The sequence below is a fragment of the Pseudomonas salicis genome (assembly GCF_057128705.1).
Genome location: NZ_JBSKHU010000007.1, coordinates 342,337 through 399,529 on the forward strand (window position 1 = coordinate 342,337; position 57,193 = coordinate 399,529).

The window sequence follows — 57,193 nt, forward strand, 5'->3', positions numbered from 1 at the left end:
CGCGCAATGCGCGGCTTTCAAGTGGTGGGCCCACACGGACTCGAACCGTGGACCAAAGGATTATGAGTCCTCTGCTCTAACCAACTGAGCTATAGGCCCTCAGTCAGGCGGCGGATTATAACGATGGTTTCCGTGCTGTGCTATCCGAAAAGTCTGAAACGGTTATACGAAGAAACGTCGCGCAGAATTCTTCCGGGCGCAGGGGCAGGCTGACGATGTAGCCCTGGATCTGTTCACAGCCTTCGTCGGCGAGGAATTGCTGTTGCTCAAGGCTTTCCACGCCTTCGGCGATGACGGTCAGTTGCATGCTGCGGCCCAAGGCGATGATGGCGCGGACGATGGCGGCGTCGTGCTGGTCGTCTGGCAGGCCGCGTACGAAGGACTGGTCGATCTTCAGGATGTCCAGCGGCAAACGTTTGAGGTAGCTCAGTGATGAATAGCCGGTGCCGAAGTCGTCGATGGCCAGTTGCACGCCGAGTTTTTTCAGGCGGTGCAGCACGGAGAGTGCCTCTTCGGTCTGGGACATGATGAAGTTTTCGGTGATTTCCAGTTGCAGGCAGCCTGGCTGCAGTTCGTATTGTTGGAGCAGGTGCTCAATGCGGGTGACCAGATTGGGTTGGCGCAGTTGGGCGCCGGCCAGGTTCACGGAGAGGGGGCCGAAAACGTCGTAGCTCTGATTCCAGCGATACAGCTGTTGACAGGCCTTCTCCAACACCCACTCGCCGATCTGCAGGATCATGCCGTTTTCCTCTGCCAGAGGAATGAACCGCTCAGGTGGGACTTCTCCGAAGGTCGGGTGGGTCCAGCGAATCAGAGCTTCGGCGCCGACCAATCGTTGTGTCAGAAGGCTGATCTTGGGTTGGTAGGAAAGCGTGAATTCGTTGCGTTCGATGGCGCGTCGTAGTTCATGTTCCAGCGCGATGCGCTCACTGGCCTGGGCGGTGAGGTCGCGGGTGTAGCTTTCGACCCGGTTGCGGCCTTTTGCTTTTGAGCGGTACATCGCGGCATCGGCGTTTTTGATGAGGGTGGCGACGTCGGCCCCATCTGACGGGAATAGCGCAGTGCCAATGCTGGTGCTGATGAAAAACTCGTGTTCACCCGCCTGGAAGGGGGCGGAGAAACTGTTGAGCAGCTTGGTGGCGATGGCTTCGGCGTCGCTGTCGGTTTGCAGGCCGGGGAGCAGGATGATGAACTCATCGCCGCCCAACCGTGCGACGGTGTCGATGTCACGCAGATTTTCTTTCAGGCGCTGGGCAATCCCTTTGAGCAACAGGTCGCCGACCGGATGCCCGAGGCTGTCGTTGATATGTTTGAAGCGGTCGAGGTCGAGGAACAGCACGGCGCCCAGGCTGTTGGCTTCTTTGCTGTGTGTCAGCGCGGTGTGCAGGCGACTCTCGAACAGCGTCCGGTTTGGCAGTCCCGTCAGCGGGTCGTGATGGGCCTGATAATCCAGACGGGCCTGAGCCTGTTTGAGGCTGGAAATGTCCGCGAACACTGCGACGAAATGGGTGATGAATTTGTCACGATTACGCACGGCGCTGATGGTCAGCCAGCTTGGGTAAATCTCCCCGTTCTTTCGACGGTTACTGATTTCGCCTTGCCAGTGACCCTCTGCCGTCAGTTGATACCACATGGCGGCGTAGAACGCGCTGTCGTGCAGTCCCGAGGCCAGCAAGCGAGGCGTCTCTCCGAGGGCTTCGGCTTCGCTGTAGCCGGTGATTTCACTAAAGGCACGGTTGACCGCATTGATCCGCTGTCGTGTGTCGGTGATGAGCACGCCTTCGGCCGTACTCTCGAAAACCGTCGCAGCCAATTGCAGCTTTTCTTGCATCTGGTGGCGGTCGGTGATGTCGCGAGCGATGGTCAGCATGCAGTCTTCACCGCCAATCGGCAGCGGCCGTGATGATATTTCGCACAGTCGAATTTGCCCGTCCCTACGGCGGATGTGGCTGGTGAAGTCTTTGACGAAGCCATCGCGGGCAAGTTGCTCAAGCAGTTGCTGCCGCTCGTTGAGGTCGACCCAGATGCCGAGGTCGAGCGTCGTGCGGTCCAGTGACAGCGAACTGTGATAACCGGTAATACGGCTGAACCCGTCGTTGATTTCCACTAATAGCCCGTCGCTCTGCCGGGAAATCAACAAGCCGTCGGGCGACGAGTGGAAAGCCTTGGCGAACTTCTCTTCGGACAGCTGCAATTGCTGCTGAGCTTCTTTCAGTGGCGTGATGTCGCGTACGACCACCACTACCGCAGGCGTCGAATCCAGATCGAAGGGTTCAGCCGACAGTAAGCCGGTGAAGGTTCGGCCGTTGCTTCGACGGAACGGCATTTCAAGATTTCGAATGCTGCCCTTTTGCAAGCGTTGAAGCAGGCTAGGCCCTATGTCCGGGATGCCCCAGATGTTCAATTCGCTAGGCGTGCGGCCCACGATATCGCTGGCGCTTATGCCGATTTGCTCGACGAACGCCTGGTTCGCCTCCAGAAAGCAGCCGTCCGACAAGCGGGCAATCACCAAGATGTCCGGGCACTGTGCGAACACCGACGCGAATTTCCCTTCGGACTGCCGCAGGGCTTCCTCGGTCTGCTTGGCTTCCGTGATGTCTATCATCAGGCCGCGCATCACGGGTTCATGGCCATAAGTGATCAGCGTGACGATGTCACGTATCCACAACGTCCTGCCGTCGGCGCTGATAACGCGGTAATCAAGGCTGTGGTCGTTACCCAGCTTGGTTTGAACGTCGCAGTAGGCTTCAGCGGCGTCGAGGTCGGCGGGGTGGACGATGCTGCGCCAGAACCCCGGTCTCAGCCATTGATGCAACGGGTAGCCGAGTAGGTTTTCTGCGTGTGGGGAAACGTAGTTGTAGGAGTAATCGTGGGTGTTGGCTTCCCACGCAATGGCCGACAGGCTTTCGATCATGCCTCGGTAATGGTATTCGCTGCTGCGCAGCTCCTGTTCCAGCGCGACACGACGGGAAATTTCCGAACTGAGGCGGCGATTGATTCGCACCACAATCAACAGGATCGTCGAAAGCAGAAGCAGTCCGGGCAGTCCGTAGAGCAGAAAGTCTCGCCAGAACTTCAAGGGTTCGGGGGCGCGTGGAAGCGATGCCGAGCCGTCAGAGCGCGGGCTGTCAGCACTGGCATCGGATCCGTCGATGTAGGCCAAGGGCTGCGACGTGCGAAGGTCGAAACCTTGAAGATTGTCGCCTTCAAAGCCCCAGCTGGCTGAACGGTCGGTATCCGCCGACGCAGTATCCATACTCTGCATTGATCCCTCGTGCATGCCCTGCCAGGTCGTTTCCCCTTGAGGGAGAGCCTGTGCGTCGACGCTGGTCGACCCCATCAAGCACAAGAAAGCAATGGCCGGCATCCAAAACATGGCAGCCTCATTAGTTGCAGCGTTAAGAATGCTTCGAGTGTAGCTGTGCTGAGGGAAGGTGGCACACTGCCGATTTCTTATTCTCTGAAATGCAAAACCCCCAGCAGGGCTGGGGGTCTTGTTCTAGCGCGTTTCGCTTACTCGTCCAGGAACGAACGCAGGTGTTCGCTTCGGGTCGGGTGGCGCAGCTTGCGCAGCGCCTTGGCTTCGATCTGACGGATACGCTCACGGGTTACATCAAACTGCTTACCGACTTCCTCAAGGGTGTGGTCAGTATTCATGTCGATGCCGAAGCGCATACGCAGCACTTTGGCTTCACGGGCGGTGAGGCCCGACAGCACTTCGCGCGTTGCCTCTTTCAAGCTCTCCACGGTCGCAACATCAATCGGAGACTGCATGGTCGAGTCTTCGATGAAATCACCCAGATGGGAGTCTTCATCGTCACCGATCGGCGTTTCCATGGAGATCGGCTCTTTTGCGATCTTCAATACCTTACGGATCTTGTCCTCAGGCATTTCCATGCGTTCGCCCAGCTCTTCCGGCGTCGGCTCGCGACCCATTTCCTGCAGCATCTGGCGGGAAATACGGTTGAGCTTGTTGATCGTCTCGATCATGTGCACCGGAATACGGATGGTGCGCGCCTGGTCGGCGATCGAGCGAGTGATCGCCTGACGGATCCACCAGGTGGCGTATGTCGAGAACTTGTAACCGCGACGGTATTCGAACTTGTCCACCGCTTTCATCAGGCCGATGTTGCCTTCCTGGATCAGATCAAGGAATTGCAGGCCGCGGTTGGTGTACTTCTTGGCGATCGAGATCACCAGACGCAAGTTCGCTTCTACCATCTCTTTCTTCGCGCGGCGGGCCTTGGCCTCGCCGATCGACATGCGACGGTTGATGTCCTTGATTTCCGCCACGTTCAGGCCGGTTTCTTCTTCCAGCGCGGTCAGCTTTTGCTGGCAGCGCTGAATGTCAGCCTGCAAACGGCCGATGGCTTCAGCGTATTTGCTTTTGCCTTTGGCCAGTGCATCGGTCCAGCTCTGATCGACTTCATTGCCCGGGAACTGGCGCAGGAAGTCAGCACGCGGCATGCGAGCGTCACGGACGCACAGTTGCATAATGGCGCGTTCCTGTGCACGCAGACGCTCCAGAGCGCTACGAACACGTTCAACCAAGCCTTCAAACTGTTTAGGAACCAGTTTGATCGGCATGAACAGCTCGGCCAGCCCCAGCAGCTCTTCATTAGCCTGCTTGCTGCCACGACCGTGCTTTTTCAGGGCCTTGAGGGTGATCGCCATCTGATCGGAGACCGCACCGAAGCGCTGAGCTGCCACGACCGGATCAGGACCGCTTTCGGCCTCTTCCTCGTCGTCGCCGTCGGCGGACTCTTCGTCATCATCGTCAGCGACGTCGGTCTTTTCGGTTTTCTGATCGATCGGTGGCGGCACCTCGGCAGGCGGGGCGATGCCGTCGTCCGGGTCGATATAACCGCTGAGAACGTCAGACAGGCGACCACCTTCGGTGGTGACGCGAGTGTATTCGGAGAGAATGTGCTCGACCGTGCCAGGGAAGTGCGCAATCGCGCCCATCACTTCACGGATGCCCTCTTCGATACGTTTGGCGATTTCGATTTCGCCTTCACGTGTCAGAAGCTCGACCGTACCCATTTCGCGCATATACATGCGCACCGGGTCGGTTGTGCGACCGATGTCGGTTTCGACTGCTGCCAACGCGGCGGCTGCTTCTTCAGCGGCTGCCTCGTCAGTGTCAGCTTCGGCCAACAGAAGGGCGTCCGCATCCGGAGCACTCTCGAATACGTTGATCCCCATGTCGTTAATCATGCGGATGATGTCTTCCACCTGTTCCGGATCTGAAATATCCTCCGGCAGGTGGTCGTTGACCTCCGCGTAAGTCAGGTAACCCTGCTCACGACCGCGGCTGATCAACTCTTTGAGGCGAGACTGCTGTTGCGCTTTTCCGGACATAACACCCTATCCACTGAAGGTCTTGGCGGGCAAAAAACAAGCCGAGGATTATACCCGAGCTAGGACCTCACGCGCCAGTTGAGGTCGGGGTTTGTGCAGGAACTTTGCGATTTAACAGGTTGAGTAGCTGAACTTTTTCCTCAGCACTCAGACCGGTCTGCCGTTCCTTCCTGATCAATTGATCGAGACTTCGCTCGCGTTGGCGGGCGGACAAGCTAGTTATAGTGTCGAAAAACTGTTGTTCAAGGTTATCGGCCGAGATCAGCCATTCCTTTTCCGCCAGTTGTCGTAATAATCGTCCTTGATCGGTTCCGTGCCAGCGGGCGATCAATTGCAGCGACCGCAGCTTCGGATTCTTTTGCAGCGCTTCGAGCAATGCCACCAGCAACTGCGAATACACATTATCTTCTGCCGCAAAGTGACTGGTGTCTTCCACCTTCTGTGACAGGTCCGGATGATGAAGCAGGGTCCGGAGGGCCGTCAGGGTCGGTGGCTCCACCGTTGCCGGTGTGCGTGGGGCGCGAGGTTCAAAGTCCGGCCGCTTGCCGTTCTTGTCCCACTTCTTGCCTTTGTCCCACGGCTTTTTTTCCCATTTCTTCTGCTGGCCGCCTGATGAGTTCGGCGTCCATTCTTGCTGTGGTTCGTATGCATCATGCGGCTGGTAATCGCCGTAATCAGGCACTGAGTCGTAATCAAAGCCCGGGTCATAAACCGGCGGTGCCTCGGCGGGAGCGCTTTGCACCAGCTGATTGACGGCGGCGGTGTCCAGACCGGTTATTTCCTTGAGGCGCCGACGCATCAGCTCCCGAAGGTTGGCCCCCGGCACCTTTTCGATCAGTGGAGCAGCCAGGGTGACCATGTGCGCTTTGCCTTCCAGCGAGCGCGGGTCTGCTTCCTTGGTCAACTGCTCGAAAAAATAATCGGCCAGCGGCTGTGCGTGCTGGTTGATCCTTGCCTTGAAGGCATCGGTGCCTTCGGCGCGTACCAGCGTGTCCGGATCTTCGCCTTCGGGCAAAAACAGAAACCGGGCGCGACGACCATCCTGCAAGCTGGAAAGCGTGGCTTCGAGCGCGCGCCAGGCCGCATTTCGGCCTGCCTGGTCGCCGTCGAAACAGAACAGCACGTTGGGCACGACGCGGAAAAGCCGCTTCAAATGCTCTTCGCTGGTGGCGGTGCCCAGTGTCGCAACGGCGTTGCGCAAGCCTTGTTGAGCCAGCGCGATGACGTCCATGTAGCCTTCGACAACGATGATTTCGTCAAGGTTGCGATTGTGTTTGCGCGCCTCGAACAGGCCGTACAGCTCTTGCCCCTTGTGAAACACCGGCGTCTCGGGCGAGTTCAAGTACTTCGGTTTGTCGTCGCCGAGCACGCGTCCGCCAAACGCGATGACTCGACCCCGGCTGTCGCGAATGGGGAACATCACCCGGTCGCGAAAGCGGTCGTAACGCTTGCCGGTTTCGGCGTTCTCGATCAACAGACCAGCGTCGATCATTGCCTTCTGTTGAAGCGTGTCGCTGCTGAGGTGTTTGTACAGATTGTCCCAGCCGGGCGGGGCGAACCCTAATCCGAAGTCGCGGGCAATCTCACCCGAGAGGCCACGGCCTTTCAGGTAGTCCACTGCGGATTTGCGGGTCGGGTGGCTTTTCAGCGCGGCCCGGTAGAAATCGGCAGCAGCGGTCAGCAGTGGGTACAGCGGCGAATCGGTGGGTTGTCTGGGCTTTTGACCCCTGACGCCCTGTTCGCGGGGTACTTCCATGCCAGCGGCTTTGGCCAGTTCTTCGACGGCCTGGGGAAAATCCAGGTTGTCGTGGTCCATGATGAAGCCGAGGGCGTTTCCGCCTGCGCCGCAGCCAAAGCAGTAATAGAACTGTTTGTCGGGGCTGACGCTGAACGACGGTGTCTTTTCTTTATGGAAAGGACAGCAGGCGCTGAAATTCTTGCCGGTTTTCTTTAATTGAACGCGCGAGCTGACAACATCGACGATGTCGGTGCGGTTAAGCAGGTCGTCAATAAAACCTTGAGGAATCAGTCCGGCCATGGCGTTCTCATCATCAGGCGCCCCGCCAGAAAGATCGTGGCGAATCCAAAGCGTAACGACGGTTGCTTGGTCAGTGTAGACGGGTCAACGCTGCCTGAAGATCAGGCTGGAAGAGTTCGACGGGGGATGTGTAGGTCACAGAATGACATCGACAGCCTTTGTCTGTATTGCTTGAGGCTAAATCTGCAACTGCCGACAGCCCGGCTTTAGGGCCGGGCAAGGCAGAAGCTTGCGACAGACGTCTGTATTAATACAGACGAACGGCGCGGCGCTGTTCGCGCTGAACTTTCTTGGCGTGACGCTTAACAGCAGCAGCTGCCATACGCTTACGCTTCGAAGTTGGCTTCTCGTAAAATTCGCGGCTACGAACTTCGGCCAGAGTGCCGGCTTTCTCGCAGGAGCGCTTGAAACGACGCAGAGCTACGTCGAAGGGTTCATTCTCTTTAACTTTGACGGCTGGCATCCAGAGCTACCTTCATTCATTACCGGGGTCGGCGCCTCGTACAACACTTGTATGAGTACGCCGGTTTTAAGGGTTGCGGATGTTAACCCCTCGGCGCGAGGAATGCAAAGCCTCTGATCGAAAACCACTGGTCGCAGGCATGAGCGGCGACTATTATGCGCGCCTTCGAATTCAGCCCCCAAGGCGTGCCCCATGTTAGTACTGGGATTGGAAACTTCTTGCGATGAGACCGGCGTGGCGCTGTATGACAGCGAGTGCGGGCTGCTCGCCGACGCATTATTTAGCCAGATCGACTTGCATCGGGCCTACGGCGGCGTGGTCCCCGAGCTGGCGTCCCGCGATCACGTAAAACGCATGCTGCCCTTGATTCGACAGGTGTTGGCCGAGGCGGATTGCGCCGCGACCGAGATCGATGGCATCGCTTATACCGCAGGTCCTGGGCTGGTCGGTGCGCTGCTGGTGGGGGCGTCTTGCGCGCAAGCGCTGGCTTTCGCGTGGGACATTCCCGCATTGGGTGTGCACCACATGGAAGGCCATCTTCTGGCCCCTATGCTGGAGGCGCAACCGCCGGAGTTTCCGTTCGTCGCTTTGTTGGTTTCCGGTGGTCACACGCAACTGGTCCGGGTGGACGGCATCGGCCTTTATGAGTTGTTGGGCGAGACGCTGGATGACGCCGCGGGCGAAGCCTTCGACAAGACGGCCAAAATGATGGGCCTGAATTACCCCGGTGGTCCGGAGATTTCCCGTTTGGCGCTTCAGGGCGTGCCGGGACGTTTCACGTTCCCTCGCCCGATGACCGACCGTCCCGGCCTCACGTTCAGCTTCAGCGGCTTGAAAACCTCCGCCCTGAACACTTGGCAACAATGCCAGAGCGCTGGGGACGACGGCGAGCAAACCCGTTGCGACATCGCGCTGGCCTTCCAGGATGCGGTGGTGGAGACTTTGACCATCAAGTGCAAACGCGCTTTGAAGCAGACAGGCATGAAGCGTCTGGTGATTGCGGGTGGGGTCAGTGCGAACAAGGCGTTGCGTCAGTCTCTGGAGCAGATGCTCAGCGGGATCGGCGGCAACGTCTTTTACGCGCGTCCGGAATTTTGTACCGATAACGGGGCAATGATCGCGTTCGCCGGATGTCAGCGATTGCAGGCGGGACAGAAAGAAGACCTGAGCATCACTGTGCAGGCGCGCTGGCCGATGGAACAGTTACCGGGGCTGTGAAGCCATTCTGCGTGGAAAGAAAAAGGCTCGAATGAGCCTTTTTTATCTTTTGCCGCTAGAAATGCCGTTCGCGTCCTGCATAGAGGTCGCGTAAATTGCCGCGATGACGCCAGACGATCAGCAAAGTCAGCAGGCTCATGGGCACCAGCGCATGGGGTTCCTGCCAGGCCAGCAGCGGAAGGGCCAGCGGGGTGGCGATCAGCGAGGCGAGCGAACTGGTGCGGGTGAGGTAAAACGTCAACAGCCAGGCAGCGATTGCCAGCAGCGCGGCGGGTGGGTACAGGCCCAGCAGCATGCCCGCCGCCGTAGCAACGCCTTTGCCGCCCTTGAAACGAAAGTACAACGGAAATAAGTGGCCGAGAACGGCGTAAAGCCCGACCCAGGCCTGTTGGCGAGGGTCGAGTCCCGCCCAGGCAGCGATCAGCACTGGAATCATCCCTTTGCAGACGTCGCCGATCAGGGTCAGGATAGCGAGCTTCTTGCCCGCCAGGCGCAGCATGTTGGTGGCGCCTGCGTTGCCCGAGCCACTGGCGCGCGGGTCCGGACTGCCGGTCAGACGGCTGAGCAGGATGGCGAAGGACAGCGAGCCGAGCAGGTAGGCGAGAAGTGCCAGTAACCAAAACATGCTAACCATTCCGGGCGGGGAAGCCCTGATTCTAACGGCGCATTGCGCCCTTGTCGTGCAGCGGAGAGAAAGGCTTGGACAGAGTTTTCATTGAGGGTCTGGAGGTCGATACGGTGATCGGTGCCTACGACTGGGAGCGCGGCATTCGTCAGTGCCTGCGTCTGGACCTGAGTTTTGCCTGGGACAATCGACCTGCCGCCGCGGGCGATGACTTGAGCAAGGCACTCGACTACGCCAGCGTCTCCGCGCGCATCCAGGCGTTCGCCGAGGTTTCGCAATTTCAGCTGGTTGAAACGTTCGCCGAGCGTCTGGCAGAAGTGCTGATGAGCGAATTCAACATTCCCTGGCTGCACCTGAAACTCACCAAACCCGGCGCCGTGCCAGCGGCCAAGGGCGTGGGCGTGGAGATCGAGCGCGGATGCCGCTGACACGGGTTTTCCTCGGCCTGGGGAGCAACATCGACCGGCACCGGCATCTGTGTTCCGGGCTTGATGCGCTGGCCGGTTTTCTCACCGATATGTCCTGCTCGCCGGTGTTTGAAAGCCATCCGGTGGGGATCAAGAGTGGGCCGTTCATCAATCTGGTGGTATCAGCGTTGACCGACCTGCCGTTGATCGAGTTGGACCGTCGCTTGAAATTCATCGAGGCCGACAACGGTCGTTATGCCCCTGACCGTAAAGGGCTGCCGCTGGACATCGACGTGCTGTTGTATGGCGAGCAGGTCGGCAATTTCGACGGGCTGGTGCTGCCCCGTGCCGAAATTCTCAAGAATGCATTTGTGCTGTGGCCGTTGTCGCTGATTGCGCCGGAAAGGCTTCATCCCGAAGTGGGATTGACGTTTGCCAAACTGTGGGAAGAATCGCAGATTGAGCAGCAGCTTTGGCCGGTTGCGTTTGAGTGGCAAGGTCAGCCATTGACTCCGGATTCAATGCTGTCCTCGGTTCAATAACCGCCGGATATCTCCTGTCGGGGCGAATTCATTCGCGATGCGGTTGTACAGCCGGCAGAGGTGCATCGGATGTAATGGCCTTTCGCGAATGAATTCGCTCCCACAGGGCGATCAGACGTCTGCAAATTCAGCTCTGACTCTGATACGACGCCTTGTAAAACGTCAGCGTGTCCAGCCTTTCCCGCTTCAGCGCCTCGCCCAATTCTTGTCCTTGATAACCCTGATCCAGCAGCGGCTGGACCGCCACTTGCCTCGCGACTTCCGCTGCGCCGCGCAGGTATTCAGCCTGTGGATAACTGCGGTCCTCGAAGCCCTTGCGACCTCGGGCGTCCATCTCACAGGCGACGATGAACTCCTCGAACCGCTGCGGGCGGCGATAGACGTCGAAGTTCTGCAGCAACTCCAGCAGCGTCGAAGGCTTGAGCTCCAACGCTCGATGGCCATGGGTGTGGTATTGGCCCACCAGCAGCGCCAGTTCCTGACAATCCCTTGGCACCTTGAAACGCTGGCTCACTGCTTTGATCGCTTTGAGGCCTTTCTGCTCATGGGCGATATGGCGCGGCCAATCTGCTTCGGGCGTTAATCCTTTGCCCAAATCATGCAACAGACAAGCCCAGCGCACGCTCAATGGTTGCTTGTGCACCGCCGATTGGTGCAGAACGCTCATAACATGCAGCCCGGTGTCGATTTCCGGATGATGCGCTTCCGGTTGGGGGATGCCGAAGAGCGTATCGATTTCCGGCATCAACACCTTCAGCGCACCGCAGTCCTTCAGAACCTGGATGAACACCTGTGGCTCCCGCTCCATCAGTGCGCGGGAAATTTCCTTCCAGCTGCGCTCCGGCGTGAGGGCTTCCAACTCGCCCGACGCGCTGAGTTGGCGCATCAGCATCAGGGTTTCATGGGCAATGGTGAAACCGTCCGGTGCGTAGCGGGCCGCAAATCGCGCCACGCGCAAGACCCGTAAGGGGTCTTCCGCAAATGCCGGGGAAACATGGCGCAACACTCGATCCTGCAAATCGCGCTGACCGTGATAGGGGTCGGTCAGGTGGCCGTCCTTGTCTTCGGCGATGGCATTGATCGTCAGGTCGCGGCGGATGAGGTCTTCTTCCAGCGTGACGTCGGGATCGGCGTGAAACACAAACCCGCCATACCCACGGCCCGTCTTGCGCTCGGTTCGAGCCAGCGCGTATTCCTCGCCGGTGAGGGGGTGCAGAAATACTGGAAAGTCTGTGCCGACCGGGCGGTAGCCCTTGATCAGCATCTCATCGGTGGTCGCGCCGACGACAACCCAGTCGGTGTCCGCGACCGGTTTGCCAAGCAGGCGATCACGCACAGCGCCGCCAACTTTATAGATCTGCATAAAAAAGCCTCCGTAAGCGCGACAGGATAAACCTTACGTCACGCTTGCGGAGGGCCATTTTTCAGATACGGCTTATCCCCTAAAGGTGAACGACCGCCAAGTCGAGCCGGGGATATTCACTGTCAGCGTGTTCGCTTCTCGGTGGGACGTGGTGGGTTTTCATGATCTGGTCGCCCTGAAGCGTTTCGAGGTGAATGTCGAACCCCCACAGGCGATGCAGGTGTTTGAGCACTTCATCCGTCGAGTCGCCCAGCGGTTTGCGATCATGCTGTTGGTGACGCAGGGTCAGCGAGCGATCGCCTCTGCGATCGATGCTGTAGATCTGCACGTTCGGCTCCCGGTTGCCGAGGTTGTACTGGGCTGCGAGGGTTTCTCTGATCGTTCTGTAGCCTGTTTCATCATGAATGGCTGGAACCAGCAGGTCGTCCTTTTGATCGTCATCCAGAATGCTGAACAGCTTGAGGTCGCGAATCACCTTCGGTGACAGGTATTGCAGGATAAAGCTCTCGTCCTTGAAGCTGCTCATCGCAAATTTCACGGCGGTCAGCCAATCCGTCCCTGCCAACTCGGGAAACCAGTGGTGGTCTTCTTCGGTCGGGTGCTCGCACATCCGTCGAATGTCTTGATACATGGCAAACCCCAAGGTGTAGGGATTGATGCCGCTGTAATAGGGGCTGTCGAAGCCCGGTTGGAACACGACGCTGGTGTGGGATTGCAAGAATTCGAGCATGAATCCGTCAGTGACCAGGCCTTCGTCGTACAGATCATTCATCAGTGTGTAATGCCAAAAGGTCGCCCAGCCTTCGTTCATGACCTGAGTCTGGCGTTGGGGATAGAAATACTGGGCGATCTTACGCACGATGCGCACGATCTCACGCTGCCAAGGCTCCAGCAGCGGCGCATGTTTCTCAATGAAGTAGAGGATGTTTTCCTGTGGCTCGGCAGGGAAGCGCGCGTTGTCTTCCTTGTCGTTCTTGCTGGCATTTTTCGGAATTGTGCGCCAAAGATCGTTGATCTGCTTCTGCAAATGCTCTTCGCGGTCCTTCATGCGGCGACGTTCTTCCTCCGCCGAAATCGGGTAGGGACGCTTGTAGCGGTCAACGCCGTAGTTCATCAAGGCATGGCAGGAGTCGAGCAAGTCTTCGACCGCGTCGATGCCGTGGCGCTCTTCGCATTGCATGATGTACTGCTTGGCGAACACCAGGTAATCGATGATCGAGCTGGCGTCTGTCCAGGTGCGGAACAGATAGTTGCCCTTGAAGAAACTGTTGTGGCCGTAGCAGGCATGGGCCACGACCAAAGCCTGCATACAGATGGTGTTTTCTTCCATCAGGTACGCGATGCACGGGTCGGAGTTAATGACGATTTCGTACGCCAGACCCATCTGGCCACGCGAGTAGGATTTTTCCGTACTGAGGAAGTGCTTGCCGTAGGACCAATGGTGATAGCCCAGCGGCATACCGACCGACGCATAGGCGTCCATCATCTGCTCAGCGGTGATCACCTCAATCTGATTGGGGTAAGTGTCCAAGGCATAACGCTCGGCGATGCGACTGATTTCCCGGTCGTAAGCCTGGATCAGTTCGAACGTCCACTCTGAACCCGTGGAAAGGGGTTGGCGCTTCTGCTCTCTAGCGGTCATGTCACTAACCTGCGCTGGAAGAGTTCACGGAATACCGGATAGATATCACCGGCAGAAACCAGCTGCTGCTGGGCGAACGTGTCGGCGAAGGCTTCGCCGATGCGCTCGTATTCGAACCACAGTGCCTGATGCTCGCGAGGGGTAATTTCGACGTAAGTGTAGTACTGCACGAACGGCATGATCTGCTTGATCAGAATGTCGCGGCAGATAGGTGAGTCGTCGTTCCAGTTGTCGCCGTCGGAGGCCTGGGCGGCGTAGATGTTCCACTCGTTGGTGGGGTAGCGCTCGGCCATGATCTCCTGCATCAGTTTCAATGCGCTGGACACGATGGTGCCGCCGGTTTCCCGCGAATAGAAAAACTCTTCCTCGTCGACTTCGCGCGCGCTGGTGTGGTGGCGGATGAACACGACTTCGATCTTGTCGTAGTTCCGCTTCAGGAACAGATACAAGAGGATGAAAAACCGCTTGGCGATGTCTTTGGTCGCCTGCGTCATCGAGCCGGACACGTCCATCAGGCAGAACATCACCGCCTTGGAGCTGGGGTTGGGCTGTTTCACTAGCAGGTTGTATTTGAGGTCGAACGTGTCTAGATACGGGACACGTTTGATCCGCGCCTGTAAGCGTGCTGCTTCTATTTCCAGCTCTTGAATGTCGCCGAAATTGTCGGGTTCTTCGCGTTTCAAACGCTCAAGTTCAGCGAGCACTTCTCGGAGCTTGGCGCGGCTGCTGCCAGACAACGCAATGCGTCGTGCGTGTGCCGAACGCAGCGTGCGAATGATGTTGATGCGCGACGGATTGCCTTCGTTGCTGATGCCCGCACGTACGGTCTTGAAGGTGTCGGTGCCGCTCAGGTTGCGTTTGACGAGGTTGGGGAGTTCGAGGTCTTCGAACATGAACTCAAGGAATTCTTCCTGGGTGATCTGGAACACGAACTCGTCCATGCCTTCGCCGGAATTGCTCGCCTTGCCAGGCCCTTTGCCCCCACTACCGCCCTGAGGACGGGCGATGTGCTCACCGGTGGTGAACTCTTTGTTGCCGGGGTGCACGACGGTCTGTTTGCCGCCGCGACCATGATGCAGCACCGGCTCGTCGATATCGCGACCGGGAATGCTGATCTGTTCGCCATGTTCCATGTCAGTGATGGAGCGGCGGCTGACCGCTTCTTCCACTGCTTTTTTAATGTGGTCACGGTAGCGACGCAGGAAGCGCTGCCGATTCACCGTGCTCTTGTTCTTGCCATTGAGACGTCGGTCGATCACATAACTCATACGAGGGCCCCTTCGGGGAGCTGCAAGCCATAAGCCGCAAGCTGCAAGTTTTGACCGCAAACACCACACATCAAGCTACAAGCCTCAAGCCATTCGGTGGTCTATCGAACACGCCGGATCGCTTTTAGCTTGCAGCTTGAAGCTCACAACTTGTCGCTGCTTATTGTGATTTGCGGACGCGCAGGTACCACTCGGACAGCAGACGTACCTGTTTGTCGGTGTAACCCCGCTCGACCATTCGGGTGACGAAGTCGTTGTGTTTCTGTTGATCCTCTTTGCTGGCTTTGGCGTTGAAGCTGATCACTGGCAGCAGGTCCTCGGTGTTCGAGAACATTTTCTTCTCGATCACCACGCGCAGTTTCTCGTAGCTGAGCCAGGTCGGGTTTTTGCCGTTGTTGTTGGCGCGGGCACGCAGCACGAAGTTGACGATCTCGTTCCGGAAATCCTTCGGATTGCTGATGCCAGCCGGTTTCTCGATCTTCTCAAGTTCCTCGTTCAGCGCCACGCGGTTAAGGATTTCGCCGGTTTCAGGGTCGCGGTATTCCTGATCCTGAATCCAGAAGTCTGCGTACAACACGTAGCGGTCGAAGATGTTTTGACCGTATTCGCTGTAGGACTCCAGATAAGCCGTCTGGATTTCCTTGCCGATGAACTCGATGTAGCGCGGCGCCAGGTATTCCTTGATGAAGCGCAGGTAGCGCTCGCGGGTTTCCGCCTGGAATTGCTCTTGCTCGATCTGCTGCTCCAGCACATACAGCAGGTGAACCGGATTGGCGGCCACTTCGTGCGGGTCGAAGTTGAAGACTTTCGAGAGGATCTTGAACGCAAAACGTGTGGACAGGCCGTTCATGCCCTCGTCGACACCTGCGCTGTCGCGGTACTCCTGAATCGACTTGGCTTTCGGGTCGGTGTCCTTGAGGTTTTCGCCGTCGTACACCCGCATCTTGGAGTAGATGTTGGAGTTTTCCGGCTCCTTGAGGCGCGACAGAACGGTGAACTGCGCGAGCATTTTCAGTGTGTCTGGCGCGCAATGGGCCTTGGCCAGCGAGCTGTTGAACAGCAACTTGTCGTAAATCTTGATCTCGTCGCTGACACGCAGGCAGTACGGCACCTTCACGATGTAAATACGGTCGATGAAGGCTTCGTTGTTCTTGTTGTTGCGGAAGCTGTGCCATTCCGATTCGTTGGAGTGGGCCAGCAGAATACCGGTGAACGGAATCGCGCCCAGGCCTTCGGTACTGTTGTAGTTACCTTCCTGAGTGGCGGTGAGCAGTGGGTGCAGGACCTTGATCGGCGCCTTGAACATCTCCACGAATTCCATCAGGCCCTGGTTGGCCCGGCACAGCGCGCCTGAGTAGCTATAAGCATCGGCGTCGTTCTGTGGATATTCTTCGAGCTTGCGGATATCGACCTTACCCACCAGCGCCGAAATGTCCTGGTTGTTCTCGTCGCCGGGTTCGGTCTTGGCGACGGCGATCTGGTTGAGGATCGACGGATAAAGCTTCACCACCTTGAACTGGCTGATGTCGCCCCCGAACTCGGCCAGACGTTTGGTCGCCCATGGCGACATGATGGTATTCAGGTACCGGCGCGGGATGCCGTAGTCCTCTTCGAGGATCGTCCCGTCTTCGGTGGGTTTGAACAGGCCCAAGGGCGACTCGAAAACCGGCGAGCCCTTGATGGCGTAGAAAGGTATTTTCTCAACAAGCTGTTTGAGCTTTTCAGCCAGGGACGACTTACCGCCGCCGACAGGGCCGAGCAGGTAAAGGATCTGTTTCTTTTCTTCCAGACCCTGAGCGGCGTGGCGGAAGTACGAGACAATCTGCTCGATGCAATCCTCCATGCCATGGAAGTCCTCGAACGCTGGATAGCGCCGGATGACTTTGTTGGAGAAGATCCTGGATAGCCGCGAGTTGGTCGACGTGTCGAACAACTCTGGCTCGCCGATGGCCATCAGAAGACGCTCTGCGGCTGAGGCGTATGCACTGCGGTCGGTTTTGCAGAGCTCCAAGTACTCCTGTAGCGAGAGCTCTTCCTGGCGTGTCGATTCAAAGCGTTGTTGGAAGTGGCTAAAAATACTCATGACGTCACCTCGCTCGATACGTGGAGCCGGCGGCGGATCGTCAGTCGATGTTGGATGACAGCTATCAGTCAGCCGTCATTTACCCCCCAAACACCATAAAAGTAGCTACCGATGACCCACGCGCCGGTGTACCGGCTCTCCCCTGATTCGGATGGCCTGAGCACAAGGATAGTTCGGATTCGCACACAGAAAGAAGGAAGGCGTATGAATGTGGTGCAACCGTTCGTCAGTTAGCCTCGCGAGGCCGCGTAGCACGCGGCTTCGCGGCTTGAAAAAATATTTTCCGATCAGCCTTGCGCCGTTTCGGCCGGAAAAGTGTTTTTCCACAGCTCGAAACCGCCGTCCATGCTGTAGACCTCGGAGAAGCCCTGCCCTACAAGATAGGCCGCGGCGCTCTGACTTGAGTTGCCGTGATAGCAAACGACGACGAGCGGTTTATCCAGGTCGGCGTTACGAATGAAGTCGGCAATCGAGTGGTTATCCAGATGATGCGAATCGGGAATGTGATTGCTGGCAAAGGTCTGTGCGTCGCGAACGTCGACCAGCACGGCACCGTTTTCACGCAGGGCCTGGGCCTGCTCCGGCGGGATGCGTTTGAAATCGGTCATGGCATGGGCTCCTGGGCCGTTGGGTTCCCGAACTGTCGAGAACTGAAAAAGGGATTCTAACGCTGGACTGCGGTTTGGTCGCCAGCCGATGTGTCTGGAGATTTTGACGAGGCGAAGGAGCCACGTTCATCGCACTCACAGCGAATCAGTTCGCGGGTGTCTACGTTGAGCATCGTCATCGCGCCACCCCAGACACAACCGGTGTCGAGGGCGTAAACGCCGGGCTCTTCGCAGCGGCCTTCAAGGGCGGCCCAGTGTCCGAAGATGATGTTCAGGCCTTTGGTCTTGCGGTCCTTGTGGCTGAACCATGGCGCATAACCTGCCGGTGCGCTGTCCAGGCCTTCTTTGCTCTTGAGGTCCAGCTTGCCGTCGGCGGTGCAGAAGCGCATGCGCGTGAAGTAGTTGGTGATCACGCGCAGACGGGTGACGCCGTGCAGGTCCTTGTCCCATTTGGCAGGCTCATTGCCGTACATGCCATCCAGAAAAGGCTCAAGCAAGTTGTCGTCACGCAGGGCTTCTTCGACTTCTTCGGCACAGCGGAGGGCTTTTTTCAGCGTCCACTGCGGCGGGATGCCGGCATGGACCAACGCGATGTCACGCTCGGCGTCGTAGTGCATCAGTTTCAATTGACGCAGCCAGTCGAGGAGGACTTTGGCGTCAGGCGCTTCCAGGATTTCCCGCAGCGTGTCGCCTTTTTTCAGCCGCTCAATGTTGCGTCCCGCAGCGAGTAGATGAAGGTCATGATTGCCGAGCACGCTGACAACAGAGTCGCGCATGCCATACAGGAAACGCAGGGTTTCCAGCGACTGAGGTCCTCGGTTCACCAGATCACCCACCAACCACAGCTTGTCACTGGTCGGATCGAATGACACACGCTCCAGCAGACACTTCAACGGATCGAGGCAACCTTGCAGGTCGCCGACTGCGTACACCGTCATCAGTGAAGCGCCCCTGGCACTGCCAGCCGGAAAGGCGCGATAACGGCATCGAAGCGTTTGCCATCATCCGCCAGCATTTGATAAGTGCCCTGCATGTTGCCGACCTTGGTGGTCATGACCGTGCCGCTGCTGTAGGTGTGGCTTTGTCCGGCCTGAATCAGCGGCTGCTGGCCAACGACGCCTTCCCCGCGAACTTCTTCGACGTGCCCGTCGCCGTCGGTGATCACCCAATGACGCGACAGCAGCTTGGCTGGCAGCTCGCCATTGTTGTGGACGGTGACGGTGTACGCAAAGGCAAAACGGTTCTGATCCGGCTGCGATTGTTCTGAAAGAAAGCGGGTGACGACGCTGACGTCGATCTGATAACGAGGATCGGACATGCAAGAGGCCTTAAAAGCGGGAGCGGAAAAAGCCGGAAAAGCCCGGAGAAAGTTGAGTCTAGGACATGTCGCAGTGAAAAAACCAACAAGGGCTTCGACCGGACATGTCCCGAAGGGTTTAAGCGACGACAGGTTTGTCGGTCAACTTGTCGGCCAGACGCACGAACGCTGCCAGATCCAGTTGTTCTGGACGCAGGCTGCCATCGACGCCCGCCTCAGTGATTTCCTCACTGGTGAGCAGAGCCTTCAGCGTGTTGCGCAACGTCTTGCGGCGCTGATTGAACGCTTCGCGAACGACGCGTTCCAGCGTGCGGTGATCCTTGGCCGGATGCGGCAGCGTCTCGTGAGGCACCAGACGCACAATGGCCGAATCGACTTTTGGCGGCGGATTGAACGCGCCAGGACCGACATTGAACAGATGCTCCACGCGGCAGTGGTACTGAACCATGATCGACAGACGGCCCCAATCACCGCCGCCCGGACCCGCGGCCAGACGCTCGACCACTTCTTTCTGCAGCATGAAGTGCATGTCACGAATCAGGTGTGCGTTCTGCAGCAGGTGAAAGATCAGTGGCGTAGAGATGTTGTACGGCAGGTTGCCGACCACACGCAGGCTGCTGGGCGCTGCGTTCAGGCTGGTGAAGTCGAACTTCAATGCGTCGCCCTGATGCAGGTTGAAGTTCGGCATGCCGCTGAACTGCTGCATCAGGATCGGTACCAGGTCCTTGTCCAACTCCACGACGTCCAGTTGCGCGCCGCTGCCCAGCAGGCCTTCGGTCAGGGCACCCTGGCCCGGTCCGATTTCCAGCATGCGATCCTCGGCCTTGGCACGGATCGAGCGCAGAATCTTGTCGATTACGCCGGCATCGTGCAGAAAGTTCTGGCCGAAGCGCTTGCGCGCCTTGTGTTGGTATTGCTCAGTCATTAACGGGTCTCGGCCATCTGATAGGCGGTTTCCAGAGCGACCTTGAGGCTGCCGGTGTCGATCTTGCCGCTGCCTGCCAAATCCAGTGCAGTGCCGTGATCCACGGACGTGCGAATGATGGGCAGGCCCAGCGTGACGTTGACGGCGGCGCCGAAGCCTTTGTACTTCAGCACGGGCAGGCCCTGGTCGTGGTACATCGCCAGCACTGCATCGCAGTGCTCCAGATATTTGGGGGTGAAAAGCGTATCGGCGGGGAGGGGACCACGCAGGTCCAGGCCTTCGCCGCGGAGACGCTCAAGGGTGGGTTCGATGATGTCGATTTCTTCGCGACCGAGGTGGCCGCCTTCGCCTGCGTGGGGATTCAGTCCACAGACCAGAATGCGCGGGCGAGGTATACCGAACTTGTTCACCAGATCCGCATGAAGAATGCGCGTTACGCGCTCCAGCTTATCGGGTGTGATGGCGTCAGCGATGTCGCGCAGCGGCAGGTGAGTGGTCACCAGGGCCACGCGCAAGTTGCCGGTGGCAAGCATCATCACCACTTGTTCGGTATGGGTCAGTTCAGCCAGAAACTCGGTGTGGCCAGAGAAGGCAATGCCGCTCTCGTTGATCACACCCTTGTGCACGGGGGCGGTGATCATCCCGGCGAAGTCGCCATTGATGCAGCCTTGTCCGGCGCGGGTAAGGGTTTCCAGTACGAAAGCGCCATTGGCCTTGTTCAACTGTCCGGCCGTGACGGGCGCGTTCAGCGGCGTGTCCCAGACATACAGGCTGCCTGCAGGGGCAGGAATGTCCGGCCAGGCGGACGGTGTGACGGGAATCAGGCTGACAGCCACGCCCAGTTGAGCGGCCCGTTCATTGAGCAGGTCGCAACTGGTGACGGCAATCAGGGGGTGGGGCTGGGACTGCGCGGCGAGCAGCAGGCAGAGGTCAGGACCAATGCCAGCGGGCTCGCCGGGTGTCAGGGCGAAACGCTGGGGTTTCACTTGGCAGCCTGGTCAGCGCCAGGGAGCTTGATTTCAACGTAGGCTTCGTCGCGAATCTGACGCAGCCAGGTTTGCAGCTCTTCGTCGTATTTACGGTTACGCAGTACGGTCATCGCTTGTTGTTCGCGAGCCTGGTTGGTGCCGTCGGTGGCGCGACGACCCAAGACTTCCAGTACGTGCCAGCCGAATTGTGTCTGAAATGGCTTGGACACCACGCCTTGCGGCGTCTCGTTCATCACGTCACGGAACTCAGGCACCAGCGAACGTGGGTCTACCCAGTTCATGTCGCCACCGTTGAGCGCCGAACCCGGATCTTCGGAGAAGCTCTTCGCCAGAGCGCCGAAGTCTTCGCCGTTCTGGATGCGGTCGTAGATGCGCTGAGCCAGTGTCTTGGTTTCAGCTTCGCTGCGAATCTCGCTTGGCTTGATCAGGATGTGACGAACGTGAACCTCGTCGCGCATCTGGGTCTGATCTTCACCGCCGCGTTTCTCCAGCAGCTTCAGGATGATGAAACCACCCGGCGTACGGGCTGGTGGGGTCACCTGACCTGGGCTCATCGAGCTCAACATGTCGCCGAATGGAGGCGGCAGTTGAGCGGCTTTACGCCAGCCCATGTCACCGCCGTCCAGTGCGCTTTCGCTGGCCGAAGAGGAAATCGCCAGTTGCTCGAAGTTCGCACCCTGTTGCAGCTTGCCGTAGATGTCCTTGGCCTTGGCTGCGGCGGCCTGGATCTGGTCCGAGGTCGCGCTGTCAGGGGTAGGCACCAGAATGTTGGCCAGGTGGAACTCTTCCGAGAACTGAGCCTTGCCCAAGTCCGAGGCGAGGAAGTTCTTCACTTCCTGCTCCGACACCTGGATACGCTCGGCAACGCGACGCTGACGTACGCGGCTGATGATGATTTCCCGGCGAATCTGCTCACGGGCGTTATTGAACGACAGGCCGTCATGGGCCAGTGCGGCCTTGAACTGGTCGATGCTCATGTTGTTGCGCTGAGCAATGGTGCCGACCGCCTGGTTCAGCTCTTCATCGGTGATGCGAATGCCGGAGCGCTCGCCAATCTGCAGTTGCAGGTTTTCGAGGATCAGACGATCCAGGACCTGCGACTCCAGCGCGCTGGCAGGAGGAACGCCCTGGCCGCGCTTGGCGATGGTTTGCTGAACTTCGCGGGTGCGCTGATCGAGCTGGCTTTGCATGACCACGTCGTTGTCGACGATGGCTACCACCTTGTCGATGGTGCGCACTTCAGCGTGCGCCACCGAACCGATGAGCAGTGCGCCCAGTACTAGCGGGCGCAGAGAATCAGAAAGCTTGGTCTTCACGTTCACGATAACCTTGGATGCCTTTGTCGAGGAAGCTTTCAACTTTTTGGCCGACTACGCCACCAAGTCCCTTCAACACGATTTGTAGGAATACGCCGCGGTCGCCTTTCTCGTTCTGTGCAACCTCTTGAGTGGACTCGTCATAGTCGACCCAGTAACGATTGATCAGGCGCAGCTTCCAGCAGCAGTTGTCATATTCAAAACCACCAAAGGCTTCGAGGGTGCGATCACGGTTGTAGTCATATTGCCAGCGACCAATGGCGCTCCATTGAGGCGCGACAGGCCAGATGACCGAGAAGTCATGCTGCTGGATTTTGTAGTAGTCCTTGATGACCGAGCCATCAGGCAGGGTTGCGTCGCCGCCGCCCACGGACCAGCGGCCAGTCGTCTGGTCGTAACGGACCTGGTCGTTGCGATAGCGGTAGCCGGCATTGATGATCTTGCCGGGATTGTCTTCAGGCTGGTAGTGAACCATCGCGCTGCCGGAGCGAGTGCTGCGGCTGTCCGGGTCCCAGTTGAAGTCCGACGTGGCACGCCAGTCGCGGTTGAAGCGGTATTCGTATTCCAACGCGTACGGAGACACATCAGACTGTGCGTCTTTGCGGTCCTGATAGCTGATGCCTGGCAGCTGCACCTTGCGATCGGCGAAGTAGACCGCTTGACCGAAGCTGACACGCTGACGTTCGAAGCCGTTGTCTTCGATCCAGCGGTTGGTTACGCCCAGCGACAGTTTGTTCTCGTCACCGATGCGGTCAGAGCCGACGAAGCGGTTGTCACGGAACAGCGACGCGTAGTTGAACGTCGTTTCGCCCGTGTCGAAAATCGGAATGTCAGTCTGGTCCTTGTTCGGTACGTACAGGTAGTACAGACGCGGTTCCAGAGTTTGACGGTAGTCCTTGCCGAACCAGTTGGTGTTGCGGTCGAAGTACAGGCCGCTGTCCACGCTGAAAATAGGGACAGCGCGGTCTTGGGACGAGTTGTAGCTCTCGTCAGCCAACAGAGTGCGCTTGCCTTCCGCATCCAGATCCAGGTCGTACTTGGTGTAAACGTATTTCAGTTTCGGGGTCACAAAACCATACGAGGCCGTCAAAGGCAGGCTGATCGACGGCGCCAGATTCAGCCGGTCGCCATTGGCGCGCGCCAGACCCTGAACGTTGTTGTCCAGACGGCTTTGCGGAATCCCGTCTTCATCCACGAAGCTGCCGTCGCGCAGGTCGCGGTCGAAACGCACCAGCTCAGACTCGTAATCGAGCTTCAAACCGCCCGGATTGAAAGGCAATGTGCCGTTCAGGGTCAGTTGAGGCAGACGGGCGTACGGCGTGATCTGAGTGATCGTGGTCAGTTGATACTGCTGAACGTTTAGACGTGCCCAGTAGCTGTCGCCACGGTAAGTCAGATCACCCTGCTGGTTCAGGAAGTTGTGCGTGCTGACGCCTTCCTGGCCGCTTTTCAGGTCCTTGAAGTAGTAAGGATCGCTGACTTTGGTGTAGTCGACATGCGCAGTCAGGCGCTCGTCCAGACCACTGCGGTTCTGCCAGTTGATCATCCAGCGAGTGTCCTTCGAATCGGACTCAAGCTTGCGATCATCATTGTCGTCGTTCAGGTAGGCGGCGCCGAATTGACCTTCGCTGCTCTTGGTCAGGTAACGGAACTCGCCTTCAAGCAACAGACCACGTTTGGCCATGTACGTCGGGTACAACGTGGCGTCGTAGTTCGGCGCCAGGTTGAAGTAGTAAGGCGTGAGCAACGAGAAGCCAGTGTCGCTGCTGGCACCGATGGTCGGTGGCAGGAAGCCGGACTGACGACGATCGTCGATCGGGAAATAGATGTACGGCGTGTAGAGGATCGGAATGTCCTTCACACGCAGGGTGGCGTTGGTTGCCGTACCGAAACCGGTGGCCGGGTTCAGGGTGATGTTGTTGCCCTTCACCGTCCAGGCGTTGCTGCTCGGTTCACACGTGGTGTACGTACCGTCCTTGAGGCGGATGATCGCGTTTTCTGCACGGCGGGCGTACAGCGCGTTACCCCGCACGTTGGACTTGTGCAGCACGTATTCGGCGTTGTCGACTTTCGCTTCACCGGTGTCCAGCTGGACTTCAGCGTGGTCGCCGACGATCAGGGCGCCGTTGTCGCGCAGACGGACGTTGCCGTTCAGCTCGCCACGGTTTTCGGCCTGATGCAGCGCCGCTTCATCGGACTCGACCTGCATGGAGCCCTGGCGCATGACGACGTCACCGGCCAGGCTCGCAATCTGTTCTTCCTGCTGATAACGCGAAGCCTTGGCGCCAATGAACGTCGGGGCGTCGCTTTTCGCGGTCTTGTCGTCCATGCCAGGACGAATCGGCTCGATGTAGGCGCCGGAGCAGTACGGACCTGTCTCTGCCAGTTGGGCAGCGGTCAGCTTCTCGCGTGGCACCCAGTCCAGATGGCTGTAGTCTGCGCTGCGCGATTGCAGGCCCCGGCCCTTGGCCTCGGTGACCAGCATCGTTTTAGGCACGACTTCACCGCTTTCAGTGGTGATCGTGGACTCCGTCGTCCCGTTGCTGTTGGACGACACGCTGTTGGCGTCGTGCACCGGCCGCGGAGGCAACTGGGCTGCATTGGTTTTCGGGGAGCAATCCCACGCACCTGTTGCCGACACGGAGCAGTCATACTGCTCGGCCGCAACCACGTACTGGGTGGCCAGAGGTTGCATCGCCAGCAAACTGCCGGTTACGAGCAACGGAAATTTTTTACGAAACGCGGGGGATTTCAATGCCATCTTATTAGTCCGGGCTTCCTGCGCGCCATCTGCCCGCGGGGGGGCCGCACGCCTCTCGATGGGCTGAAAAAGATGTCGGATAATAAAGCATGACCCGCTTGACGGCTAGCGCCGTCGGAGACCCTTGCAATGCCAGATCAAGATGTACGCCTGCAACACCTGAAAGTTTGGCTCGATGAGCAACTGCCAACGTTGTTCGCGGCCCAAGGCTGGGGCGCCATACCCCCGGCCACGTTGACTGCGGCCAGCAGTGACGCGAGTTTTCGACGCTATTTCCGTTGGGAAGGTGAGGGGCGCACTTTTATTGTCATGGACGCGCCACCTCCCCAGGAAAACTGCAAACCCTTCGTCGACATCGCTCATTTATTAAGCGAATCAGGGATTAATGTTCCGAAAATTTATGCCGAAGACCTGAATCAAGGCTTTCTGCTACTCAACGACTTGGGCCGAAAAACGTATCTCGACGTGATCGATGAGCACAACGCCGATCAATTGTTCGCCGATGCCATCGAGGCGTTGCTGGCGTATCAGCAGTTGCCGATGGATGCGCCATTGCCCAGCTATGACGTCGCACTGTTGCGCCGTGAGCTTGAGCTGTTTCCTGAGTGGTACGTGAAGCGGCATCTCGGGGTGACGTTCGATGAGGCCCAGCAGGCCAGTTGGCAGCGGGTCAGCGACTTGTTGATCGACAGTGCGTTGGCGCAGCCCAAAGTGTTGGTCCATCGCGATTACATGCCCCGTAACCTGATGCTCAGCGAGCCGAATCCCGGTGTGCTGGATTTTCAGGATGCCGTGTATGGCCCGGTGACCTACGACATCACCTGCCTGTTCAAGGACGCGTTCCTGAGCTGGCCGGAAGAACGCGTGGCGGGCTGGTTGAAGGCCTACTGGGACAAAGCCGCTGGCTTGGGCATTCCCGTGCAGGATGATTTCAATGAGTTTCGGCGCGCCAGTGATTTGATGGGTGTGCAGCGTCACTTGAAGGTGATCGGTATTTTTGCGCGCATTTGCCACCGTGATGGCAAGCCGCGTTACCTCGCCGATGTGCCGCGTTTCTTCTCTTATATAGAAGCAGTGCTGTCGCGTCGGCCTGAACTCGTTGAGCTGAGTAATCTGCTGACCAGTCTGCGTCAGCCGAAACCCGAAACGGCCGTGTGAAGGAATGGATGTGAAGACTGTTTTGAAGAGGGACGCATGAAAGCGATGATTCTGGCGGCCGGCAAAGGTGAGCGGTTGCGGCCGTTGACCCTGCACACGCCCAAGCCACTGGTGCGTGCCGGCGGTGTTCCGCTGATCGAATACCACCTGCGTGCCCTGAGAGCTGCGGGTTTCAGTGAGGTGGTGATCAACCACGCTTGGCTGGGGCAACAAATCGAAGACTATCTGGGTGACGGTCATCAATTTGGGCTGCGCATTCGTTACTCCCCTGAAGGCGAGCCGCTGGAAACCGGCGGCGGGATTTTTCGCGCGTTGCCATTGTTGGATGATGAGCCGTTTCTGGTGGTCAACGGCGACATCTGGACTGATTGCGATTTCACGGCGCTGAAGGCATCCATTCACGGATTGGCTCATTTGGTGTTGGTGGACAATCCGCTGCATCACCTCTCCGGCGATTTCGCGTTGGTGGGCGGTGAGGTGCGGGACGAGTCCGCGCCTGCGCGCTTGACCTACAGCGGTATTGCGGTGCTGCATCCGAAGCTGTTCGCGGGGTGTAGCGACGGAGCGTTCAAGCTCGCGCCGCTGCTGCGTGACGCGATGGCGAAAGGGCAGGTGACTGGCGAACATTTCACCGGGCGATGGGTGGATGTCGGAACCCATGAACGGCTGGCGGAAGTCGAACAGATTGTCGCGGTGAAACCCTAGATGCTCTGGCCTTTCACACTGATCGGAGGCGGCGCCGGGTACGCAATTGCCAGCATTCCGGGTGCGATGCTCGGCGCTTTGTTGGGGCAGGCGCTGGATCGACGGCTGCATGTCCAAAGCCTTGCGGAGCTGCGCGAACGCCTCGCCGGTCGCAAGATGCCACGGGATGACGAGCTGATTTTCATACTGCTGGGTCGTGTCGCCAAAACAGATGGCCGTGTGGTCGATGGCCATATTCAGCAAGCCCGCGTCGAGATGCGTCGTCTGGACTTGAGCGAACCTGCCACGCGTCGTGCAATTGCAGCGTTCAACCGGGGCAAGGACGGCCGCGACAATCTGCGCGTGCACCTGACGCGGCTGAAAAACCAGCCTCATGCGGCCGAGGGTTTGCTGCGTGCATGCTGGCGCATGGCCTGGGCCGATGGCAGGGCGTCGAGGGGTGAGCGCGAGCTGATCGTGTCGTGGGGCAAATGGCTGGGCTGGACGGCAGAGAAAGTCGAGGCGTTGTCAGCGACCGAAGATGAACAGCGCAGCCGTTCGCCGGCCAGCAGCGGCGGTGAATATCAGGAGGCCTTACGCTTGCTGGGCGTGCGGTCGGATGCGGAGCCTGCACAGATCAAGCGGGCGTACCGGCGTCTGTTGAGTCGGCATCATCCGGACAAAGTGGCAGGGTCGGGCGCCAGTCCGGTGCAGGTGCGCGACGCCACCGAAAAAACCCGGGACCTGCACCACGCCTACGCGGTGGTGCGGGAGAGGCGCGGGTTTCGGTGATTCGCCGGGCAGAATCAGACGCCGTTCGTGACCGCCGCTCGGCGCTTTGGATCACTGCCCCTCCAGCCACCCACGAACCCGACGAAACAGTTGTTCCTGTTCCATCGCCGCGTTACCCGGAATAGCGTTCAGCGTCACCTGAGTGAAGCGCGCGTTTTTCACGCGCTTGCTGGCGTTGAGCCGGTCTTGAGCCTGTTGCCGGGGTACGGGTCGGTCCTTGCTGACAAAGTCTGCGGTGGCGACTTTGAGGGTCGGCAACACTTCCAGCAATGAAGGCGTGTCGGTTCCGGTGTCGACGGCGGTGATCATCACCAGCTTTTGAATCGCAGGTGAAGGACGCTCACTCATGTATCGAGCTGCCCAGTACGCCCCGGTGCCGTGACCCAGGAGCACGATGCTGTGCGCTTTGTTTTGTTGCGCGAACGCGATGGCACTGTCGATACGGGCGAAGATTTTATCGGCATTGGCTTTGGCGATTTCTGCCTGAGCCGCCGCTTGTTCGGCGGCAGCGGCGGCCTCGGCTTCGGCACTGTCGGCAGGATCAGCGGGTTTGGCGGGTGCGTCTTTCGCCTTGTCTTTATCAGCAGCGGGCTTTTCACCTGTCGTCGGCGTATCGGCTGCGCGTGCGAAGACGCCGTCGTTGTAGGCATCGGGCAAACTCAGGCTCAAGCTGGACCAGCCCACATCTGGCAGCTTGCGGCGCAGCGGGCCGACCGCGTCAGGCCAGTCGGCTGACTCGTCGGCGCCCGGCACGATCACCACCGCGCCCTTGGCTTCGTCTGCGTTGGCGGGTTTCCACAAGGCCAAGAAGTTTTGGTCTCCGGCCTGCAATTGCTGCTGCTCAGCCTTGGGCACCTGGCGTTCCAACGCCAGCGTGTCTTCCTGGCTTCGGGAGGGAAGCGAGGCGCGCTCGATTGGGGCTTCAGCGGACTTGGCGTCTTTTGCGGGAGCGGGGTCCGCCGCCATTGCCATCGGATAGCAAGGTAATATCAGCGTCAGGCAAATCGCGGGAAACATTGCGCGAAGGATGTAGGGCATCGGATATTCCAAAGGCCGGAAACAATTCCAGCAGCCTAATGGGTTGATGACGGTTTGTCAGGCCGGGTATAGCGCCTGAGATCAGAGCGGCGCACACGATTGATCGAGGATTCAGGGACGTGGAGATGACAGGTTGAGAATCCGCATGCGGTGCCTTTGGGTTATCGGCGGTCCGAGGGCACTCTTGATGTGTTTGCTGCTCGGCGTGCTGTCATCGAACGTGCTGGCCGGGGTTCCCACTGCGCCGCCGGACACCCTGACCCGCGATCAGCGCGACTGGCTCAATCAGCGTGGACAATTACGCGTCGGTCTTGTGTTGCAGGCGCCCTACGCGCAATTCGACCGACGCGCCCAGGTCTTGTCCGGCGCCAACGTCGATCTGGTCAATCTCATGGCCAAGACCCTGCAAGTCGAGCTGCTATGGCGCAATTTTTCCGATCAGGCCGAGCTTGAAAAAGCCTTGAGCAAAGGCGAGATCGACTTCGCGCCGGGCCTTACGCAGACGCCCGCCGGGCTGCGCATGTGGCTGTATTCCGACCCGTACATGCGCGTCCCGCAACTGGTGGTCGGCGAACGCGATGGCTCCGGCGCTGTGGATTTGGAGAAGCTCGACAGCAACGTCCGCGTGGCTGTGCGCATGCCCAGCGCCACGGCCGATTATCTGCGCGCCAACTACACCCACCTCAACGTCCAGGGCGTACCGCTCGAACGTCAGGCCTTGCAACTGTTGCTCAGCCAGCAGGCGTGTTACGCGGTGGTCGATGAAGCGCAGCTGAGTCGCCTGTCGCGGGAAAGTGAGTTCGCCGGGTTGGCTGTGGTCGGCGACATCGGTTACCCCCAACTGCTGCGTGTGGCGTCACGGCGAGATGCACCGGAATTGGCGGACGTCATCAGCAAGGCGTTGAATGTGATCGCGCCCAAAGACCTGGACCAGCTACACGCCCAATGGCTGCAGCCCAAATACCCGCAAGTCAGCCAGTCTCCCGGACTGTGGAAAAACATCGCGCTGTTGCTGTTGGTCCTGTTGCTGGCCAGCGCGGCCATCGTGATGTGGCAGCGCAAACAACAGCAGTTGCTTGAGCGGGATTTGCTCGCCGCCCGAGAGGACATCACCAAGCGTCTGGCCAGCGAGGAGGCCTTGCGCCTGGCGCAGTTTTCCATCGACCAAAGCACCGTCGGCATTCTCTGGGTGAACTGGGACAGCCACGTGCGATACGCCAATCAAGCCGCCGAAGCCATGTTGGGGTACGCGCGAGGCGGGGTGGTTGACCGTCCGTTGATCGACTTCGAGCCGGGACTGAACATGGACCGTTGGCTGAATCTCTGGAAAAACGCACGCTCCAGCGACGAAGGCCCGCAGAACTTCGAAAGCAATTGCGTGCGCGCCGACGGCAGCATCTTGCCCGCCGACGTGTCCCTGAGTTTTCTGCGTTTTCGCGACGCCGAATACCTGGTGGTGTTCATCACCGACGTTACCGAACGCCGCCGCTCCCTCGCCGCTCTGCAGGAGAGCGAGTCGCGTTTACAAGTGCTGGCCGAGCAGTTGCGCGAATTGTCGGCGCATCTGGAAACGGTGAGGGAAGAGGAAAAGGCCCGCATTGCGAGGGAAGTGCACGACGAGCTGGGTCAAATGTTGACCGTGCTGAAACTGGAAACGTCGATGTGCGAATTGGCCTACGCCGACCTCGATCCCGGTCTGCGCGACCGATTGAACAGCATGAAGCGTCTGATCGCTCAGCTCTTCCAATTGGTGCGTGACGTGGCCACCGCGCTGCGGCCTCCGATCCTCGATGCGGGTATTGCGTCGGCCATTGAATGGCAGGCACGACGGTTCGAAGCGCGCACGCAGATTCCGTGTCTGGTCGAAGTGCCGGACAACCTGCCGACGCTGCCTGATGCCACGGCGATTGGCCTGTTCCGGATTCTTCAGGAGTCGTTGACCAACGTCATGCGCCACGCCGAAGCGCACACCGTCGAGCTGAATCTGAGCCTGAGCGATGGCGTGTTGTGCATGACGATTGCCGACGATGGCAAGGGCTTCGATCAGCGTGAGGAACGCCCGGCGTCGTTCGGGCTGGTGGGCATGCGCGAGCGGGTGTTGATCATGGGCGGACGATTGCATCTGGACAGCACGTTGGGAGAAGGCACAACCTTGCGTATCCACATTCCGCTGGAACAGGTTGCGCAGGAGCAAGTGCAGTGATTCGTGTATTGGTTGCCGAGGACCACACCATTGTCCGCGAGGGCATCAAGCAGTTGATTGGTCTGGCCAAGGACCTGCAAGTGGCGGGGGAGGCCAGTAATGGCGAACAGTTGCTGGAGGCCCTGCGCCACATCGAGTGTGAAGTCGTGCTGCTCGACATTTCGATGCCGGGGGTGAACGGTCTGGAAGCGATTCCGAGAATTCGCGCACTGAACAATCCGCCAGCGATTCTGGTGCTGTCGATGCACGACGAAGCGCAAATGGCGGCTCGTGCGTTGAAGATCGGCGCGGCGGGATACGCGACCAAGGACAGCGACCCGGCGCTGCTGCTGACGGCGATCCGACGGGTGGCGTCGGGTGGGCGTTACATCGACCCGGACCTGGCCGACCGAATGGTGTTCGAGGTGGGCCTGACCGACAGCCGTCCTCTGCACTCGCTGCTGTCTGAACGCGAGTTTTCGGTGTTCGAACGCTTGGCCCAAGGCGCCAACGTCAACGACATCGCCCAGCAATTGGCGCTGAGCAGCAAGACCATCAGCACCCACAAAGCGAGGTTGATGCAGAAGCTCAATATCACGTCGCTGGCCGAGCTGGTGAAGTATGCGATGGAGCATAAGCTGGTCTGAAAACGACCTGTGGGCCAACGCCGGATCGATCTGTGGGAGCGAATTCATTCGCGAAACGTTGGTTCGGACGACGCAGATGCAGCGTCTGACAGTCTGCCTTCCCGAATGAATTCGGTCCCACAGGTCCGGTGTCCTATCCCGCGATGTCATCCAGCTGACAAAACCCGCGGAAAGTGCCCTCGACGGCACATACCTATCCCCGCCATCCGTGTAGGGCAATCCCTACAACCAACCTTCCATCCCGCCTAGCTCAATCTCTCCTGCGCCCCGATTTGCGTGGTCTGTAGCCTCATCTAGGCTTGTCCCCACGGTTGATTAAACAAAGGTGTGGGTAATGAGCAACGTCGATTCAAGCGCTGGGGCAAGTGATGTTCTGGTCAGCTTTCGTGGTGTGCAAAAGAGCTACGACGGCGAAGCCCTGATCGTCAAAGACCTCAACCTGGACATTCGCAAAGGCGAGTTCCTCACCCTGCTCGGGCCGTCCGGTTCCGGGAAGACCACCAGCCTGATGATGCTCGCCGGTTTCGAAACGCCGACGGCGGGCGAGATCCTGCTGGCTGGCCGTTCGATCAATAACGTGCCGCCGCACAAACGCGACATCGGCATGGTGTTTCAGAACTACGCGCTGTTCCCGCACATGACGGTGGCCGAGAACCTCGCGTTCCCGCTGTCGGTGCGTGGCATGAGCAAGACCGACGTCGCCGAGAAGGTCAAGAAGGCGCTGGACATGGTGCAGCTCGGCGCGCTGTCTCATCGGTATCCGGCGCAAATGTCCGGTGGTCAGCAGCAACGTGTGGCACTGGCCCGCGCACTGGTGTTCGAGCCGCAACTGGTGCTGATGGACGAACCGCTGGGCGCCCTCGACAAGCAGCTGCGCGAACACATGCAGATGGAGATCAAGCACCTCCACCAGCGCCTGGGCGTAACCGTGGTCTACGTGACCCACGACCAGGGCGAAGCGCTGACCATGTCGGACCGCGTCGCCGTCTTCCACCAAGGCGAAATCCAGCAGATCGCTCCGCCGCGCTCTCTCTATGAAGAGCCGAAGAACACCTTCGTCGCCAACTTCATCGGCGAGAACAATCGCATCAACGGCACCTTGCTCAGCCAGACCGGCGACCGTTGCCTGGTGGCCCTTTCCCGAGGCGAGAAGGTCGAGGCACTGGCGATCAACGTCGGCCCGGCAGGCAGCCCGGTCACGTTGTCGATCCGCCCTGAACGCGTGAATCTCAATGGCCGCAGCGAAAGCTGCGTGAACCGTTTCTCCGGCCGCGTCGCTGAATTTATCTATCTGGGCGACCACGTGCGTGTGCGTCTGGAAGTGGCAGGCAAAACCGATTTCTTCGTCAAACAGCCCATTGCCGAGCTGGACCCGGCCATGAGCGTTGGCGACGTTGTGCCCATTGGATGGCAGGTCGAGCACGCGCGCGCGCTGGACCCGTTGCAGGACGCGCATTGATTCACCCGCGGTACGCGTAAATCGAGGCACCCAGAGGCGAATCGATCGCCCCATTGCTTAACCAACATTTGTTCGTGGAGAGAAAAATAAATGCTAAAGACATTGAAGCTCACCGCCTTATCGGTCGGCATGATGTGCGCGGCGCAAGCCATGGCGGCGGACCTGACCGTCATTTCCTTCGGTGGCGCGAACAAGGCGGCTCAGGAAAAGGCCTTCTACGCGCCGTGGGAAAAGACCGGCAGCGGCAAGATCATTGCGGGCGAGTACAACGGTGAGATGGCCAAGGTGAAAGCCATGGTCGACACCAAGAGCGTGACCTGGGATCTCGTAGAAGTGGAATCCCCGGAACTGTCCCGTGGCTGCGACGAAGACATGTTCGAAGAAATCGACCCCGCCATTCTGGGCAAGAAAGAAGACTACGTGCCGGGTGCCATTCAGACCTGCGGCGTGGGCTTCTTCGTGTGGTCGACCGTGCTGGCCTACAACGCCGACAAGCTGAAAACCGCTCCGACCGGTTGGACCGATTTCTGGAACACCGAAAAATTCCCGGGCAAGCGTGGCCTGCGTAAAGGCGCCAAATACACCCTTGAATTCGCACTGATGGCTGACGGCGTCGCGCCGAAAGACGTCTACAAAGTGCTGGCCACCAAAGACGGCCAGGACCGCGCCTTCAAGATGCTCGACAAGCTCAAGCCAAGCATCCAGTGGTGGGAAGCGGGTGCTCAGCCGCCGCAGTATCTCCAGTCTGGCGACGTCGTGATGAGCTCGGCCTACAACGGTCGTATCGCGGCCGTGCAGAAGGAGAGCAACCTGAAAGTGGTCTGGACGGGCGGCGTGTATGACTTCGACGCATGGGCCATTCCGAAGGGTGCCAAAAACGCCGAAGAAGCGAAGAAGTTCCTCGCTTACACCCTCAAGCCAGAGCAGCAAAAGACCTACTCCGAGAACATCGCCTACGGTCCGGCCAACACTCAAGCGGTTTCGCTGCTGAGCGCCGACACTCTGAAAAACATGCCGACCACTCCTGAGAACATCAAGGATCAGGTGCAGATCGACGTGAAATTCTGGGCTGACTATGGCGAGAACCTGGAACAGCGCTTCAACTCTTGGGCTGCCAAGTAAGCGTCACGCGTCACGTTAAACCAGGTGCGTTTTCTTTCCCCTTGCGGGAAGAAAACGCACCCATCGTTGAAAGATTTTGGAGTTCACTATGGCCACCGCCGTGCCCCTGACTGAAGGCGCCAGCCCGACCTTGAAGCAACGCCTGGCCCGTGCCGAGCGCGTCAACCGCTGGAAGGCTCAGGCACTGATCGCGCCATTGGTGATTTTCCTGCTGCTCGTGTTTCTCGTGCCGATTGCGGCGCTGCTCTACAAGAGCGTGAACAACCCTGAAGTGGTTGGCGGCATGCCGCTCACTGTCACCGAAGTCGTCAAGTGGGACGGCAAAGGCCTGCCCTCGGAATCAGCGTACAAGGCGCTTAGCCAAGACCTGGCCGACGCCCGCAAAAATCAGACCTTGGGCGACCTGTCCAAGCGCCTGAACCAGGAACTCGCCGGTTACCGCAGCCTGCTCGCGAAAACTGCACGCGCCGTTCCGTTCAAGGAAGAGCCTGCTTCCTATAAAGAAGCGCTGGAAGCCGTCGATGAGCGTTGGGGCGATCCCGCGTATTGGCAGGCGATCCGTCGCAACACCTCAAGCTTCACCCCCTATTACCTGTTGGCGGCCGTTGACCACCGCATCGATGACCTCGGTGAAGTGGCGCCTGCGACCCCCGATCAAGCGATCTACCTCGACATCTTCGCCCGCACGTTCTGGATGGGCCTGGTGATCACCGTGATCTGCCTGTTGCTCGCGTATCCGTTGGCGTACCTGTTGGCCAACCTGCCTGCCCGCCAAAGCAACCTGCTGATGATTCTGGTGCTGCTGCCGTTCTGGACCTCGATTCTGGTGCGTGTCGCCGCGTGGATCGTGCTGCTGCAATCGAGTGGTCTGATCAATGGCGCGCTGATGGCAATGGGCATCATCGACAAGCCGCTGGAGCTGGTCTTCAACCGCGTTGGCGTGTACATCTCGATGGTTCACATCATGCTGCCGTTCATGATCCTGCCGATTTATAGCGTGATGAAAGGCATCTCGCCGACCTACATGCGTGCGGCGATTTCCCTGGGCTGCAACCCGTTCGCCAGCTTCTGGCGGGTGTACTTCCCGCAAACCTACGCCGGTGTCGGCGCGGGCTGCCTGTTGGTGTTCATCCTCGCCATCGGCTACTACATCACCCCCGCGCTGCTGGGCAGCCCGAACGATCAGATGGTCAGCTACTTCGTGGCGTTCTACACCAACACCAGCATCAACTGGGGCATGGCGACGGCGCTGGGCGGCTTGCTGTTGCTGGCGACTGTCGTGCTGTACCTGATTTATAGCTGGCTGGTCGGCGCCAGCCGTCTGCGCCTGAGCTGAGGAGAATGACCATGTTGAGCCCTTATTCTTCGCCCGCAGAACGGGTCTGGTTTTACACCCTGCGCATTGTGTGCGGTCTGATTCTGCTGTTCCTGGTGCTGCCGGTACTGGTGATCGTGCCGTTGTCGTTCAACTCCGGCAGCTTTCTGGTCTACCCGCTGCAAGGCTTCTCGCTGCACTGGTATCAGGATTTCTTCAACTCCGCAGAGTGGATGCGCTCGCTGAAGAACAGCATGATCGTCGCCCCGGCCGCAACGCTGCTGGCCATGGGCTTCGGCACGCTGGCGGCGATTGGCCTGACCCGCAGTAACTTTCCGGGTAAATCGCTGGTGATGGCGCTGGTCATCTCGCCGATGGTGGTGCCGGTGGTGATCGTGGGTGTCGCGAGCTACCTGTTCTTCGCGCCCTTGGGTTTGGGCAACAGCTACACCTCGCTGATTTTGGTGCACGCGGTGTTGGGTGTGCCGTTCGTGATCATCACCGTATCGGCCACGCTGCAAGGCTTTAACTACAACTTGGTGCGTGCTGCCGCCAGCCTGGGTGCTTCACCGGTCACAGCGTTTCGCCGCGTGACATTGCCGCTGATTGCGCCGGGCGTGATTTCCGGGGCGTTGTTCGCCTTCGCGACCTCGTTCGATGAAGTGGTGGTGACGCTGTTCCTTGCCGGCCCCGAGCAAGCGACGTTGCCGCGCCAGATGTTCAGCGGCATCCGCGAAAACCTCAGCCCAACCATTGCGGCTGCCGCGACGCTGCTGATTGGATTCTCTGTGATCCTGTTGCTGGTGCTGGAATGGTTGCGTGGGCGCAGTGAGAAATTGCGTACGGCGGTGGAGTAAGGGATACACATCACCCCCTGTGGGAGCGAGTTCATTCGCGAGAGGCCAGTACATTTGACACATTTCCGTTGAATGTACGGCCGCATCGCGAATGAATTCGCTCCCACAGACGATCGTATTTCTACCTCCCGTTTTGTATCAATTGCTCTGTCACCGTTTAAACTTCACCGCTCCTCACCCCGTCATGGAGCTCCTCGGTGAACGTCAACGACGCCAGTTTCGAAGAACTGCTCAACGCTCTGCACGACGGCGTGTACATCACCGATGGCGACGGCAAGACGCTCAAGGTCAATCGCGCCTATGAACGCTTGACCGGCCTCAGCGGCGCAGAGCTGGTAGGCCGTTCGATGCAGGAACTGGTCAAGGCTGGCGTTATCTCCCAATCAGCCTCATTGCGCGTTTTGCAAGAAGGCCGCCCGGTGTCGGTGATGCAGAGCCTGAGCCAAGGCAAGAAGCTCCTCGTCAGCGCGACGCCGATCCTCGATACCGATCACCGGATTTCCTATGTCGTCAGCACGGTTCGCGACATGACCGAACTGCTGCGCATGAAGCACGAGCGCGACGAACTTCAACAGCTCAAGCAACTGCGCAACAGCACCGCCAAACTACACGCCGGTCAACGGGACAACCTGCTGCACTCGCCATTGATGGCCGATCAGGAAGTGTCCGGCCGGGTGTTCGCGCTCGCCCGGCAAGTGGCGGGCAGTTCGGTGAAGGTGCTGCTGCAAGGTGAAACCGGCGTCGGCAAGACACTTGTGGCGCAGTTCATTCATAACGCCAGCCCCCGCGCCAGCGAGCCTTTTCTGGCCCTCAACTGTGGCGCGTTGCCCGAGAACCTGATCGAAGCCGAACTCTTTGGTTATGCCCCCGGCGCATTCACTGGGGCGGGGCCGAAAGGCAAGCGCGGCCTGCTGGAGCTGGCGCACCACGGCACCCTGTTTCTCGATGAAATCGGCGACCTGCCGCTTCCGGTTCAAGTGAAGCTGCTCAAGGTCATCGAAGAAAATCGCTTCATCCCTGTCGGTGGTCTGGAGCTGAAAGAAGTGGACGTGCGCATCATCAGTGCGACTCATCACGACCTCAAACAGTTGGTGGCGGAAGGGACGTTTCGCGCCGACCTGTTCTACCGACTCAACGTGGTCCCCATCAGCATTCCGGCTTTACGCGAGCGCAGCGAAGAAATCCCGCCGCTCCTGCATTACTACCTCGACAGCTTTAATGCGCGTTATGAGCGGCACATACAGTGGAGCCTTGAAGCGCTCGACCTCATGTGCGAGTACCCCTGGCCCGGCAACATTCGTGAGCTGATCAACATCGTTGAGCGGATGGTGGTCACGAACCAGAGCGGCACCATCGAGGCACTGGACCTGCCAGAAGAAATTCTCAACCTCGACCCGAAAAACACCGACGACAGCCGCTTGCCGCTGCGCAAGGTGCTAGAGAACGCCGAACGCTCGGCGATCCGCGCGGCGTTGCAGGTGCACAAGACCACGCGGCTCGCCGCCAAGGCGCTGGGCGTGAGCCAAGCCACGGTGGTGCAGAAGATGAAACGTTGGGAGCGGTCTGATTAGAATTTCAATCAGACCGCCTCAATTCGATCATAAAGCTGATCAAAACTGAGCGGTCAAACTCCCTTCTACCGACCTTCCTGTCACGCATGCCCTTATACCCAAAGGCTTTGCGAGGTTTGGCACAGCTTTCGCTATCTCATTCTGCACGTCTTCCAATAAAACTACGTACAGGACGAGCCCCGATGAGTCTCTCTGCCTCCACCATCAGCGCCTTTAAAATTGCCAACAAACTGATCACTGGCCAAGGCGCCATTGAGCAGCTTTCCGCTGAACTGACCCGCCTCAACGTCACCAACCCGCTGATCGTCACTGACGCCATTCTGGTGAAGTCCGGCACCGTTGACCTCGCGCTGGCGCAATTGGGTGGCCGTCGTTACGGCATTTTCGATCAGGTCAAACCCGAGCCGGAAATCTCAATCGTCGAGGACTGCACCCGCGCTTATCGCGAAGGTGGGCACGACGGTCTGATCGGTCTGGGTGGCGGCAGCGCCATCGATATTGCCAAAGGGGTCGCTGCGTTTGCCGGTCACGAAGGGCCGCTGGCCGAGCTGTTCGGCGTCGATCTGGTGAAACGCAAAGGCCCTGCGCTGATTGCGATTCCGACCACGGCGGGCACCGGTTCGGAAGTGACCAACGTCGCGATTTTTTCCGATAAAGAAGCGCAACTCAAAAAAGGCATCGTCAGCGATTACCTGCTGCCGGACGTTGCGCTGGTCAGCCCGGTCATGACCCTGACCTGCCCGCGCAGCGTGACCGCCGCGAGCGGTGTCGATGCGCTGGTACACGCGGTCGAATCCTACCTGTCGGTCAACGCTTCGCCGATCACCGATGCCATCGCGCTCGGCGCCATCAAGCTGATTGCCAAGGCGCTGCCCAAGGCTTACGCCAACCCTTCGAACCTGCAAGCCCGCGAGGACATGGCCACCGCGAGCCTGATGGGCGGCATGGCATTCGGCAACGCGGGGGTGGGGGCCGTGCATGCGCTGGCCTACCCGTTGGGCGGCCGTTACAACATCGCCCACGGTGTCAGCAATGCCTTGCTGCTGCCCTACGTGATGGAGTGGAACAAGATGGCCTGCGTCGAGCGCTTCCGCGACATCGCTGAAGCCATGGGGGTACGCGTGGCTCACCTGAACGACAAGGATGCCGCCGATCAGGCCGTCAAAGCCATGGCCGACCTGTGCGCCGCCGTGGACATACCGACGGGCATGCGCAGCTTCAATGTGCCGGAAGATGCCATCCCGGCCATGGCCGAAGAGGCGAGCAAGATCGACCGCCTCATGCGCAACAACCCGCGCAAATTGACCGCTGCCGACATCGAGAAAATCTACCGCGCAGCCTACTGATCCCGAAAAGCCACAGCGCCCGGCCCCGGCACGGGCGTTTGCCGCCACAAGACCCACAAATAAGACCAATAAAACAGGTGCACTCAATGTCCAACACGCTTCAATCGCGGAGCGAAAGCCCCTACATCCCGCTCGGCCCCTTTAAGGTGCGCTTGCCGTTCATTCACTACACATTCGAGATGCCGGACTACCTGCAAGGTCTGCTGATGTGCGCTGTCGACCTGGCTGCCATCCCGCTGATGACCGAATTGCTCGGCATGCCGTTCGAGGTGGCGCTGGCGGTAGTGATGCTCAACGGACTGCTGTATCTCACGCATCATCTGCTCGGCGACCCGACGGTTCCCGGCTGGATCACCCCGGCGGTCCCTTTGCTGATGGCCTATTGCGCGCAATTCCCAATGGGCCCGGAGCGTGTCCATGCCTTGATTGCGTTCCAGTTGATGCTCGGGGTCTTCTCGATAGCGCTCGGCGCGACGGGCATGGCGAAGAAGGTCGTGGAATACGTGCCCTCAGCGATCAAGTCCGGGATCATCGTCGGCGCCGGGTTGAGTGCCGTGATCGCCGTGTTTCAGGTGGGCGGCAAATTCAACGTCCTGCCGTGGACCATCTCCATCGCGGTGGGCATCGCGTTCTATCTGATCTTCTCTCAGCATTTCAACGAGCTGAAACAGCGCAACCGCTTCTGGTGGAATTTCGCGAAATTGGGAATTCTCCCGATCATCCTGCTGGCGGTGGTCATCGCGCCGTTGTTCGGCGAGGCGCCATGGCCGACCATTCAATGGGGCATCAGCAAACCGGACTTCGCCGGCCTGTGGAACAACTACACCGTGTTTGGTCTGGGCATGCCATCGCTGACGATGTTCATCTCGGCAGTGCCGACGATGCTGGCGGTCTACATCATCGTTTTTGGCGACGTACTGAGTGCGAAATCGCTGCTCGACGAAGCGGAAACCGTCCGCACCGATGAAATCGTCGACTACAACCCGGACCGCGCTCATCTGATATTCGGTGCGCGCAACGCCTTCATGAGTATTTTTGGTCCCGACGTCGCCATGTGCGGTCCGAAGTGGGCGGCGATGCTGGTGGTGGTAATCGAGCGTTTCAAAGGCGGGCCAAAGGCGATGCAGTCGATCATCGGCGGCGTGGGCTCATTCCGTTGGGGCACCAATACGGGCTTGCTGCTGTTGCCGGTCGTCACGCTGGTTCAGCCGATTCTGGGTGTGGCGCTGTCGCTGACGTTGCTGATTCAGGGGTATGTGAGCGTGCGTCTGGGCATTCTCGAAGCGCGCAGCCAGCGTGACCTTGGGATCGCGGGCGTGATTGGCGCAGTCCTGGCCATCAAGGGCGCGAGCTGGGCCTTCGGGATCGGCGTGGTGCTGTGCCTGCTGATCTACGGCAAAAACTTCTTCAAGGGTGAAGTGGACGGGACGTTCAGCAAGGACCTGAAGGCGGTGGACAGCAAGCCGGTCGCCAAGACCGAGCGCGTTCAGGAAGAAGCGTTGATCGATTGATCGACCCTCATCCCCTGTGGGAGTGAATTCATTCGCGAAAAACAGTCCGGCCGCCGGTGATGTATTGCCTGCCCCGGCACCTTCGCGAATGAATTCGCTCCCACAGGTGTTCTGTGCCTTGCCGGAATCCTTGCGAACGACATGGCCCAAAGCAGTCCGCTCGCCAGCAACGTCTGAGCTGTGCACAAAACCGCATTCATCCGCCGCACAACCCGCCTTTCAAACTCTGGAGTACAATGCGCGCCACCGTGATTTCGCTCAAAAAGGTGCGTCATGCAGCCCTTCGCTATTGCTCCGTCGATTCTCTCCGCCGATTTCGCCCGTCTGGGTCAGGAAGTCGACAATGTCCTGGCCGCTGGCGCCGACATCGTCCACTTCGACGTCATGGACAACCACTACGTCCCTAACCTGACCATCGGCCCGATGGTCTGCGCGGCGTTGCGCAAGTACGGCATCACTGCGCCGATTGACGTGCACCTCATGGTCAGCCCGGTTGACCGCATCATCGGCGACTTCGTCGAAGCGGGCGCGACCTACATCACCTTCCACCCGGAAGCGACCCAGCACATCGACCGCTCCCTGCAACTGATCCGCGAAGGCGGCTGCAAGTCGGGCCTGGTGTTCAACCCGGCGACCCCGCTGAACCTGCTCGAATACGTCATGGACAAGGTCGACATGATCCTGCTCATGAGCGTCAACCCGGGCTTTGGCGGTCAGAAATTCATCCCCGGCACGCTCAACAAGCTGCGTGAAGCCCGCGCGTTGATCGATGCGTCCGGTCGCGATATCCGTCTGGAAATCGACGGCGGCGTCAACGTCAACAATATCCGTGACATCGCCGCCGCTGGCGCTGACACGTTCGTCGCGGGTTCCGCCATCTTCAATGCGCCCGACTACAAAGAAGTCATTGAAAAAATGCGTGCAGAACTGGCGTTGGCCCGCGCATGAGCGGCTTCGAGCAGCTGTTTCCGGGTCGCCTGCCCAAACTGATCATGTTTGATCTGGATGGCACGTTGGTCGATTCGGTGCCGGACCTGGCCGCAGCTGTGGACAAGACCCTCAACCAGCTCGGGCGTGCACCGGCGGGCATCGAACGTGTGCGGAACTGGATCGGCAATGGCGTGCGCGTATTGGTGCGCCGCGCCCTGGCCAACGACATGGACCATTCTTCAGTGGACGAAGCCTCCACCGAAGAAGCGCTGGCGATTTTCATGGACGCCTACGGCGACAACCATTCGCTGACCCGCGTTTACCCCGGCGTGCGCGAAACCCTGAAATGGTTGCAGAAGCAGGGCGTGGAAATGGCGCTCATCACCAACAAGCCGGAGCGCTTCGTCGCGCCCCTGCTGGACGACATGAAGCTGGGCCGTTTCTTTCGCTGGATCGTCGGCGGTGACACGCTGCCACAACAAAAGCCCGATCCCGCTGCGCTGTTTTTCGTGATGAAAATGGCCGGCGTGCCCGGCTCGCAATCGCTGTTCGTGGGCGACTCGCGCAACGATGTGCTGGCCGCGAAAGCCGCCGGTGTTGCGTGTGTGGCGTTGAGCTATGGCTACAACCATGGCCGGCCGATTGCCGAAGAATCTCCGGCGCTGGTGATCGACGACCTGCGCAAGCTGATTCCCGGTTGCTTAGATGTGGGGGCTGAGATAACGTTGCCTCCAGTTGAAGCTCCCTCCTTTAGAGAATCCATCGTGGTGGTCACTCGCAATCTCTGGATGAAAGTCATGAAGGCCTTGGCCCGCTGGCGTTGGCGCGCCTGACTTGAATCTGGCCGGACGTCCGGCACGTTTGCACACCTGACCGTTTTACCCTCAGACCACGAGGCTGATCATGACCCGCGAAGAATTCCTGCGCTTGGCCGCTGAAGGCTACAACCGCATTCCGCTTGCTCTCGAAACCATTGCCGACTTCGACACCCCACTGTCGATCTACCTGAAACTTGCCGACGAGCCGAATTCCTATCTGCTGGAGTCGGTGCAGGGCGGGGAGAAATGGGGCCGTTATTCGATGATCGGCCTGCCGTGCCGCACCGTGTTGCGCGTGCATGAGCACACCATCAGCGTGACCCACGACGGCGTCGAGATCGAGCGTCTGGAAGCCGAAGACCCGCTAGCGTTCGTCGAAACCTTCAAGGCCCGCTACAACGTGCCGACCATCCCCGGCCTGCCGCGCTTCAATGGCGGTCTGGTGGGGTATTTCGGTTATGACTGCGTGCGCTACGTCGAGCCGCGTCTGGGCAAGAGCCCGAACCCGGACCCGATTGGCGTGCCGGACATTCTGTTGATGGTGTCTGACGCGGTCGTCGTGTTCGACAACCTCGCGGGCAAGATGCACGCGATCGTGCTGGTCGACCCGTCTCAGCCTGAAGCGTATGAAGGTGGCCTCGCGCGTCTGGAAGCGCTGATGGAGAAACTGCGTCAGCCGATCACGCCTCGTCGCGGTCTGGACCTGACCCGTCCGCAAGCCGCAGACCCGGTTTTCCGTTCGAGCTTTACCCAGGGCGACTACGAAAAAGCCGTCGACACCATCAAGGAATACATCTTGGCGGGCGACTGCATGCAGGTCGTGCCGTCGCAGCGGATGTCCATCGACTTCAAAGCCGCACCGATTGATCTGTACCGCGCACTGCGCAGTTTCAACCCGACGCCGTACATGTATTTCTTCAATTTCGGCGACTTCCACGTCGTCGGCAGTTCGCCTGAAGTGCTGGTGCGGGTCGAAGACAACCTGATCACCGTGCGCCCCATCGCCGGCACTCGCCCTCGCGGCGCGACTGAAGAGGCAGATCACGCGCTGGAAGTCGATCTGCTGTCCGACGACAAAGAAATCGCCGAGCACTTGATGCTCATCGACCTGGGTCGTAACGACACTGGCCGCGTTTCGGAGATCGGCTCGGTGAAGCTGACCGAGAAGATGGTCATCGAGCGTTATTCCAACGTGATGCACATCGTGTCCAACGTCACTGGCCAACTGAAAAGCGGGCTGACAGCGATGGACGCGCTGCGGGCGATTTTGCCTGCGGGCACCCTGTCCGGCGCACCGAAAATCCGCGCGATGGAAATCATCGACGAGCTGGAGCCGGTCAAACGTGGCGTATACGGCGGCGCGGTGGGCTACTTCGCGTGGAACGGCAACATGGACACCGCGATTGCGATCCGCACGGCGGTGATCAAGAACGGTGAACTGCATGTGCAGGCTGGCGGCGGCATTGTGGCTGACTCGGTGCCAGCGCTGGAATGGGAAGAAACCCTCAACAAACGCCGCGCGATGTTCCGCGCCGTGGCGTTGGCGGAACAGACGCCCGAGGCGTGATCGTCGACCTGTCGCCGCACAATCGTGCGGCGGACATGGTTTTTCTGTAGGAGTGAGCTTGCTCGCGATCGGGGCCGATGGTTGACACATTTATTGCCTGACACGACGCCATCGCGAGCAAGCTCACTCCTACAGGTCTGATGGTTGTTAGAAATCCAGGCTCAACGCCAGATTCACCCCTTGCTGCGTCACGTCATCATTCTTGCGCCAGTTGTACCCCGCTCTCAGCGTCAGATCAGGCGCTAATCGCTGACTCAACCCCACACTCGCCCGGTTCAAACTGCGCTGTGGCTCATACCCTTGCAGGTTGAAATCCACGCCCGGCACGCTGTTCAAGGCAATCGTCACGTCCTGCTGATCCGTGTCGAACTCCCGTTCGTGGGCCACTTCGCCAAAGAGCTGCGTCTGCGGCGTGACATCGAACTTGCCTTGCAGGCCCGCGCCCAGGCGCTTGGATCGGCGGGTTTGATCGTCATAGTTGAGCGCGGTGGCGCGGGTGCTGTTCTCCGAATAACCATCGACCTCGACGCGGGAGTAATCAGCGCTGATGAACGGCGAAACATGCCAGCGACTGCTCTGCTCGGCCAGGTCGTAGCCGAGTCGGCCGCTGAGTGCCCACAGATTGCCGTCAGTGTCGCCTTTTTCTGCGCCTTCGCTGACGCCCAGCGCGAACTTGCGTTTCAGGTTGTCGTAATCGAGCTTGCCCCCCGATGCTGCCAGGTCGGCCCACCAGTGATTCGCCTGAAACTGCACGAAAGCCGTGGCGATGTAGCTGTTGAGCTTGTAGTCCGAATCCCGTGGCCCGGCTTCAAGCGTTTGCCGATAGGCCCCGGCAACCAGCCCTGCGCGCCAGTCCTCGGCAAACCGGTAGCTGCCGCCGACGGTGAGGTTGTAGCCGTGACCGTCGCCGCTGGCGGAATTGCTTTGCGCATCGAAGTCCAGTCTCTGACCGCCCCCGGCGACGATGGCGCGCCACTCTCCAACGTTCTGCCAGTTGCTCCAATCCGCCAGCCATTGACTGCGCAGTTGATCCTGCTGTGCGCGCAATGTGCCGTTGGCCATTTCCGGCAACAGGGTGATTTCCCACGGCGCCGAAAGAATCGAGTAACCGTAGTCTGCAATCAGGCGCTGGCCCGCGACAGTCGGGTGCACGCCATCATTGAACAGCAACTTGGTCGGGTCGGGCGAACTGCCGTTGATGCCGTATACGCTGTTGGCGCGGCAGCCGTTACCGCTGAAACAGGTGCCCACCAGATTCTGATCCGCTGCCAGGCCGAATTGGGCGGGATTGTCGAGCACCTCTCGGACCAACCCCGGAACGTTCAGCGGGATTATTTCGGCGTTGATCTGCCCCAGACGGCTGACCAACTGCTGATTGAACACGCGGCTGAGCAGAGTCGACGGCCCTTGTAGAAAGGTCCCGGACACGGCGGGCGTTTGCCCAATGTCGGGCAGCAGCCAGACCATGATGTAACGCGCCCCGGCCTGAGACAGCACTTGCGCGCTGTCGGCCAGATTGTTGGCGGCGTTCACCGCTTGAGCCGGACTGATGACGCGTCCCTGCAAAAAGTCATTGCCCCCTCCCGTCAGGTAATACAGCGCGTTCGGGTCTGCGCGGAAATTGTTCTCCACCAGATAGCCCGGCCGGGTGCGGAACACCGTGGTCACGCCGGTCGACGAATCAGTGTTCGCCACTTGCGACTGCGTGGTGATGGCCGCGAGGATCTGATCCGTCCGGTCGCCGCCGACCGCCCAGTTATTGCCATCGGGCAAACCCTGAGCCGCACGGACAGGCGAGGTCGAGGCCTGCAAATCGCCCGGCGCAACCCCTAGCATCCCGCCGAGCAACGTCGAGGAGTTCAAGCCAAAGGCCTCGCCACTGCCGTTCTGGAACGTAGGCCCGGTGCGATTGGTGAAGCGCAACGTAGAACCCGGAGGTCCACCGGCATCGGGGAATTGTCCGGCGTCGGCGAGGCTGTCACCAAAGACGATCATCGTGGAGTAAGGGGAGGAGGCCGCGACTGCCGAGGAGCAGGCGAGGGAGAGCAGGCAGGCAGCAAAAGGCCAGCGCAGAGTGGTTTTGAGCATCGAGAGGTCCCTTCTTGTTGTGTCGTGCTGTACCAGAAGGTAGCAGCCGCGATACGAGATGACCTGCCCTATGTCAGCCGGATGCGCCATTCTGTGCCGGCGTCGAGGTTTGCATCTGCCCCTTGCCAACCTCGAAATGCCGCCAAAAAGCGTTCAGGACCTGCCACCCGGGCACTACGATATTGCGCCACATGCGGCGGTACGCTACTGTGCGGCAACGTATGAACGAGACCTTTCCTGTGTCGATTGTCAGCAGCTTCTTGATGCGTGTTATCAAGGCTCACGCCCGTTGGCGTTGGCGCGCCTGACTATTTCCCTGCCGGCCTTGCCGGACCTGTATTGATATGCCTTCTGTACCTCGGTTTAGTGCCGTTTCGCCGGACAAGCGCCCGCGACTCACCTGTGCACAACTGCGGGTATTGAAAACGGAAGGCCACCCTTGAAGTCAGTTCAAAAGGTTAAGCACAAAATGCTGCTGATGATCGATAACTACGACTCTTTTACCTATAACGTTGTGCAATACCTGGGCGAACTGGGTGCCGACGTTAAAGTGATCCGCAACGACGAAATGACCGTTGCCGAAATCGAGGCCCTGAATCCCGAGCGCATCGTGGTTTCCCCCGGCCCCTGCACCCCGAATGAAGCGGGCGTGTCCATCGACGTGATCAAGCATTTCTCCGGCAAACTGCCGGTGCTGGGCGTCTGCCTGGGCCATCAGTCCATCGGGCAAGCGTTCGGCGGCGATGTGGTACGTGCCCGTCAGGTGATGCACGGCAAGACCAGCGATCTGATCCACGAAGACAAAGGCGTGTTCGAAGGTCTGAAACATCCGCTGACCGTCACCCGCTACCACTCCCTGGTGGTCAAGCGCGAGACGCTGCCAGACTGCCTGGAAGTTACGGCATGGACCCAGCTCGAAGACGGCTCGGTTGATGAAATCATGGGCCTGCGTCACAAGACATTGAACGTCGAGGGGGTGCAGTTCCACCCTGAGTCGATCCTCTCCGAGCAGGGCCACGAGCTGTTCGCCAACTTCCTCAAGCAGACCGGCGGCACTCGTCAGGGTTAAGGGCAAATCGACATGGCAATGGATATCAAAACGGCGCTGGGCCGGGTTGTGAATCAACTGGACCTGACCACCGATGAAATGCGCGACGTGATGCGCGAAATCATGACCGGTCAGTGCACCCAGGCGCAGATCGGCGCGTTCCTGATGGGTATGCGCATGAAGAGCGAGACCATCGACGAAATCGTCGGCGCGGTTTCGGTGATGCGTGAGTTGGCAGGTCAGGTTGAACTCAAGACGCTGGATCGCGTGGTCGACATCGTCGGGACCGGGGGTGACGGCGCCAACATCTTCAACGTCTCCACAGCTGCCTCACTGGTCATCTCGGCAGCAGGTTGCACCGTGGCCAAACACGGCAATCGCGCGGTTTCGGGCAAAAGCGGCAGCGCTGATTTGCTGGAAGCGGCTGGCGTCTACCTGAACCTGACGCCGGTTCAGGTGGCCCGTTGCATCGACGCTGTGGGCATCGGTTTCATGTTCGCCCAGACCCATCATCAAGCGATGAAACACGCCGCTGGCCCGCGCAAGGAGTTAGGCCTGCGCACGCTGTTCAACATGCTCGGCCCATTGACCAACCCGGCAGGCGTTAAGCATCAGGTCGTCGGCGTGTTCAGTCAGGCGCTGTGCCGTCCGCTGGCCGAGGTATTGCTGCGTCTAGGCAGTAAGCACGTATTGGTGGTGCATTCTCAGGACGGCCTGGATGAATTCAGCCTTGCGGCACCCACCTTCGTTGCCGAGCTGAAGAACGGCGCGGTCACTGAATACTGGGTGCAGCCGGAAGACCTCGGCATGAAGAGCCAGAGCCTGTTTGGCCTGGTGGTGGACAGCCCGCAGCAATCGCTCGAACTGATCCGCGATGCGTTGGGCCGTCGCAAGACTGAAAACGGTCAGAAAGCCGCCGAAATGATTGTGCTCAACGCGGGCGCAGCGCTCTATGCTGCTGATCATGCCTCGACGTTGAAAGAGGGCGTTGAGCTGGCGCACGACGCGCTGCACACCGGCCTCGCTCGCGAAAAACTGGAAGAGCTGGGCGCCTTTACTGCGGTATTCAAACAGGAGAACGAAGGATGAGTGTGCCGACGGTACTGGAAAAGATTCTGGCCCGTAAGGCCGAGGAGGTTGCGGCGCGCCGTGCCAGCGTCAGCTTGTCCGAGCTGGAAACCCTGGTCGCCACAGCCGATGCACCGCGTGGTTTCGCCAAGGCGTTGATTGAGCAGGCCAAACGGAAGCAGCCCGCTGTCATCGCCGAGATCAAAAAGGCATCGCCGAGCAAGGGTGTGATTCGCGAGAACTTTCAGCCCGCCGAAATCGCCAAGAGCTACGAAGCGGGCGGCGCAACCTGCCTGTCCGTGCTCACCGACATCGACTTCTTCCAGGGCGCCGATGCGTACCTCAAAGAAGCCCGTGGCGCGTGCAAGCTGCCGGTCATTCGCAAGGACTTCATGATCGACCCGTATCAGGTTGTCGAAGCTCGTGCGCTGGGCGCCGATTGCATTTTGCTGATCGTTTCTGCCCTTGATGACGTGCAGATGGCCGAGCTGGCTGCCGTCGCGAAAGCCAACAAACTGGACGTTCTGGTGGAAGTGCACGACGGCGACGAGTTGGACCGCGCGCTGAAAACCCTCGACACCCCGCTGGTCGGCATCAACAACCGCAACCTGCACACCTTCGACGTGAGCCTCGAAACCACGCTGGACCTGCTGCCGCGCATTCCGCGGGATCGTCTGGTCATCACCGAAAGCGGCATTCTCAACCGTGCCGATGTCGAGCTGATGGAAATCAGCGAGGTGTATTCCTTTCTGGTGGGCGAAGCATTCATGCGCGCCGAGAAGCCGGGCGTGGAGTTGCAGCGCCTGTTCTTCCCCGAGAAAGGCACTGCAGCGATCAAGTCCAGCACGCTGGATTGACGAAAAAGCGCGGTTTCGGCAGGCCCCTTCTCTGTAGGAGTGAGCTTGCTCGCGATAGCGTCGGTTCAAACAGTGCAGTGGTGTTTGATCCACCCCGAACGCGAGCAAGCTCACTCCTACAAGGGGCGTCGGGCCCATGAGGAGTTGAATGGCTATGACCGTTCGTGTGATAGACATCTGCGTTGAAGCCGGCCTCAAGGCCGAGCAGGATTTGCTGGCCTCTGTCTGCGCCGGGGATGCCGATTACGGCCTCTTGTTCTGGCGGCCCGATGATCACGCGCTGGTCATGCCTCGGCGCTCAAGTCGCCTTGATGGCTTTACCGAAGCCAGCGAAACCCTCGCCGATCTTGGTTGGCCGATTCTCCTTCGGGAAAGCGGTGGCGAGCCGGTGCCTCAATCTCCTGCCACGGTCAACGTGGCTCTGGTGTACGCGCAGCCGCAATCCGAACCTGACCGCGATCGCATTGAAAACGCCTACCTGCGTTTGTGTCAGCCCATGCTTGATGTGCTGGGCGAGTTGGGCGGCGCGGCCTCATTGGGCGAAGTCGAAGGCGCGTTCTGTGATGGCCGGTTCAACGTCAATCTTGACGGTCGCAAGATGGTCGGCACCGCCCAGCGTTGGCGGCAGAGCCAAGGCGGCAAGCGGCCAGTGGTCTTGGCCCATGGAGCGATGTTGCTGGATAACGAGCGGGTCGAGATGGTCAACGCCGTCAACCGTTTCAATCAGATGTGCGACCTTGACCAGCGGTGTCGCACCGACAGTCACATCGCGCTGCACGAACAGTTCGCCGCCCCGAATTTCCTCGACCGGCTTGCCGAGCGATACGCGAAACTTTTCGCAGAGCTGTAACGGCGATCAGCGCGTGCCGAAGACCACCATGGTCTTGCCGCGTACGTGAACCAGCTTCTGTTCTTCCAGCGACTTCAATACGCGACCGACCATTTCTCGCGAGCAACCTACGATTCGGCCGATTTCCTGGCGGGTGATTTTGATCTGCATGCCGTCAGGATGAGTCATGGCGTCAGGCTGTTTGCACAGGTCCAACAGGCTGCGTGCCACACGGCCGGTCACATCGAGAAATGCCAGATCACCCACCTTGCGCGTGGTATTGCGCAGGCGCTCGGCCATCTGGCCGCCCATGGCGTACATCAGCTCTGGATCATGCTGGCTCAGCTCGCGGAATTTGGCGTAGCTGATCTCGGCCACTTCGCACTCGGTCTTGGTCCGAACCCAAGCGCTGCGCTGAGGCTCGGTACTGGCCTGCTGGAACAAGCCAAGTTCGCCGAAGAAATCCCCGCTGTTAAGATAAGCGACGATCATCTCCCGGCCATCAGTGTCCTCGATCAGAATCGTGACGGAACCCTTGATGATCAAGTACAGCGACTCGGACTGTTCACCTGCGCAGATAATGTTGGTCTTGGCGGCGCAGCGTCGTCGCTGGGCGTGGGGGAGGAGCTTATCGAGCAGTTTCACTTTGTTCGGTGGGGTCATGACAACCATCGGTGTGTCCCGTAAAAAACTGCGCCTTCCGGCATTCTTATAGGTATCGGCAGTATTTCCGATTTGTCGCAGTTCAGCAGCGGCAATTCCCCTTTTTTTCAGAAATTTCCTACATTTCTGTCGCTTCTCGACATTTCCGGTCCGCTCAGCGACATCTCGGCCCTGTGCTAAGCTGGCCGCCTTTTTTCAAGCATCGGAGTCCTGGGGATGAAAGCGCGTATTCAATGGGCGGGTGAGGCCATGTTCCTCGGCGAGTCGGGCAGCGGTCATGTGGTCGTGATGGACGGCCCACCCGAGAGCGGCGGCCGTAACCTGGGCGTGCGCCCGATGGAGATGGTGCTGATCGGCCTGGGCGGTTGCAGTAACTTTGACGTGGTCAGCATCCTGAAGAAAGCCCGTCAGCCCGTTGAAAGCTGCGAAGCGTTTCTGGAGGCCGAGCGCGCCACTGAAGACCCGAAGGTGTTCACCAAGATCCACCTGCATTTCGTGGTCAAGGGGCGTGGGCTGAAAGAAACTCAGGTGAAGCGTGCGATCGAGCTGTCGGCTGAGAAATATTGCTCGGCGTCGATCATGCTGGGTAATGCCGGCGTCGAAATCACCCACGATTACGAAATCATCGAATTGGGTTGAGGTGCTCTGTATCGCAATGATTTGATGGCGGGGGCAGCCATCACCGGCAAGCCAAAGCGCAGCCCAAAAACCTGTAGGAGCGAATTTGTTCGCGAGAGGTCAGTACATTCGACACCTTCCTGTCGCCTGTACCTACGTCTCGCGAATGAATTCGCTCCTACAGTAAAGCAGGCAACCTGCGGCAACGCTTAGATCAAACCCGATAGGTGCTCTTGGTCATGACCTTGGCCAGCAGGCTCATCCCAAACTTGACCGGCGCCGGGAACCGATAACCGCCCGCTTCGATGGCGCCCTCGGCATGTAACTCTTCGTCGGTGCGCATCTGCTGCAGGATCGCCCGGGATTTCTCGTCCTCGATAGGCAATTGCTCCAGATGCTCGTTCAGGTGCTTGCAAACCTGATCTTCTGTCGCCGCGACAAACCCCAGACTGACCTTGTCGCTGATCAGACCGGCCACCGCGCCGATGCCAAATGACATGCCGTAGAACAGCGGGTTCAGCACGCTGGTATGGCTGCCGAGCTGGCGAATGCGTTGTTCGCACCACACCAGGTGATCAATCTCTTCCTCGGCGGCGTGCTCCATCGCCTTGCGCACATGCGGCAGCTTCGCGGTCAGGGCCTGGCCCTGGTACAGCGCCTGCGCACAGACTTCGCCGGTATGGTTGATGCGCATGAGCCCAGCGACGTGTTTTGCGTCGGTCTCATTCATCTTGGTGTCGGGTTGCACGATGGCGGGGGAAGGGCGATGAGCATGCGCGCTGGCGGGCAGCAGCGTCTTCATCGCGGCATCGGCCTGGAGCAGGAAGCGGTCGATAGGGGAGTAGTGACGTTCGGTAGCCATGGGCACCTCCGGATAAATCCACGGCGGCCAGTCTACCTCAATCGCCGTGGCGAGGCTTGCCCTGCGTCAGCCCGCCGATGCCCGTGATAGACGCCCGGCGGGTGTAAGTCGTTGAAATCGCGACTCAGCCCGGCGGCCAAGTCATTTGACGCTTGCCCAGCACGTGCATGTGAATGTGATAGACGGTCTGGCCGCCTTTCTCGTTGGTGTTCATCACCACGCGGAAACCGTCCTCGCAACCTTGCTCCTTGGCCAGGCGCTGCGCGGTGAAGAGAATGTGGCCCAGCAAGCCTTTGTCTTCTTCGGTCACGTCATTGAGGGTCGCGATGGGCTTTTTCGGGATGACCAGAAAATGCACCGGCGCTTGGGGGGCGATGTCGTGAAACGCCAGCACCTGATCGTCTTCGTAGATGATCTTGGCCGGAATTTCCCGGTTGATGATCTTGGTGAACAGAGTCTCCACAGCCTTGTTGCTCCGTTTTCGAGAGGGGTGGGACGAGTGTACTGAGCGTGTCGGTTCACGCCCAGCCGTTTGTTCTTCCTTAGCCGGTCAGACGGATGTGCGTGACTTGAGGATCGACCCCCAGATTTTCCGCGTCATCCAGCGCCCGGCGTAGCGAGGCAGGCGAGTCAGGAAGCGGTTTCGCCAGCCCGGCACGATCACCGCGCGATTTTTGTCGAGCGCGCGGACGGTATACAGCGCGATCTCTTCGGCGCTCATGGTTTTGTCGTTGGTGAACTTGTCCGCGTTGAGCTGCGCGGTTCTGAAGAACGACGTTCGCGTGGGGCCGGGGCAGAGCACGGATATCTTCACGCCGGTCTTTTTCAACTCTTCGCGCAACCCTTCGGAAAAATGCAGCACGAAAGCCTTGCTCGCGGCGTACGTGCTCATCCATGGCCCGGGCTGAAAGCCCATGATCGAAGACACATTGAGAATTTGCCCCCCACCTTGCACCGCCATCAGGTTGCCGACGGTGTGGCAGAGACGGGTAAGCGCCAGCACGTTGAGGTCCAGCAGGTCCTGCTCCTGCGCCCATTCTTGCGCAAGAAACGGACCGCTGTTGCCGATGCCTGCGCAGTTCACCAACAGGTCGATCTGGCGTTCACCCTCTTCCAGCTCCAGCAAAAAACCCGACAGCCGTAGCGGCTCGCCCAGATCACAGGCTCGGAACAGCACCTCAACGCCGAAACGCTGGGTGAACTCAAGCGCGATGCTTTCCAGCATGTCCCGATGGCGGGAAACCAGAATCAGATTGCGGCCACGGCGGGCCAGGGCTTCGGCCATGGCCAGGCCAATGCCGCTGGATGCGCCTGTGACCAGGACGTAACGGGTCATGCAGTTCTCCAATGTTGCAAATGTCGAGACCGCTTCCATGCGATCAGGCAGTTATTGATCGTCGTCGCCGTCGCCTGCATCGGGAGGCGTTGCGGGGTCAACCTGTACATCGGGTGTGGCCTGGTCCGAGTCGTCGTCATAAGGCAACGATTGTTCATATTCGCCGGTTGTGGCTTTGACTTCCTCTTTGACTTTGTGGAAGCCGCCCAAGAGCGCTGCGACGAACACCAGAGCAAGGAAAACGAACCAAAGCACGGCGAGGACTTTCACCGCTCGGGTGTTTTTGGGCGGTGGCGGCCCGTAACGGTTAGGGCCCGCGTTGCCCGGGATCACCATCATGAGCAGTGGAAAAACGCTGTTCACCAGGGGTATCAGATTCAGCAGCAACAGCCACGCGGACCACCCCGCGTCGTGGAGGCGCTGAGCGCCCATCTGAATGCTCACCACAAGGAAGACGATAACCAGCACGGTGGCCAGCAGGCCTCCAGCCACCAGCGACATGCTCAGCACCCCAAAACACAAGGCCGCAAGCAGCATCGCCACGAAGCTCAGCACCATTGACCACGCCAGATAACGCAGACGTCCGATACGACCCTGAACAGTGAAGACTTTCAATTCGCCTTCGGTTGGCCACTCGGTGGTCACCGATGCACGGGGCGGCGCATAAGGCGACGCAGCTGGCTCGAACGCCGGCTTCGCCTGAGCGGGCTCTTCGATTTCTTCCAGCGTCCAGGCGACAGGTTGTTCTAACTCGATCCGGGCTTCGACACCGGCATCATTCAATGCCTTCAAATACCGCTGCGCATCATCACGGGTCAGGCCACGTTTGACCGTCATCGGTTTACCGGTGAATAGCCGATCGACACCGGACACATCACTCTTGAACAATTGCGCGAGATTGAGGCGAGCGGTTTCCAGGTCCACACCCGTTCGCAGCTGTCCTTCGAAAACGATCTTGAAGTGTTCTGCCATGCTTGGCTTCCTTGTCTTGGGTTAGAGGCGTCTAGTGCACTGGGATCAGAATGGCTTGACCACGACCAAGATGACGATCGCCAGCAGAATCAGTACGGGAATTTCGTTGAACCAGCGGTAGAACACGTGGCTGCGGCCATTCTCCCCCCGGGCGAAGCGTTTGACCTGAGCGCCACACATATGGTGATAGCCGATCAGGATCACGACCAGTGTCAGCTTGGCGTGCATCCAGCCCTGTTGGAGGTAGCCGGGGATGAGTGTAATCAGCCAGATGCCAAACACCAGCGTGCCGATCATCGCAGGGCCCATGATGCCTCGATAGAGCTTGCGCTCCATGGTGCAGAATCGCTCACGGCTGACGGCGTCTTCGCTCATGGCGTGGTAAACGAACAGGCGAGGGAGGTAGAACAGGCCGGCGAACCAGCAGACCATCGAGACGATGTGCAGCGCTTTAATCCAGAGCATTTTTAAGTTTCCACAATCACGGTGGCGCAAATAGTAGTGGCATGGGTGCCCGTACGTCACGTTCACGGTTGTCCCGCAGGCTCTGGACTCCTATCATCTGCGGCTTTCCAGTGGTTTCGTTGAGGGGCACGTTATGGTCAAGGTCGGTATCGTCGGTGGCACGGGTTACACCGGCGTCGAGTTGCTGCGTCTTTTGGCACAGCATCCAGAAGCTGAAGTGGTCGCGATCACCTCGCGTTCCGAAGCAGGTCTGCCGGTGGCTGACATGTATCCGAACCTGCGCGGCCACTACGACGGCCTGGCATTCAGCGTGCCGGACGTGAAGGTACTGGGCGCGTGTGACGTGGTCTTTTTCGCCACACCGCATGGCGTGGCGCACGCTTTGGCGGGCGAGCTGCTGGCCGCGGGCACCAAGGTCATCGACCTTTCCGCCGATTTCCGCCTGCAAGACGCGGACGAATGGGCCAAGTGGTACAACCAGCCGCACGGCGCGCCAGAGCTGCTGCCTGAGGCGGTGTACGGTCTGCCGGAAGTCAATCGCGAGAAAATCAAAGCTGCGCGGCTGATTGCTGTACCGGGTTGCTACCCGACCGCCGCTCAATTGGGTTTCTTGCCGTTGCTGGAAGCGGGTCTGGCCGATCCAACCCGACTGATCGCTGACTGTAAATCCGGCATCAGCGGTGCGGGCCGCGGCGCAAGCGTGGGTTCGCTCTATGCCGAAACCAGCGAGAGCTTCAAGGCGTATGCCGTGAAAGGCCACCGTCACCTGCCGGAAATCAGCCAGGGCCTGCGCCGAGCAGCCGGTGGCGATATCGGTTTGACGTTTGTGCCTCATCTGACGCCGATGATTCGTGGCATTCACGCCACCCTGTATTCAACGGTTGTGGATAAGTCTGTCGACCTGCAGGCGCTGTTCGAAAAACGCTACGCCAACGAACCGTTCGTCGACGTCATGCCCGCTGGCAGCCACCCGGAAACCCGCAGCGTGCGTGGCGCTAACGTCTGCCGGATTGCAGTGCACCGTCCTCAGGGTGGCGATCTGGTGGTCGTGCTGTCCGTCATCGACAATCTGGTCAAAGGTGCATCGGGTCAGGCGGTGCAGAACATGAACATCATGTTTGAACTGGACGAGCGTCTGGGCCTGTCCCACGCAGCTTTGCTTCCATAAAAGCTGCGTCGAGCGGTAAGCGGCAAGCTCCGAGGTCGGGCGGAATCGCAAGCTCTCGCTTGCAGCTTGTCGCTCGCAGCTCGTGGCTGCTTTCACAATAGTTGACCGATTTTGTAGGAGAAGCGGATAATGCCCGTCATTACGCATTATGACGGCTTACCGCCGGGAGATATTGAGCATGAGTGTTGAAACCTTCACACCTACGGCTCTGGAATTCACGCACGGTGCAGCGCACAAAGTGAAAACCCTGGTCGATGAAGAGGGCAATGATCGCCTGAAGTTGCGGGTTTTCGTGACTGGCGGTGGCTGTTCCGGCTTCCAGTACGGTTTTACCTTCGATGAAGACGTGGCCGATGATGACACCATCGTTGAGCGCGAAGGCGTCAGCCTGGTGGTTGACCCGATGAGCTTCCAGTACCTGGCGGGCGCCGAAGTGGACTATCAGGAAGGTCTCGAAGGCTCTCGCTTCGTGATCAAGAACCCGAATGCCGCGACGACATGCGGCTGTGGTTCATCGTTCTCGATCTGAGTCATTCGCTGTAAGCGAAAACGCCGCGCAGATGCGCGGCGTTTTGCATTCTGCCTTTTGGATCAGGCAGGGTAAATCGCACCCAACACGCGCAGCCCTGCCGCACCTGTGACACTAGGGCGGTTGGCCGGAACGCTTTCCAGAGCGCAATGAGCCAGCCATGCGAACGCCATGGCTTCGACCCAGTCAGGATCGACCCCAAACTCGGCAGTGCTGGAAACTTTGGTGTTCGGAAGCAGAGCAGCCAAACGGGCCATCAGCGCCTTGTTGTGGGCGCCGCCACCACAGACCAACAACTCTTTGGTCTGGGCCTGGGCCGATTGCAGCGACTCAGTGATGCTCAATGCCGTTACTTCAAGCAGCGTTGCCTGAACATCCTCGGGTTTCAACGTCGGCAGCTGGAACATATGGTGATGCACCCAGCCGAGGTTAAACACTTCGCGGCCCGTACTCTTCGGCCCTTTGGTCTGGAAGAAGTGGTCGCTGAGCATCGACTTGAGCAGATCCGCATTAACCGTTCCGCTTTCGCCCCACGCGCCATCCTTGTCGTAACTCAAGCCGCGTTGGGCCTGAATCCACGCATCAAGCAACACGTTGCCCGGCCCGGAATCGAACCCGGAAACCGGCTTGTCGATCTCGATCAGGCTGAGGTTGCTGAACCCGCCGACGTTCAAGACGGCGCGATAGTCCTTGTTGTCATCGAAGAGCGCTTCATGGAAGGCCGGAACCAGAGGTGCACCTTGGCCACCTGCCGCAATGTCACGCT

At 59.3% G+C, this 57,193-nt stretch carries 49 protein-coding genes, 1 tRNA gene and 1 pseudogene (1 of these 51 cut by a window edge); 25 read left to right on the top strand and 26 right to left on the bottom strand.

What is annotated here, in order from left to right:
- Positions 1 to 22: 22 nt before the first annotated feature.
- The 5 genes and pseudogenes from ACWKWE_RS25505 to rpsU all read right to left on the bottom strand — a co-directional run bounded on the left by ACWKWE_RS25505 (position 23) and on the right by rpsU (position 7,862).
- Positions 23 to 99: transfer RNA gene (locus ACWKWE_RS25505), tRNA-Ile, on the bottom strand.
- A 16-nt stretch (positions 100 to 115) separates the two neighbouring features.
- A pseudogene (locus tag ACWKWE_RS25510) lies at positions 116 to 3,073 on the bottom strand (sensor domain-containing protein); the annotation flags it as partial.
- 440 nt (positions 3,074 to 3,513) lie between these two features.
- Entirely contained in the window at positions 3,514 to 5,361 is a 1,848-nt protein-coding gene (rpoD, locus tag ACWKWE_RS25515) for an RNA polymerase sigma factor RpoD (protein ID WP_166595610.1), read from the bottom strand.
- A 67-nt stretch (positions 5,362 to 5,428) separates the two neighbouring features.
- Positions 5,429 to 7,399, bottom strand: a complete 1,971-nt coding sequence (gene dnaG, locus ACWKWE_RS25520) for a DNA primase (protein WP_483852058.1) — start codon at positions 7,397 to 7,399, stop codon at positions 5,429 to 5,431.
- Positions 7,400 to 7,646: 247 nt separating this feature from the next.
- Positions 7,647 to 7,862 (bottom strand): 30S ribosomal protein S21, encoded by a 216-nt coding sequence (gene rpsU / locus ACWKWE_RS25525; RefSeq protein ID WP_110951580.1) that lies wholly within the window; start codon positions 7,860 to 7,862, stop codon positions 7,647 to 7,649.
- A gap of 192 nt (positions 7,863 to 8,054) precedes the next feature.
- Here rpsU and tsaD point away from each other — a divergent pair, with 192 nt between their 5' ends.
- A complete protein-coding gene (gene tsaD / locus ACWKWE_RS25530) occupies positions 8,055 to 9,080 on the top strand; it encodes a tRNA (adenosine(37)-N6)-threonylcarbamoyltransferase complex transferase subunit TsaD (protein ID WP_483852059.1) in 1,026 nt (341 codons plus the stop codon).
- Positions 9,081 to 9,135: 55 nt separating this feature from the next.
- On the opposite strand, the gene plsY is transcribed toward tsaD, so the two are convergent.
- Positions 9,136 to 9,705, bottom strand: a complete 570-nt coding sequence (gene plsY / locus ACWKWE_RS25535) for a glycerol-3-phosphate 1-O-acyltransferase PlsY (RefSeq protein ID WP_166595607.1) — start codon at positions 9,703 to 9,705, stop codon at positions 9,136 to 9,138.
- 74 nt (positions 9,706 to 9,779) lie between these two features.
- On the opposite strand from plsY, the gene folB reads away from it, so the two are divergent.
- Positions 9,780 to 10,133: a dihydroneopterin aldolase gene (folB, locus tag ACWKWE_RS25540; RefSeq protein ID WP_065991327.1), complete on the top strand. Its 354-nt coding sequence runs from the start codon at positions 9,780 to 9,782 to the stop codon at positions 10,131 to 10,133.
- Positions 10,124 to 10,654 (top strand): 2-amino-4-hydroxy-6-hydroxymethyldihydropteridine diphosphokinase, encoded by a 531-nt coding sequence (gene folK / locus ACWKWE_RS25545; protein ID WP_483852060.1) that lies wholly within the window; start codon positions 10,124 to 10,126, stop codon positions 10,652 to 10,654. The genes folB and folK overlap by 10 nt, the downstream gene beginning before the upstream one ends.
- Before the next feature lie 127 nt (positions 10,655 to 10,781).
- Here the strand turns inward: folK and ACWKWE_RS25550 are convergent, their stop codons facing one another.
- The 11 genes from ACWKWE_RS25550 to ACWKWE_RS25600 form a co-directional block, all read right to left on the bottom strand.
- Positions 10,782 to 12,017: a multifunctional CCA addition/repair protein gene (locus ACWKWE_RS25550; protein ID WP_166595605.1), complete on the bottom strand. Its 1,236-nt coding sequence runs from the start codon at positions 12,015 to 12,017 to the stop codon at positions 10,782 to 10,784.
- A gap of 79 nt (positions 12,018 to 12,096) precedes the next feature.
- On the bottom strand, positions 12,097 to 13,659 hold the full coding sequence (locus ACWKWE_RS25555; protein ID WP_166595604.1) for a SpoVR family protein: 1,563 nt from the start codon (positions 13,657 to 13,659) through the stop codon (positions 12,097 to 12,099).
- On the bottom strand, positions 13,656 to 14,927 hold the full coding sequence (locus ACWKWE_RS25560; protein WP_483852061.1) for a YeaH/YhbH family protein: 1,272 nt from the start codon (positions 14,925 to 14,927) through the stop codon (positions 13,656 to 13,658). Before ACWKWE_RS25560 ends, ACWKWE_RS25555 begins: the two co-directional genes overlap by 4 nt.
- 160 nt (positions 14,928 to 15,087) lie before the next feature.
- The gene (locus tag ACWKWE_RS25565) at positions 15,088 to 17,010 is read right to left on the bottom strand and encodes a PrkA family serine protein kinase (protein WP_062385212.1); all 1,923 of its coding nucleotides are present in this window, start codon (positions 17,008 to 17,010) and stop codon (positions 15,088 to 15,090) included.
- 287 nt (positions 17,011 to 17,297) lie between these two features.
- A complete protein-coding gene (gene glpE / locus ACWKWE_RS25570; protein WP_166595602.1) occupies positions 17,298 to 17,618 on the bottom strand; it encodes a thiosulfate sulfurtransferase GlpE in 321 nt (106 codons plus the stop codon).
- 56 nt (positions 17,619 to 17,674) lie between these two features.
- Complete coding sequence (locus ACWKWE_RS25575; protein WP_483852062.1) at positions 17,675 to 18,556, bottom strand: symmetrical bis(5'-nucleosyl)-tetraphosphatase; 882 nt, start codon at positions 18,554 to 18,556, stop codon at positions 17,675 to 17,677.
- Positions 18,556 to 18,936 (bottom strand): Co2+/Mg2+ efflux protein ApaG, encoded by a 381-nt coding sequence (apaG, locus tag ACWKWE_RS25580; RefSeq protein ID WP_166595600.1) that lies wholly within the window; start codon positions 18,934 to 18,936, stop codon positions 18,556 to 18,558. The genes ACWKWE_RS25575 and apaG overlap by 1 nt, the downstream gene beginning before the upstream one ends.
- Before the next feature lie 118 nt (positions 18,937 to 19,054).
- Positions 19,055 to 19,861, bottom strand: a complete 807-nt coding sequence (gene rsmA, locus ACWKWE_RS25585) for a 16S rRNA (adenine(1518)-N(6)/adenine(1519)-N(6))-dimethyltransferase RsmA (protein ID WP_166595599.1) — start codon at positions 19,859 to 19,861, stop codon at positions 19,055 to 19,057.
- A complete protein-coding gene (pdxA, locus tag ACWKWE_RS25590) occupies positions 19,861 to 20,847 on the bottom strand; it encodes a 4-hydroxythreonine-4-phosphate dehydrogenase PdxA (protein ID WP_483852063.1) in 987 nt (328 codons plus the stop codon). The genes rsmA and pdxA overlap by 1 nt, the downstream gene beginning before the upstream one ends.
- Entirely contained in the window at positions 20,844 to 22,166 is a 1,323-nt protein-coding gene (locus ACWKWE_RS25595) for a peptidylprolyl isomerase (protein ID WP_483852064.1), read from the bottom strand. Before ACWKWE_RS25595 ends, pdxA begins: the two co-directional genes overlap by 4 nt.
- Positions 22,147 to 24,927: an LPS-assembly protein LptD gene (locus tag ACWKWE_RS25600; RefSeq protein ID WP_166595596.1), complete on the bottom strand. Its 2,781-nt coding sequence runs from the start codon at positions 24,925 to 24,927 to the stop codon at positions 22,147 to 22,149. The genes ACWKWE_RS25595 and ACWKWE_RS25600 overlap by 20 nt, the downstream gene beginning before the upstream one ends.
- 129 nt (positions 24,928 to 25,056) lie before the next feature.
- Between ACWKWE_RS25600 and ACWKWE_RS25605 the strand changes: the two genes are divergently transcribed.
- Genes ACWKWE_RS25605 through ACWKWE_RS25615 form a run of 3 tightly spaced genes read left to right on the top strand, consistent with a single transcriptional unit; the run spans position 25,057 to position 27,561 of the window.
- The gene (locus ACWKWE_RS25605; protein ID WP_483852065.1) at positions 25,057 to 26,085 is read left to right on the top strand and encodes an aminoglycoside phosphotransferase family protein; all 1,029 of its coding nucleotides are present in this window, start codon (positions 25,057 to 25,059) and stop codon (positions 26,083 to 26,085) included.
- 36 nt (positions 26,086 to 26,121) lie between these two features.
- Entirely contained in the window at positions 26,122 to 26,790 is a 669-nt protein-coding gene (murU, locus tag ACWKWE_RS25610; RefSeq protein WP_483852066.1) for an N-acetylmuramate alpha-1-phosphate uridylyltransferase MurU, read from the top strand.
- On the top strand, positions 26,791 to 27,561 hold the full coding sequence (locus ACWKWE_RS25615; protein ID WP_483852067.1) for a TerB family tellurite resistance protein: 771 nt from the start codon (positions 26,791 to 26,793) through the stop codon (positions 27,559 to 27,561).
- Positions 27,562 to 27,612: 51 nt separating this feature from the next.
- Here the strand turns inward: ACWKWE_RS25615 and ACWKWE_RS25620 are convergent, their stop codons facing one another.
- Positions 27,613 to 28,599 carry an alpha/beta hydrolase family protein gene (locus ACWKWE_RS25620; protein ID WP_483852068.1) on the bottom strand — a complete coding sequence of 329 codons (987 nt, stop codon included), beginning with the start codon at positions 28,597 to 28,599 and terminating at the stop codon, positions 27,613 to 27,615.
- Between the two features lie 145 nt (positions 28,600 to 28,744).
- On the opposite strand from ACWKWE_RS25620, the gene ACWKWE_RS25625 reads away from it, so the two are divergent.
- The 12 genes from ACWKWE_RS25625 (at position 28,745) to trpE (ending at position 43,924) form a co-directional block, all read left to right on the top strand.
- Positions 28,745 to 30,802 (top strand): PAS domain-containing sensor histidine kinase, encoded by a 2,058-nt coding sequence (locus tag ACWKWE_RS25625; RefSeq protein WP_483852069.1) that lies wholly within the window; start codon positions 28,745 to 28,747, stop codon positions 30,800 to 30,802.
- Positions 30,799 to 31,428, top strand: coding sequence for a response regulator (locus ACWKWE_RS25630; protein ID WP_166595590.1), 630 nt, complete (start codon positions 30,799 to 30,801; stop codon positions 31,426 to 31,428). The genes ACWKWE_RS25625 and ACWKWE_RS25630 overlap by 4 nt, the downstream gene beginning before the upstream one ends.
- Before the next feature lie 334 nt (positions 31,429 to 31,762).
- A complete protein-coding gene (locus ACWKWE_RS25635; RefSeq protein WP_166595589.1) occupies positions 31,763 to 32,887 on the top strand; it encodes an ABC transporter ATP-binding protein in 1,125 nt (374 codons plus the stop codon).
- 90 nt (positions 32,888 to 32,977) lie between these two features.
- A complete protein-coding gene (locus tag ACWKWE_RS25640; RefSeq protein ID WP_166595588.1) occupies positions 32,978 to 34,009 on the top strand; it encodes a polyamine ABC transporter substrate-binding protein in 1,032 nt (343 codons plus the stop codon).
- A gap of 88 nt (positions 34,010 to 34,097) precedes the next feature.
- Entirely contained in the window at positions 34,098 to 35,345 is a 1,248-nt protein-coding gene (locus ACWKWE_RS25645) for an ABC transporter permease (protein ID WP_483852070.1), read from the top strand.
- Positions 35,346 to 35,356: 11 nt separating this feature from the next.
- Positions 35,357 to 36,181 carry an ABC transporter permease gene (locus ACWKWE_RS25650; protein ID WP_401152539.1) on the top strand — a complete coding sequence of 275 codons (825 nt, stop codon included), beginning with the start codon at positions 35,357 to 35,359 and terminating at the stop codon, positions 36,179 to 36,181.
- Between the two features lie 197 nt (positions 36,182 to 36,378).
- On the top strand, positions 36,379 to 37,752 hold the full coding sequence (locus tag ACWKWE_RS25655) for a sigma-54 interaction domain-containing protein (RefSeq protein WP_483852071.1): 1,374 nt from the start codon (positions 36,379 to 36,381) through the stop codon (positions 37,750 to 37,752).
- Between the two features lie 182 nt (positions 37,753 to 37,934).
- Entirely contained in the window at positions 37,935 to 39,098 is a 1,164-nt protein-coding gene (locus tag ACWKWE_RS25660) for an iron-containing alcohol dehydrogenase (RefSeq protein ID WP_483852072.1), read from the top strand.
- A gap of 86 nt (positions 39,099 to 39,184) precedes the next feature.
- Positions 39,185 to 40,609, top strand: coding sequence for a hypothetical protein (locus tag ACWKWE_RS25665; protein ID WP_483852073.1), 1,425 nt, complete (start codon positions 39,185 to 39,187; stop codon positions 40,607 to 40,609).
- A 273-nt stretch (positions 40,610 to 40,882) separates the two neighbouring features.
- The gene (gene rpe / locus ACWKWE_RS25670) at positions 40,883 to 41,557 is read left to right on the top strand and encodes a ribulose-phosphate 3-epimerase (protein WP_166595583.1); all 675 of its coding nucleotides are present in this window, start codon (positions 40,883 to 40,885) and stop codon (positions 41,555 to 41,557) included.
- Complete coding sequence (locus ACWKWE_RS25675) at positions 41,554 to 42,372, top strand: phosphoglycolate phosphatase (protein ID WP_166595582.1); 819 nt, start codon at positions 41,554 to 41,556, stop codon at positions 42,370 to 42,372. Before rpe ends, ACWKWE_RS25675 begins: the two co-directional genes overlap by 4 nt.
- A gap of 70 nt (positions 42,373 to 42,442) precedes the next feature.
- Complete coding sequence (gene trpE / locus ACWKWE_RS25680; RefSeq protein WP_166595581.1) at positions 42,443 to 43,924, top strand: anthranilate synthase component I; 1,482 nt, start codon at positions 42,443 to 42,445, stop codon at positions 43,922 to 43,924.
- 147 nt (positions 43,925 to 44,071) lie between these two features.
- Here the strand turns inward: trpE and estP are convergent, their stop codons facing one another.
- Entirely contained in the window at positions 44,072 to 46,012 is a 1,941-nt protein-coding gene (estP, locus tag ACWKWE_RS25685; protein WP_483852074.1) for an esterase EstP, read from the bottom strand.
- A gap of 469 nt (positions 46,013 to 46,481) precedes the next feature.
- Here estP and ACWKWE_RS25690 point away from each other — a divergent pair, with 469 nt between their 5' ends.
- The 4 genes from ACWKWE_RS25690 to ACWKWE_RS25705 all read left to right on the top strand — a co-directional run bounded on the left by ACWKWE_RS25690 (position 46,482) and on the right by ACWKWE_RS25705 (position 49,835).
- On the top strand, positions 46,482 to 47,081 hold the full coding sequence (locus ACWKWE_RS25690) for an aminodeoxychorismate/anthranilate synthase component II (RefSeq protein WP_483852083.1): 600 nt from the start codon (positions 46,482 to 46,484) through the stop codon (positions 47,079 to 47,081).
- An 18-nt stretch (positions 47,082 to 47,099) separates the two neighbouring features.
- Complete coding sequence (gene trpD, locus ACWKWE_RS25695) at positions 47,100 to 48,149, top strand: anthranilate phosphoribosyltransferase (protein WP_341961564.1); 1,050 nt, start codon at positions 47,100 to 47,102, stop codon at positions 48,147 to 48,149.
- A complete protein-coding gene (trpC, locus tag ACWKWE_RS25700; protein WP_483852075.1) occupies positions 48,146 to 48,985 on the top strand; it encodes an indole-3-glycerol phosphate synthase TrpC in 840 nt (279 codons plus the stop codon). Before trpD ends, trpC begins: the two co-directional genes overlap by 4 nt.
- Before the next feature lie 154 nt (positions 48,986 to 49,139).
- Positions 49,140 to 49,835 (top strand): lipoate--protein ligase family protein, encoded by a 696-nt coding sequence (locus ACWKWE_RS25705; protein ID WP_483852084.1) that lies wholly within the window; start codon positions 49,140 to 49,142, stop codon positions 49,833 to 49,835.
- A gap of 6 nt (positions 49,836 to 49,841) precedes the next feature.
- Here the strand turns inward: ACWKWE_RS25705 and crp are convergent, their stop codons facing one another.
- On the bottom strand, positions 49,842 to 50,486 hold the full coding sequence (gene crp / locus ACWKWE_RS25710) for a cAMP-activated global transcriptional regulator CRP (RefSeq protein ID WP_166595577.1): 645 nt from the start codon (positions 50,484 to 50,486) through the stop codon (positions 49,842 to 49,844).
- Between the two features lie 207 nt (positions 50,487 to 50,693).
- On the opposite strand from crp, the gene ACWKWE_RS25715 reads away from it, so the two are divergent.
- Complete coding sequence (locus tag ACWKWE_RS25715) at positions 50,694 to 51,116, top strand: OsmC family protein (RefSeq protein WP_062385162.1); 423 nt, start codon at positions 50,694 to 50,696, stop codon at positions 51,114 to 51,116.
- 193 nt (positions 51,117 to 51,309) lie between these two features.
- Here the strand turns inward: ACWKWE_RS25715 and coq7 are convergent, their stop codons facing one another.
- The 5 genes from coq7 to hemJ form a co-directional block, all read right to left on the bottom strand.
- Entirely contained in the window at positions 51,310 to 51,957 is a 648-nt protein-coding gene (gene coq7, locus ACWKWE_RS25720; protein ID WP_166595576.1) for a 2-polyprenyl-3-methyl-6-methoxy-1,4-benzoquinone monooxygenase, read from the bottom strand.
- Positions 51,958 to 52,081: 124 nt separating this feature from the next.
- Positions 52,082 to 52,420, bottom strand: a complete 339-nt coding sequence (locus ACWKWE_RS25725; protein WP_166595575.1) for an HIT domain-containing protein — start codon at positions 52,418 to 52,420, stop codon at positions 52,082 to 52,084.
- An 87-nt stretch (positions 52,421 to 52,507) separates the two neighbouring features.
- Positions 52,508 to 53,293 carry an SDR family NAD(P)-dependent oxidoreductase gene (locus ACWKWE_RS25730; protein ID WP_483852076.1) on the bottom strand — a complete coding sequence of 262 codons (786 nt, stop codon included), beginning with the start codon at positions 53,291 to 53,293 and terminating at the stop codon, positions 52,508 to 52,510.
- A gap of 51 nt (positions 53,294 to 53,344) precedes the next feature.
- Complete coding sequence (locus ACWKWE_RS25735; RefSeq protein WP_483852077.1) at positions 53,345 to 54,265, bottom strand: DUF805 domain-containing protein; 921 nt, start codon at positions 54,263 to 54,265, stop codon at positions 53,345 to 53,347.
- 45 nt (positions 54,266 to 54,310) lie between these two features.
- On the bottom strand, positions 54,311 to 54,730 hold the full coding sequence (gene hemJ / locus ACWKWE_RS25740; RefSeq protein ID WP_166595572.1) for a protoporphyrinogen oxidase HemJ: 420 nt from the start codon (positions 54,728 to 54,730) through the stop codon (positions 54,311 to 54,313).
- Between the two features lie 133 nt (positions 54,731 to 54,863).
- Between hemJ and argC the strand changes: the two genes are divergently transcribed.
- On the top strand, positions 54,864 to 55,898 hold the full coding sequence (argC, locus tag ACWKWE_RS25745) for an N-acetyl-gamma-glutamyl-phosphate reductase (RefSeq protein ID WP_166595571.1): 1,035 nt from the start codon (positions 54,864 to 54,866) through the stop codon (positions 55,896 to 55,898).
- Between the two features lie 178 nt (positions 55,899 to 56,076).
- Positions 56,077 to 56,427, top strand: a complete 351-nt coding sequence (erpA, locus tag ACWKWE_RS25750; protein ID WP_166595570.1) for an iron-sulfur cluster insertion protein ErpA — start codon at positions 56,077 to 56,079, stop codon at positions 56,425 to 56,427.
- A gap of 62 nt (positions 56,428 to 56,489) precedes the next feature.
- Here erpA and ACWKWE_RS25755 read toward each other — a convergent pair whose 3' ends face one another.
- On the bottom strand, positions 56,490 to 57,193 hold the 3' portion of the coding sequence (locus ACWKWE_RS25755) for an anhydro-N-acetylmuramic acid kinase (protein ID WP_401152502.1). Its footprint extends 388 nt past the window's final position; the window shows 704 of its 1,092 coding nt (coding positions 389–1,092); its start codon lies off the right edge, out of view — the gene reads right to left on this strand; it ends in the stop codon at positions 56,490 to 56,492.

What these genes read in the sequence shown, in the direction of transcription:
- rpoD (WP_166595610.1), bottom strand. Translation starts at nt 5,361, where the DNA reads ATGTCCGGAAAAGCGCAACAGCAGTCTCGCCTCAAAGAGTTGATCAGC.
- dnaG (WP_483852058.1), bottom strand. Translation starts at nt 7,399, where the DNA reads ATGGCCGGACTGATTCCTCAAGGTTTTATTGACGACCTGCTTAACCGC.
- rpsU (WP_110951580.1), bottom strand. Translation starts at nt 7,862, where the DNA reads ATGCCAGCCGTCAAAGTTAAAGAGAATGAACCCTTCGACGTAGCTCTG.
- tsaD (WP_483852059.1), top strand. Translation starts at nt 8,055, where the DNA reads ATGTTAGTACTGGGATTGGAAACTTCTTGCGATGAGACCGGCGTGGCG.
- plsY (WP_166595607.1), bottom strand. Translation starts at nt 9,705, where the DNA reads ATGTTTTGGTTACTGGCACTTCTCGCCTACCTGCTCGGCTCGCTGTCC.
- folK (WP_483852060.1), top strand. Translation starts at nt 10,124, where the DNA reads ATGCCGCTGACACGGGTTTTCCTCGGCCTGGGGAGCAACATCGACCGG.
- ACWKWE_RS25550 (WP_166595605.1), bottom strand. Translation starts at nt 12,017, where the DNA reads ATGCAGATCTATAAAGTTGGCGGCGCTGTGCGTGATCGCCTGCTTGGC.
- ACWKWE_RS25555 (WP_166595604.1), bottom strand. Translation starts at nt 13,659, where the DNA reads ATGACCGCTAGAGAGCAGAAGCGCCAACCCCTTTCCACGGGTTCAGAG.
- ACWKWE_RS25560 (WP_483852061.1), bottom strand. Translation starts at nt 14,927, where the DNA reads ATGAGTTATGTGATCGACCGACGTCTCAATGGCAAGAACAAGAGCACG.
- ACWKWE_RS25565 (WP_062385212.1), bottom strand. Translation starts at nt 17,010, where the DNA reads ATGAGTATTTTTAGCCACTTCCAACAACGCTTTGAATCGACACGCCAG.
- glpE (WP_166595602.1), bottom strand. Translation starts at nt 17,618, where the DNA reads ATGACCGATTTCAAACGCATCCCGCCGGAGCAGGCCCAGGCCCTGCGT.
- ACWKWE_RS25575 (WP_483852062.1), bottom strand. Translation starts at nt 18,556, where the DNA reads ATGACGGTGTACGCAGTCGGCGACCTGCAAGGTTGCCTCGATCCGTTG.
- apaG (WP_166595600.1), bottom strand. Translation starts at nt 18,936, where the DNA reads ATGTCCGATCCTCGTTATCAGATCGACGTCAGCGTCGTCACCCGCTTT.
- rsmA (WP_166595599.1), bottom strand. Translation starts at nt 19,861, where the DNA reads ATGACTGAGCAATACCAACACAAGGCGCGCAAGCGCTTCGGCCAGAAC.
- ACWKWE_RS25600 (WP_166595596.1), bottom strand. Translation starts at nt 24,927, where the DNA reads ATGGCATTGAAATCCCCCGCGTTTCGTAAAAAATTTCCGTTGCTCGTA.
- ACWKWE_RS25605 (WP_483852065.1), top strand. Translation starts at nt 25,057, where the DNA reads ATGCCAGATCAAGATGTACGCCTGCAACACCTGAAAGTTTGGCTCGAT.
- murU (WP_483852066.1), top strand. Translation starts at nt 26,122, where the DNA reads ATGAAAGCGATGATTCTGGCGGCCGGCAAAGGTGAGCGGTTGCGGCCG.
- ACWKWE_RS25615 (WP_483852067.1), top strand. Translation starts at nt 26,791, where the DNA reads ATGCTCTGGCCTTTCACACTGATCGGAGGCGGCGCCGGGTACGCAATT.
- ACWKWE_RS25620 (WP_483852068.1), bottom strand. Translation starts at nt 28,599, where the DNA reads ATGCCCTACATCCTTCGCGCAATGTTTCCCGCGATTTGCCTGACGCTG.
- ACWKWE_RS25625 (WP_483852069.1), top strand. Translation starts at nt 28,745, where the DNA reads ATGCGGTGCCTTTGGGTTATCGGCGGTCCGAGGGCACTCTTGATGTGT.
- ACWKWE_RS25635 (WP_166595589.1), top strand. Translation starts at nt 31,763, where the DNA reads ATGAGCAACGTCGATTCAAGCGCTGGGGCAAGTGATGTTCTGGTCAGC.
- ACWKWE_RS25640 (WP_166595588.1), top strand. Translation starts at nt 32,978, where the DNA reads ATGCTAAAGACATTGAAGCTCACCGCCTTATCGGTCGGCATGATGTGC.
- ACWKWE_RS25645 (WP_483852070.1), top strand. Translation starts at nt 34,098, where the DNA reads ATGGCCACCGCCGTGCCCCTGACTGAAGGCGCCAGCCCGACCTTGAAG.
- ACWKWE_RS25650 (WP_401152539.1), top strand. Translation starts at nt 35,357, where the DNA reads ATGTTGAGCCCTTATTCTTCGCCCGCAGAACGGGTCTGGTTTTACACC.
- ACWKWE_RS25660 (WP_483852072.1), top strand. Translation starts at nt 37,935, where the DNA reads ATGAGTCTCTCTGCCTCCACCATCAGCGCCTTTAAAATTGCCAACAAA.
- ACWKWE_RS25665 (WP_483852073.1), top strand. Translation starts at nt 39,185, where the DNA reads ATGTCCAACACGCTTCAATCGCGGAGCGAAAGCCCCTACATCCCGCTC.
- rpe (WP_166595583.1), top strand. Translation starts at nt 40,883, where the DNA reads ATGCAGCCCTTCGCTATTGCTCCGTCGATTCTCTCCGCCGATTTCGCC.
- ACWKWE_RS25675 (WP_166595582.1), top strand. Translation starts at nt 41,554, where the DNA reads ATGAGCGGCTTCGAGCAGCTGTTTCCGGGTCGCCTGCCCAAACTGATC.
- trpE (WP_166595581.1), top strand. Translation starts at nt 42,443, where the DNA reads ATGACCCGCGAAGAATTCCTGCGCTTGGCCGCTGAAGGCTACAACCGC.
- estP (WP_483852074.1), bottom strand. Translation starts at nt 46,012, where the DNA reads ATGCTCAAAACCACTCTGCGCTGGCCTTTTGCTGCCTGCCTGCTCTCC.
- ACWKWE_RS25690 (WP_483852083.1), top strand. Translation starts at nt 46,482, where the DNA reads ATGCTGCTGATGATCGATAACTACGACTCTTTTACCTATAACGTTGTG.
- trpD (WP_341961564.1), top strand. Translation starts at nt 47,100, where the DNA reads ATGGATATCAAAACGGCGCTGGGCCGGGTTGTGAATCAACTGGACCTG.
- trpC (WP_483852075.1), top strand. Translation starts at nt 48,146, where the DNA reads ATGAGTGTGCCGACGGTACTGGAAAAGATTCTGGCCCGTAAGGCCGAG.
- ACWKWE_RS25705 (WP_483852084.1), top strand. Translation starts at nt 49,140, where the DNA reads ATGACCGTTCGTGTGATAGACATCTGCGTTGAAGCCGGCCTCAAGGCC.
- crp (WP_166595577.1), bottom strand. Translation starts at nt 50,486, where the DNA reads ATGGTTGTCATGACCCCACCGAACAAAGTGAAACTGCTCGATAAGCTC.
- ACWKWE_RS25715 (WP_062385162.1), top strand. Translation starts at nt 50,694, where the DNA reads ATGAAAGCGCGTATTCAATGGGCGGGTGAGGCCATGTTCCTCGGCGAG.
- coq7 (WP_166595576.1), bottom strand. Translation starts at nt 51,957, where the DNA reads ATGGCTACCGAACGTCACTACTCCCCTATCGACCGCTTCCTGCTCCAG.
- ACWKWE_RS25730 (WP_483852076.1), bottom strand. Translation starts at nt 53,293, where the DNA reads ATGACCCGTTACGTCCTGGTCACAGGCGCATCCAGCGGCATTGGCCTG.
- ACWKWE_RS25735 (WP_483852077.1), bottom strand. Translation starts at nt 54,265, where the DNA reads ATGGCAGAACACTTCAAGATCGTTTTCGAAGGACAGCTGCGAACGGGT.
- hemJ (WP_166595572.1), bottom strand. Translation starts at nt 54,730, where the DNA reads ATGCTCTGGATTAAAGCGCTGCACATCGTCTCGATGGTCTGCTGGTTC.
- argC (WP_166595571.1), top strand. Translation starts at nt 54,864, where the DNA reads ATGGTCAAGGTCGGTATCGTCGGTGGCACGGGTTACACCGGCGTCGAG.
- erpA (WP_166595570.1), top strand. Translation starts at nt 56,077, where the DNA reads ATGAGTGTTGAAACCTTCACACCTACGGCTCTGGAATTCACGCACGGT.